General features: G+C 72.3%; 54 protein-coding genes, 1 pseudogene and 2 riboswitches. Of the genes and pseudogenes, 21 read left to right on the forward strand and 34 right to left on the reverse strand.

The window, feature by feature from the left end; all coding sequences use genetic code 11:
* From VM95_RS22595 to VM95_RS22615, 5 genes are all read right to left on the reverse strand, one after another.
* Positions 1 to 204, reverse strand: a 204-nt coding sequence (locus VM95_RS22595; RefSeq protein WP_045699817.1) for a response regulator, incomplete at its 3' end; no start/stop codon positions are given.
* Complete coding sequence (locus VM95_RS22600; protein WP_157882167.1) at positions 201 to 1010, reverse strand: hypothetical protein; 810 nt, start codon at positions 1008 to 1010, stop codon at positions 201 to 203. The genes VM95_RS22600 and VM95_RS22595, both read right to left, overlap by 4 nt.
* Before the next feature lie 129 nt (positions 1011 to 1139).
* Positions 1140 to 1940 carry a class F sortase gene (locus VM95_RS22605; RefSeq protein WP_244178897.1) on the reverse strand — a complete coding sequence of 267 codons (801 nt, stop codon included), beginning with the start codon at positions 1938 to 1940 and terminating at the stop codon, positions 1140 to 1142.
* Positions 1927 to 2385, reverse strand: a complete 459-nt coding sequence (locus VM95_RS22610; RefSeq protein WP_052706692.1) for a hypothetical protein — start codon at positions 2383 to 2385, stop codon at positions 1927 to 1929. Before VM95_RS22610 ends, VM95_RS22605 begins: the two co-directional genes overlap by 14 nt.
* A 304-nt stretch (positions 2386 to 2689) precedes the next feature.
* Positions 2690 to 3466, reverse strand: a complete 777-nt coding sequence (locus tag VM95_RS22615) for a TetR/AcrR family transcriptional regulator (RefSeq protein WP_045699822.1) — start codon at positions 3464 to 3466, stop codon at positions 2690 to 2692.
* 100 nt (positions 3467 to 3566) lie between these two features.
* Here VM95_RS22615 and VM95_RS22620 point away from each other — a divergent pair, with 100 nt between their 5' ends.
* The gene (locus VM95_RS22620; RefSeq protein ID WP_045699824.1) at positions 3567 to 3956 is read left to right on the forward strand and encodes a VOC family protein; all 390 of its coding nucleotides are present in this window, start codon (positions 3567 to 3569) and stop codon (positions 3954 to 3956) included.
* A gap of 129 nt (positions 3957 to 4085) precedes the next feature.
* A complete protein-coding gene (locus VM95_RS22625; RefSeq protein WP_045699826.1) occupies positions 4086 to 5003 on the forward strand; it encodes a hypothetical protein in 918 nt (305 codons plus the stop codon).
* Positions 5004 to 5009: 6 nt separating this feature from the next.
* Here the strand turns inward: VM95_RS22625 and VM95_RS22630 are convergent, their stop codons facing one another.
* On the reverse strand, positions 5010 to 5594 hold the full coding sequence (locus VM95_RS22630) for an ester cyclase (RefSeq protein ID WP_045699828.1): 585 nt from the start codon (positions 5592 to 5594) through the stop codon (positions 5010 to 5012).
* Positions 5595 to 5700: 106 nt separating this feature from the next.
* On the opposite strand from VM95_RS22630, the gene VM95_RS22635 reads away from it, so the two are divergent.
* The 3 genes from VM95_RS22635 to VM95_RS43780 all read left to right on the forward strand — a co-directional run bounded on the left by VM95_RS22635 (position 5701) and on the right by VM95_RS43780 (position 8080).
* Positions 5701 to 6318 (forward strand): TetR/AcrR family transcriptional regulator, encoded by a 618-nt coding sequence (locus VM95_RS22635; protein WP_045699830.1) that lies wholly within the window; start codon positions 5701 to 5703, stop codon positions 6316 to 6318.
* Between the two features lie 129 nt (positions 6319 to 6447).
* Positions 6448 to 6897 carry a carboxymuconolactone decarboxylase family protein gene (locus VM95_RS22640; protein WP_045699914.1) on the forward strand — a complete coding sequence of 150 codons (450 nt, stop codon included), beginning with the start codon at positions 6448 to 6450 and terminating at the stop codon, positions 6895 to 6897.
* A 106-nt stretch (positions 6898 to 7003) separates the two neighbouring features.
* Complete coding sequence (locus VM95_RS43780) at positions 7004 to 8080, forward strand: hypothetical protein (protein WP_063773544.1); 1077 nt, start codon at positions 7004 to 7006, stop codon at positions 8078 to 8080.
* A 381-nt stretch (positions 8081 to 8461) separates the two neighbouring features.
* Here VM95_RS43780 and VM95_RS22660 read toward each other — a convergent pair whose 3' ends face one another.
* The 5 genes from VM95_RS22660 to VM95_RS22680 form a co-directional block, all read right to left on the reverse strand.
* A complete protein-coding gene (locus tag VM95_RS22660; protein ID WP_045699835.1) occupies positions 8462 to 8734 on the reverse strand; it encodes a hypothetical protein in 273 nt (90 codons plus the stop codon).
* Positions 8735 to 9042: 308 nt separating this feature from the next.
* Complete coding sequence (locus VM95_RS22665; protein WP_045699837.1) at positions 9043 to 9294, reverse strand: type II toxin-antitoxin system RelE family toxin; 252 nt, start codon at positions 9292 to 9294, stop codon at positions 9043 to 9045.
* Positions 9291 to 9545 (reverse strand): type II toxin-antitoxin system Phd/YefM family antitoxin, encoded by a 255-nt coding sequence (locus VM95_RS22670; protein WP_045699840.1) that lies wholly within the window; start codon positions 9543 to 9545, stop codon positions 9291 to 9293. Before VM95_RS22670 ends, VM95_RS22665 begins: the two co-directional genes overlap by 4 nt.
* A gap of 137 nt (positions 9546 to 9682) precedes the next feature.
* Positions 9683 to 10699: a ribonucleotide-diphosphate reductase subunit beta gene (locus VM95_RS22675; RefSeq protein WP_045699842.1), complete on the reverse strand. Its 1017-nt coding sequence runs from the start codon at positions 10697 to 10699 to the stop codon at positions 9683 to 9685.
* Complete coding sequence (locus VM95_RS22680; RefSeq protein WP_045699917.1) at positions 10699 to 13098, reverse strand: ribonucleoside-diphosphate reductase subunit alpha; 2400 nt, start codon at positions 13096 to 13098, stop codon at positions 10699 to 10701. Before VM95_RS22680 ends, VM95_RS22675 begins: the two co-directional genes overlap by 1 nt.
* A gap of 191 nt (positions 13099 to 13289) precedes the next feature.
* Positions 13290 to 13421: riboswitch (cobalamin riboswitch) on the reverse strand.
* A 286-nt stretch (positions 13422 to 13707) separates the two neighbouring features.
* On the opposite strand from VM95_RS22680, the gene VM95_RS39000 reads away from it, so the two are divergent.
* From VM95_RS39000 to VM95_RS22715, 5 genes are all read left to right on the forward strand, one after another.
* Complete coding sequence (locus tag VM95_RS39000) at positions 13708 to 14892, forward strand: hypothetical protein (protein WP_157882168.1); 1185 nt, start codon at positions 13708 to 13710, stop codon at positions 14890 to 14892.
* 142 nt (positions 14893 to 15034) lie between these two features.
* Positions 15035 to 16498, forward strand: coding sequence for a glycoside hydrolase family 26 protein (locus VM95_RS22700; RefSeq protein ID WP_157882169.1), 1464 nt, complete (start codon positions 15035 to 15037; stop codon positions 16496 to 16498).
* A gap of 155 nt (positions 16499 to 16653) precedes the next feature.
* On the forward strand, positions 16654 to 17520 hold the full coding sequence (locus VM95_RS39005) for a hypothetical protein (RefSeq protein WP_157882170.1): 867 nt from the start codon (positions 16654 to 16656) through the stop codon (positions 17518 to 17520).
* Positions 17521 to 17639: 119 nt separating this feature from the next.
* Positions 17640 to 19091, forward strand: coding sequence for a glycosyltransferase family 2 protein (locus VM95_RS22710; protein ID WP_045699847.1), 1452 nt, complete (start codon positions 17640 to 17642; stop codon positions 19089 to 19091).
* 16 nt (positions 19092 to 19107) lie between these two features.
* Complete coding sequence (locus tag VM95_RS22715; RefSeq protein WP_045699849.1) at positions 19108 to 20301, forward strand: glycoside hydrolase family 113; 1194 nt, start codon at positions 19108 to 19110, stop codon at positions 20299 to 20301.
* Between the two features lie 39 nt (positions 20302 to 20340).
* On the opposite strand, the gene VM95_RS22720 is transcribed toward VM95_RS22715, so the two are convergent.
* The 6 genes from VM95_RS22720 to VM95_RS22745 all read right to left on the reverse strand — a co-directional run bounded on the left by VM95_RS22720 (position 20341) and on the right by VM95_RS22745 (position 27235).
* Positions 20341 to 22554: an SGNH/GDSL hydrolase family protein gene (locus tag VM95_RS22720; RefSeq protein ID WP_045699851.1), complete on the reverse strand. Its 2214-nt coding sequence runs from the start codon at positions 22552 to 22554 to the stop codon at positions 20341 to 20343.
* A gap of 130 nt (positions 22555 to 22684) precedes the next feature.
* A complete protein-coding gene (locus VM95_RS22725) occupies positions 22685 to 23176 on the reverse strand; it encodes a GNAT family N-acetyltransferase (protein ID WP_045699853.1) in 492 nt (163 codons plus the stop codon).
* An 86-nt stretch (positions 23177 to 23262) separates the two neighbouring features.
* Positions 23263 to 24105: a histidine phosphatase family protein gene (locus VM95_RS22730; protein ID WP_078860361.1), complete on the reverse strand. Its 843-nt coding sequence runs from the start codon at positions 24103 to 24105 to the stop codon at positions 23263 to 23265.
* A 156-nt stretch (positions 24106 to 24261) separates the two neighbouring features.
* Positions 24262 to 25878, reverse strand: coding sequence for a monocarboxylate uptake permease MctP (gene mctP / locus VM95_RS22735; RefSeq protein WP_045699855.1), 1617 nt, complete (start codon positions 25876 to 25878; stop codon positions 24262 to 24264).
* Positions 25875 to 26168 carry a DUF3311 domain-containing protein gene (locus VM95_RS22740; RefSeq protein WP_045699923.1) on the reverse strand — a complete coding sequence of 98 codons (294 nt, stop codon included), beginning with the start codon at positions 26166 to 26168 and terminating at the stop codon, positions 25875 to 25877. Before VM95_RS22740 ends, mctP begins: the two co-directional genes overlap by 4 nt.
* A gap of 275 nt (positions 26169 to 26443) precedes the next feature.
* Positions 26444 to 27235 (reverse strand): GntR family transcriptional regulator, encoded by a 792-nt coding sequence (locus tag VM95_RS22745; protein ID WP_078860363.1) that lies wholly within the window; start codon positions 27233 to 27235, stop codon positions 26444 to 26446.
* A 338-nt stretch (positions 27236 to 27573) separates the two neighbouring features.
* Between VM95_RS22745 and VM95_RS22750 the strand changes: the two genes are divergently transcribed.
* The 7 genes from VM95_RS22750 to VM95_RS22780 all read left to right on the forward strand — a co-directional run bounded on the left by VM95_RS22750 (position 27574) and on the right by VM95_RS22780 (position 37243).
* Positions 27574 to 28854, forward strand: a complete 1281-nt coding sequence (locus tag VM95_RS22750) for an extracellular solute-binding protein (protein WP_045699857.1) — start codon at positions 27574 to 27576, stop codon at positions 28852 to 28854.
* 90 nt (positions 28855 to 28944) lie between these two features.
* Positions 28945 to 29970: a carbohydrate ABC transporter permease gene (locus VM95_RS22755; protein ID WP_045699859.1), complete on the forward strand. Its 1026-nt coding sequence runs from the start codon at positions 28945 to 28947 to the stop codon at positions 29968 to 29970.
* Positions 29967 to 30797: a carbohydrate ABC transporter permease gene (locus VM95_RS22760; RefSeq protein ID WP_045699862.1), complete on the forward strand. Its 831-nt coding sequence runs from the start codon at positions 29967 to 29969 to the stop codon at positions 30795 to 30797. Before VM95_RS22755 ends, VM95_RS22760 begins: the two co-directional genes overlap by 4 nt.
* Positions 30798 to 30803: 6 nt before the next feature.
* The gene (locus VM95_RS22765; protein ID WP_045699864.1) at positions 30804 to 32357 is read left to right on the forward strand and encodes a glycoside hydrolase family 3 protein; all 1554 of its coding nucleotides are present in this window, start codon (positions 30804 to 30806) and stop codon (positions 32355 to 32357) included.
* A 363-nt stretch (positions 32358 to 32720) separates the two neighbouring features.
* On the forward strand, positions 32721 to 34028 hold the full coding sequence (locus tag VM95_RS22770) for an extracellular solute-binding protein (protein ID WP_045699866.1): 1308 nt from the start codon (positions 32721 to 32723) through the stop codon (positions 34026 to 34028).
* Between the two features lie 148 nt (positions 34029 to 34176).
* Positions 34177 to 35229, forward strand: a complete 1053-nt coding sequence (locus VM95_RS22775) for an SIS domain-containing protein (RefSeq protein WP_045699869.1) — start codon at positions 34177 to 34179, stop codon at positions 35227 to 35229.
* Positions 35230 to 35722: 493 nt separating this feature from the next.
* On the forward strand, positions 35723 to 37243 hold the full coding sequence (locus VM95_RS22780) for a sensor histidine kinase (protein ID WP_208615514.1): 1521 nt from the start codon (positions 35723 to 35725) through the stop codon (positions 37241 to 37243).
* 423 nt (positions 37244 to 37666) lie between these two features.
* Here the strand turns inward: VM95_RS22780 and VM95_RS22785 are convergent, their stop codons facing one another.
* Complete coding sequence (locus VM95_RS22785; protein ID WP_014138019.1) at positions 37667 to 37918, reverse strand: WhiB family transcriptional regulator; 252 nt, start codon at positions 37916 to 37918, stop codon at positions 37667 to 37669.
* 365 nt (positions 37919 to 38283) lie between these two features.
* Positions 38284 to 39255: a diacylglycerol/lipid kinase family protein gene (locus VM95_RS22790; protein ID WP_045699878.1), complete on the reverse strand. Its 972-nt coding sequence runs from the start codon at positions 39253 to 39255 to the stop codon at positions 38284 to 38286.
* Positions 39256 to 39305: 50 nt separating this feature from the next.
* On the opposite strand from VM95_RS22790, the gene VM95_RS22795 reads away from it, so the two are divergent.
* Entirely contained in the window at positions 39306 to 39719 is a 414-nt protein-coding gene (locus VM95_RS22795) for a hypothetical protein (RefSeq protein WP_045699880.1), read from the forward strand.
* A gap of 72 nt (positions 39720 to 39791) precedes the next feature.
* On the opposite strand, the gene VM95_RS22800 is transcribed toward VM95_RS22795, so the two are convergent.
* The 7 genes from VM95_RS22800 to sodN all read right to left on the reverse strand — a co-directional run bounded on the left by VM95_RS22800 (position 39792) and on the right by sodN (position 45735).
* Positions 39792 to 40784, reverse strand: a complete 993-nt coding sequence (locus VM95_RS22800; protein ID WP_244178898.1) for an RNA polymerase sigma factor SigF — start codon at positions 40782 to 40784, stop codon at positions 39792 to 39794.
* 165 nt (positions 40785 to 40949) lie between these two features.
* Positions 40950 to 41360 (reverse strand): ATP-binding protein, encoded by a 411-nt coding sequence (locus tag VM95_RS22805; protein WP_045699882.1) that lies wholly within the window; start codon positions 41358 to 41360, stop codon positions 40950 to 40952.
* A gap of 230 nt (positions 41361 to 41590) precedes the next feature.
* A complete protein-coding gene (locus VM95_RS22810; RefSeq protein ID WP_045699885.1) occupies positions 41591 to 42070 on the reverse strand; it encodes a GNAT family N-acetyltransferase in 480 nt (159 codons plus the stop codon).
* A gap of 67 nt (positions 42071 to 42137) precedes the next feature.
* Positions 42138 to 43133 (reverse strand): ABC transporter substrate-binding protein, encoded by a 996-nt coding sequence (locus VM95_RS22815; RefSeq protein ID WP_244178899.1) that lies wholly within the window; start codon positions 43131 to 43133, stop codon positions 42138 to 42140.
* 17 nt (positions 43134 to 43150) lie between these two features.
* Positions 43151 to 43930, reverse strand: coding sequence for an ABC transporter ATP-binding protein (locus tag VM95_RS22820; RefSeq protein ID WP_045699888.1), 780 nt, complete (start codon positions 43928 to 43930; stop codon positions 43151 to 43153).
* On the reverse strand, positions 43930 to 45006 hold the full coding sequence (locus tag VM95_RS22825) for a FecCD family ABC transporter permease (RefSeq protein WP_045699890.1): 1077 nt from the start codon (positions 45004 to 45006) through the stop codon (positions 43930 to 43932). Before VM95_RS22825 ends, VM95_RS22820 begins: the two co-directional genes overlap by 1 nt.
* A 99-nt stretch (positions 45007 to 45105) precedes the next feature.
* Positions 45106 to 45253: riboswitch (cobalamin riboswitch) on the reverse strand.
* 86 nt (positions 45254 to 45339) lie between these two features.
* The gene (gene sodN, locus VM95_RS22830) at positions 45340 to 45735 is read right to left on the reverse strand and encodes a superoxide dismutase, Ni (RefSeq protein ID WP_045699892.1); all 396 of its coding nucleotides are present in this window, start codon (positions 45733 to 45735) and stop codon (positions 45340 to 45342) included.
* A 177-nt stretch (positions 45736 to 45912) separates the two neighbouring features.
* On the opposite strand from sodN, the gene sodX reads away from it, so the two are divergent.
* The gene (gene sodX, locus VM95_RS22835; RefSeq protein ID WP_045699894.1) at positions 45913 to 46365 is read left to right on the forward strand and encodes a nickel-type superoxide dismutase maturation protease; all 453 of its coding nucleotides are present in this window, start codon (positions 45913 to 45915) and stop codon (positions 46363 to 46365) included.
* On the opposite strand, the gene VM95_RS22840 is transcribed toward sodX, so the two are convergent.
* From VM95_RS22840 to VM95_RS22855, 4 genes are all read right to left on the reverse strand, one after another.
* Positions 46362 to 46949, reverse strand: coding sequence for a CGNR zinc finger domain-containing protein (locus tag VM95_RS22840; RefSeq protein ID WP_045699896.1), 588 nt, complete (start codon positions 46947 to 46949; stop codon positions 46362 to 46364). The genes sodX and VM95_RS22840 overlap by 4 nt on opposite strands.
* Positions 46950 to 47073: 124 nt before the next feature.
* On the reverse strand, positions 47074 to 47871 hold the full coding sequence (locus tag VM95_RS22845; RefSeq protein ID WP_045699898.1) for an amino acid ABC transporter ATP-binding protein: 798 nt from the start codon (positions 47869 to 47871) through the stop codon (positions 47074 to 47076).
* A complete protein-coding gene (locus tag VM95_RS22850; RefSeq protein WP_045699900.1) occupies positions 47868 to 48842 on the reverse strand; it encodes an amino acid ABC transporter permease in 975 nt (324 codons plus the stop codon). Before VM95_RS22850 ends, VM95_RS22845 begins: the two co-directional genes overlap by 4 nt.
* 36 nt (positions 48843 to 48878) lie before the next feature.
* Complete coding sequence (locus tag VM95_RS22855; protein ID WP_052707509.1) at positions 48879 to 49811, reverse strand: ABC transporter substrate-binding protein; 933 nt, start codon at positions 49809 to 49811, stop codon at positions 48879 to 48881.
* 912 nt (positions 49812 to 50723) lie between these two features.
* Here VM95_RS22855 and VM95_RS22860 point away from each other — a divergent pair.
* The gene (locus tag VM95_RS22860) at positions 50724 to 51905 is read left to right on the forward strand and encodes an NAD(P)-dependent malic enzyme (protein WP_425265346.1); all 1182 of its coding nucleotides are present in this window, start codon (positions 50724 to 50726) and stop codon (positions 51903 to 51905) included.
* 105 nt (positions 51906 to 52010) lie between these two features.
* The gene (locus VM95_RS22865) at positions 52011 to 52973 is read left to right on the forward strand and encodes a zinc-binding dehydrogenase (protein WP_045699903.1); all 963 of its coding nucleotides are present in this window, start codon (positions 52011 to 52013) and stop codon (positions 52971 to 52973) included.
* 69 nt (positions 52974 to 53042) lie between these two features.
* On the opposite strand, the gene VM95_RS22870 is transcribed toward VM95_RS22865, so the two are convergent.
* The 4 genes and pseudogenes from VM95_RS22870 to VM95_RS42710 all read right to left on the reverse strand — a co-directional run.
* Positions 53043 to 54071 (reverse strand): PadR family transcriptional regulator, encoded by a 1029-nt coding sequence (locus VM95_RS22870; RefSeq protein WP_045699904.1) that lies wholly within the window; start codon positions 54069 to 54071, stop codon positions 53043 to 53045.
* A 1-nt stretch (position 54072) separates the two neighbouring features.
* Complete coding sequence (locus VM95_RS22875) at positions 54073 to 54990, reverse strand: DUF4097 family beta strand repeat-containing protein (RefSeq protein ID WP_045699905.1); 918 nt, start codon at positions 54988 to 54990, stop codon at positions 54073 to 54075.
* 209 nt (positions 54991 to 55199) lie between these two features.
* Positions 55200 to 55379 carry a DUF6104 family protein gene (locus VM95_RS22880; protein WP_030235677.1) on the reverse strand — a complete coding sequence of 60 codons (180 nt, stop codon included), beginning with the start codon at positions 55377 to 55379 and terminating at the stop codon, positions 55200 to 55202.
* Positions 55380 to 55425: 46 nt separating this feature from the next.
* Positions 55426 to 56344, reverse strand: a pseudogene (locus VM95_RS42710) (hypothetical protein); the annotation flags it as partial.

Below are 56344 nucleotides of genomic sequence, written 5' to 3' on the forward strand. Positions count from 1 at the left end.
GAGCAGGTCGGGGCGGACGGCATGGAAGGCCTCCAGGCCCTCCAGGCCGTCGGCGGCCGTGGTGACGGGGAAGCCGTAGCGTTCCAGTGCCATCCGGGTGGCCTCGCGGATCACCTCGTCGTCCTCGACGAGGAGGATGTGCGGCTGGGCCGGGGCGGCGGGGGCGGCCGCGGAGGGGGCTGCGGGGTTGGCTGCGGGGGTCATCGCTTCGCTTCCGGGGACACGGCGGGGGCCGCCGGTTTGACGGGGGAGGGGGTGGCGGTGACGACCGCGCCGGGTGCCTTGGGGGTGGGGCGGACCGGCTGGGGCACGGCGCCGTACGGCGGGTCGCCGGCCGGCTCGGTGTGCGGGAGCAGGCCGATCCCGTCCACCTTCTGCTCCAGCGGGGCGAGGCTGGTGCCGTCCCAGTGGTAGTGGGTGCGGGTCTGGGTGGTGGTGCTGGTCGGCTCGCGCAGCCACAGGTCGGAGTCGACGGTCTCGGCGCTGAAGCCGCTCTGGACGCGCACCCGCAGGATGGGCAGGACGCGGTCCCCGGCGAGGGTGTAGACGTGCAGCACGACCGGTCCGGGGGTGACGACGGCGGTGACCAGCTCCGGCCGGCCGTCCCCGGTGAGGTCGCGGAACTCCGGCGCGCGGACCTCGCACCCGGCGCAGGAGTCGAGCGCGCGCTGTTCGTCCGCGGTGAGCGCCGGGTCCTTGGCGAGGAGGGTGCGGACGTCGACGGTGGTGAGGTCGTGCCCGGGGACGGTCAGGTCGGGGATCGGCTGCGGCGGCGCCTGCGGGGTGGCGGCGGCGGCCGCGACCGGCGGCGGGGCGGTGGCCAGGCCGGGCCAGAGCGGTTTGGCCACCGGCGGCGGGGTGGCGGCCTGGACGGGGCCGCCGTCGCGCAGGCCGCCGGGGGCCTCCCGGCCGAGGAGCAGGGCGGCGAGCGCGAGGAGGCCGGCCAGGGCGGCCGACACGGCCACCGGGACGGCGCCCGGCCGGCGGCGGGGGCGGGGTGCTGCTGCCACGGTCGGTGCTCGTCCTCCTGGTCGGCGGCGGTTCCTCGGGGCGGGGGCGTCCGTCTCGGTGGTAGGTCGTACGGGGAGCGGTCGGCGGTTCCGCCTCCGGAGGTTCCGCGTCCGGCGGTACGGCCCCGGTCAGGCCGGGTCCGCCAGGACGATGATGTTGTCCGTCCAGTGGCCGTCCGCGCCGATCCGCCCGCCGCAGGTGATCAGCCGCAGGGCGGGCGCGGGGGTGTCGCCGTAGACCTGCTCGGTGGGGAAGCGGTCCTTGGCGGCCTGGACCAGCCGGCTGACCTTGAAGTCCACGGTGCCGCCGTCCGCGCGCCGGACCCGGATCAGGTCGCCGGGCTTCAGCTTCGGCACGTTCCGGAAGACCGCCGGGCCGTGCACGGTGTCGTAGTGCCCGATCAGGACGGCCGGGCCGGTCTCGCCGGGGGTGGGGCCGTTGCGGTACCAGCCGACCTCGTCGCCGTGGTCGGCCGCCGGCACCTCGACGGTCCCGTCCGGGTTCAGGCCGAGGCCGGTCACCGGCGCGTCCACCCCGGCGGCCGGGATCAGCAGCCGGGTCGGTGGCGAGGCGGCGACGGGCGGTGGCGCCGGGGTTTCCCGGACCGGCGGGGGCGGGGTGTCCGCGGCGCCGTGGCCGGAGGTCTCGATCCGCACCACCGGGCTCTCGCCCCGGCCGGCCAGGGCCAGCGAGGTGCCGAGCACCAGGCAGAGCAGGCCCGCCGTGCCGAAGGCCGTCCGGCGCAGGGGGCTCGGGGCGGGCCGGGCGGCGCGGCGCCGCCCGTGGCCGCGGCTGCGGCTGTGGCCGCGGCGTCTTCCGCCGGTCCCGGCCGGCGGGGCGGCCCCGGCGCCGCTTCCCCCGCCGGCCGGGTACGGGGGAAGGGCGCCGGGGTGCCCGGCGGGCTCGGGACCGGTGTCAGCCGCGCGCACCGGCCCGGCGGCGCAGGACGGCGAAGCCCAGCGCACCGGCGCCCACGGCGGCGACGGCGCCGCCGCCCGCCAGCATCAGGCCGGAGCTGTCGGAGCCGGCCCCGGAGCCGTCGCCGGCCCTCGCGGCGCCCTTCGGCACCTCACGGACCTGCGGCCGGTCGCCGCCCGGCGCCACCGGCGAGGGGACGGCGGTCTTCGGCGGGGAGACGGCCGGGGCGTTGCCCGTGCGGGCCGGGGCGGGCATGGCGGTGGGGGTGCCGGCCGGGGTGGGCGTGGCGGTGACGGGGGCGGCGGCGCCGGGGGCGGTCGCGACGGGCTTCGGGGCGCCGTCGGCCCAGGCCTGACCGGTGGTCGTCGTGGTCAGCAGGGCGGCGCCGGTCAGGGCGCAGACCGCCAGGACACGGCGGGCGGGGGAGCGGAAGGTGCGGCTCCTGCTCGTGCTCATGCGGTGGGTCTCCTCGTGGGTGCTGCGTCGGTCTCGGAAGGGCGGTTCGTGACGCGGTCGCGGACGTCCGTCGTCGGCGCCTGACGCGGTCGTTCGCGTCGCGGACGCCCTGCGGCCTCGGTACGGCCGGGGCGTCGACAGCGACGTTAGGAGGGCCGTGTCGCGGTCGGCGGCCGGTCGTGTCACGGCCGCCCATCGGCTGTGTAACGGCGCGCGGCGGGGGTGTTGCGGTGGGGCGTATTCCCGGGCGGGAAGCGCGAGTTGGTCGGCAGCGCGAGTTGGGCCGGCGAGGGCCGCGCGGCCGCTACTCCTCGCCGCGGTCCCGGATCAGGGCGGCCAGGCCGTCCAGGACCCGGCCGAGGCCGAACTCGTAGGCGTGGGAAGGGCTGTACGCGCCGCCGTGGGCTGCGCCGGCGGCCGCGCCGACCCGGGCGGCGGTCGGGTAGCGCTCCGGGTCGAAGACCCGGGCGAGGAGTTCGGCGTTGCCCGCCCACCACTGCTCGTCGCTCATCGCGCTGTCCTGCCGGGCGGCCCGCTCGTCGGCGGCCATCCGGGCGCAGGTCTGCACGAAGCCCAGCAGGTGGGTCAGCGCGGCGTCCAGCTCGACGTCGTCCAGGCCGGTGCCGGCGAGGGCGCGCAGCTCGTACTCGTACTTGGCCATCAGCCCGGGGCCGAGCGGCGGGCGGCTGGTGGGGACGGCCGCCATCCAGGGGTGGGCGCGGTGGAGGGCGAGGTTGTCGTCGGCGACGGCGGTGGCCCGGGCGCGCCAGCCGTCGTCGGCGGGCGTGCTGCGCGGCATCCGGGCGTACACGGTGTCGAGCATCAGGTCGAGGAGTTCGGCCTTGCCGGGGACGTAGGTGTAGAGCGCCATCGGGGAGAGGCCGAGGGCCTGGGCGACGCGGCGCATGGTCACGGCCTCGACGCCCTCGGCGTCGGCGAGTTCGACGGCGGCGGTGGCGATCTCGGCCGGCGAGTGCGCCTGGCGGGGGCCGCGTCGGCCGGCGGCCGGGGCGGTCGGCACGCCCCAGAGCAGGGCGAGGGTGCGGGCCGGGTCTCCTGCTCCGCTCCGGTTCGTGGCCATGCCGGAATCCTGTCACAGCAATTCTCCGTACTATGTATAGTGTACGGCGTACGGAGAATTGCTGGCCTTGTCGCGGCCCATGCCGCCGAGAGGACTCGTCTTGAAGATCAACAGCTCTGCCGTCTCGCTCACCGTCGAGGACCCCGCCGCCTCCGCGGCCTTCCTCGTCGACCACTTCGGCTTCCGGGAGGAGATGGCCGCGGACGGCTTCGTCTCGCTCGGCCGCGAGGACGCCGGGATGAACGTCATCTACCTGCGCCGGGGCCTCGACGTCCTCCCCGAGGACTTCCGCGACCAGCGCGCGGCCGGCGTGCTGGTCGTCTTCACCGTCGACGACCTGGCCGGCGAGCAGGAGCGGCTGCGGTCGGAGGGCGTCGAGATCACCCTGCCGCTGCGCGAAGAGCCCTGGGGCGAGCGGCTGTTCCAGGTCGCCGACCCCAACGGCGTGGTGATCGAACTCGTCGAGTGGGTCACTCCGGCCGCGAACTGACCCGCGTCCGCCCGGGCCCCACCGGCAGGGCCCGGGCGGATGCGGCTTATCCGATTGCGCGGGGCGCTGGAAGCTGGCACGGTGTCAGCGCTTCGACGGGCGAAGCGCTTTGACCGACCGGGGGCTGCCATGGGCAGGTTGGTGACGCCGGGCGACCTCGCCGCGTACGACCGGCCGCCCTACTGGCAGCCGCCGGAGCCGCGGCGGACACCGCGGGAGTGGGCGCTCGACGTGCTGCTGCCCTGGCGGCTGGCGAGCCGGATCTACGGGCCCTACCGGATGATGCGGATGTCGGCCTCCGGGGTCGCGGCGGTGGCGGGCGCGGAACTGCTGGATCCGCTGCTGCAGCCGCTGGCCACCCAGCTGGTGGCGCAGACGCTCGACCCGCTGGTGGAACGGCTGATGTGGGCCCGGGCGCTGTTCGGCCTCGGCGTGATCCTGCTGGTGGTGCGCCTGGCGAACGGGACCTCCGCCGACGAGCTGTTCAAGGACTCGTTCGGGGACAGCATCGTGCTGCTGGTCACCGGGCCGATCGCGCTGCTGCTCGCCTGCGTGTCGCTGGTGCTGCTGGCCCGGGCCGGGACGAGGCGGCGGGTGGGGCGCCTGGTGGCCCGGCCGCTGTTCACCGGCGTGGTCACCTTCGCGGGCTTCCTGCTGATGGCGGAGTCCAACCCCGGTGCGTACATCGGCAACTTGGCCGGGCTGCGGCTGCTCATGGCGACCTGGGTGCCGGCGTTCACCCTCCCCACGGTGTACCTGATCCACCGCAACTCCTTCGCGGTGCGGGGGCACCCGCTGGTGCGGCCGCTGGTCGCGGTGCTGCTGGTCTGGCTCACCCTGATCGGGCACGTCACCCTGGTCGACACCAAGGGCGCCACGACGAGCGGCGCGGGGGCCCTGGCCGGGCTGCTGGTCGGCCCGGTCGGGGTGACGGTGACCGCGCTGATCGAACTGGTACGGCTGCGCCGCCGCCACCGGGTCGGCTTCCGCGGCCCCCTGCCGCCGCTGCCCGGGCGTGCCCCGCGGGGGACACGCCCGGGGGTGTGACCGGTCTCAGCGATCCTCCCGGCCCGGCGTGTGCGCGTGGGCGGAGGCCGCCGCCCGCGCGGCCTCCTCGGCGATCCGGGCGGCGGCCCGGGCGGCCTCCCCGCTCGTGTGCCAGTCCTGGATGCGCCGGGCGGTGGCGGGGTCGGGGGGAAGGACGCCGAGCTGTCCGAACAGGCCGAGGTCGTCGCGGACCGCCTCGTGCCGGACGACCTTGCCGTCCCGCAGGCGCAGGATGTGGACCTGCTCGGTGTCGATCCCGACCCCGGTGGGCGGGATCGCCTGGTCGAGCTCGCCGTCGCGGTAGCGGACGAAGGGGCCGGTGTGCCGGCCCCGCATGTGCATCCGGATCCACACCTGGTCGCCGTCGTGGGCCAGGTCGGTGACGGGGAAGCTCAGGTCGGCGAAGGCGGCGCGCAGCCACGCGCCCGAGGCCAGTACGCCGGCCGGCCCGGGGATCGAGCAGGCGGCGGGGGAGACGGCCGCCTGACGGTTGGTGAAGTCCGGGTGCACGACCGCCGCGGCCAGCGCTGCGTCTCCGGTCGCCAGGACGGTGAAGAGCCCGCGGGCCGCGTCCTCGGGTGACATTCCCATCGGTTCGGTTCCTCCAGTGCGTGGGGCGGGGCGCCGCCCTGACCGATATTCAGGTTACAGAGAACCTATTGAATAGGTCTGACATTCCCCCGACTAGGCTGACCCCATGCCGACCCCCAAGCGCACGTACGTCTCGCCCCGGCGGGAGGAAGCCGCCGCCCAGACACGTGAGCGGATCCTCCGGTCGGCGACCCGGCTGTTCGCCGAACGCGGCTACGGGCGGGTGACCGTCGCGGACATCGCGGCCGAGGCGGGCGTCTCCTCGAAGGCCGTCTTCGCGAGCGCCGGCAGCAAGAGCGACATCCTCAACGAGATCGTCGACACGGCCGTACGGGCCTCCGGCAGCGAGTGGACGATGCGCGCCGTACTCGCCGAGCGGGACCAGGAAGCGGCGCTCAGGGCGCTGGCCCACGGCACCCGGGTCGGGAACGAGAGCATGTTCACCGTCCACGAGGCCGTCCACAAGGCGCTGCCGTCCCACGAGGACGGCGAGGCCCTGTGGCAGCGCGCCACCGCCGACTACCGCGCCGCCCTGCGCACCGCCGCGCACCACCTGCACGCGCTGGCGAAGCCGGCCGGCCCGGAGGAGGAGACGGCGGACCTCCTCTGGTTCTGGTTCGGCCCCGGCGGCTGGCGCACCCTGGTCGCCGAGAACGGCTGGCCCTGGGACCGGGCCGAGGCCTTCCTCCTCCGGACGGCCCTCGCCACCCTGCGGACGCCGTGATCCGCCGATCCGCACCTTTTTCCGCGCGCGCTGTCACATCGCCGCGTCGGGATCCGTCGATCCGGTGACGGACACCGACCGACGAAGAGGGACACCACGTTGAACGCCCGCATCACCACCACCGCCCGCATGAAGAACCCGGCGCTCGTCCTGCCGGACGCCATGAAGGGCATCCAGACCATCTACAAGGCCATGTACCAGGGCGGCGTCGCCCCGCAGATCCTGGAGCTGGTCCACCTGCGCGCCAGCCAGATCAACGGCTGCAGCGCCTGCGTGTTCGCCGGCGTCGAGGGCGCGAAGAAGCACGGCGTGGCCGACGAGCAGCTGCACGCGCTGGTCGCCTGGCGCGAGGCCCCGTTCTTCACGGACGAGGAGCGCGCCGCGCTCGCCCTCACCGAGGCCGCCACCCGGATCGCGGACCGCTCCGGCAAGGCCGCCCCGGACGAGGTCTGGGACGCGGCCGCCGACCACTTCAGTGAGGAGCAGCTCTCCGCGATCATCCTGATGATCAGCCTCACCAACTTCTTCAACCGGATCAACACCACCATCGAGGAGCCGGCCGGCGCCACCTGGAACTGAGCCGGGCCCGATCGGGGGCTTGTCGGCGGGGGCGCCTAGGGTGCCGGGCAAGATCACCGGCAGCTCCGTGCCGGGGGCGTGCGGCGCGAGGCATGGGGGTTCGCTGGTGGCTTGGTGGAACAGGAAGCCGGAGGACGAGCGGGCGCGGTGGGAGCTCGACCCGCTGGTGGGCGTCGGGCCGCTGCGGTTCGGGATGAGCCCGGATCAGGTCCAGGCCGCCCTGGACGGCGCCATCGCCTACGTGTCGCAGGGGACGGAAGGCCGCCTGGTCTGGCAGACGTTCCACGATGTCGAGGTGACCGCGATCTACGGCCCGGGGCCGCGGCTGGCCGCGGTGGCGCTCGACGGGCGGTCCGGCCCGCTGGTGCGGCTGCGGGGCGTCGAGCTGATCGACCGGGCGCCGTCCGAGGTGCGGGCGGACCTCCTCGAACTCGCCGGTCGGGAAGGGGCGTCGGTCCGGGTCAACCGGAGCGGGGACCCGGAGGCGGCGGCCTGGGGCCTGTCCATGGGTGCCAGGCCGGGATGGGCGCTGTCGCCCGAGGGGTACGCGGAGCGGACGGACCGGATGGTCACGGACGCGCTGTGCGCCGGCCCCGAGCTCGCCGAGGACCCGTACGGGACCGAGCCGGTCAGGCAGTGGTGCAAGGTCCGGGAGGAGCGGGGCGCCCACTCCGGGCAGTGGCCGGTGCGGGCCGAGGGGGACCGGCCGCGGTGGGGCTGCACGCCGCTGGAGGGCGTCGGCCCGCTGCGGTTCGGGATGAACCCGCGCGAGGTCGCGGCCGCCCTGGGCGGCGAACCGCCGGCCGAGCGTCGGGGGTGGTTCACCTGGCAGGGGTACGGGGCCGAGCAGTGGAACCTGGAGCAGGACCGCTTCGACGGGGCCGGGGTGACGGCCCACTACTGGCACCGGGACGGCTTCCCCACGCTGGCGGCCGTGACTGTGGACGGGCGCACCGGCCCCCGGGTCGAGTTCGAGGGCATCCCGCTGATCGGCAGGCCGGTCAGCGAGGTCGACGCGGCCATGCATCAGTACGTCGAGGGCAGCGACACGGGGCTGCGCGTCGGCTGCGCCGGGGACCTGGGGCCGGACGGGACCAACATCTTCGTCCGGGCCGACCGCGCCGGGGACGCCGTGATCAGCGGGGCCCGCTTCTGCGCGGAGGACTGGGAGGACCACGGCTGACCGGGGTGCGTGCGCAGGAAGTCGGCGGGGCCGACTTCCTGCGCGGGGCGGAGCCGGCCGCGCCGGCATCGGCCCGGCGCGCGGTAACCTGCCGGACAGCGACGGGCGAGGAGGGCCGGCAGCGTGCCGATCTGCGCGGAGTGCCGCACTGCCGAGGCGGCCATCGAGGACCTGGACGTCGAGCCTCCCCAGCCTTGGTGCGTGGGATGTGCGACCACCTTGGTGAGCGCGGGTGATCCCGTGCTCAACTACCTTGCCCTGACGGGTGATGCTGCCGACTACTCGCGGGCCCTGTCCCGGCGCAGCACCGCGGTTCTCCCGTTCGGGTGAATGACATGGCCAAGCGACCCCGCCCGGTGATCCGGGCGGGGTCGCGGGGGTTCAGGGGCGGTGGGTGGAGATGGTGATGGGGTGGGCGGTCCAGCTGGTCATGCTGCCGATGTAGAGGGTGATGCTCCAGCTGCCGTGTCGGGCGAGGCAGTTGGCGACGCCCTCGCCGCCCGCCGGGCCGATGCAGAGGCGGATCAGGTCGCGGTGGGCCTCGCGGACGGGCAGGTCGCGGACGTTCTCCCAGAGGACGGGGAGGGCGTGGTCGAGGCTGGGGAACAGCGTGGGCGCCATGAGGCCGGAGATCCCGGCGAGGACGGCGCTCACGCGGCGGCCAGCTCGGGGGAGACGTGGCACCAGACGAACTTGCCGATGCCGTGCGGCCGGGGGGAGCAGCCCCAGTGGGTGGCGAGCTCGTGGACGAGGAGCAGCCCTCGGCCGGCCTCGTCGGAGTCCGAGGTGTTGCGGAGGGTCGGTGACTCGAAGGGCCTGGATGGGTCGGCTCTCGTGTTCGAAGCCGATGCGCGAGAGGCTTCGTGGGCGCGGTAGAGGTGGGCGAACGTCCGGCCGATTGAACAAAGAGTGGTGCCCGCACGGCTGTGGCCGTGCGGGCACCACTGTTGGGCTAGCGTTCCTCAGAGGATGCGGCCGAGGTGGATGACGGCAATGGTCACCATCTGCTCGGTGATCTCGTACAGGACGCGGTAACGGCCGACGTGGATGCGGCGAAGATCCGGCGAGCCGTAGGGTGCCGAGCCTGCCGGCCGGGGGTCGTCGGCCAACAGGTCGACTGCGTCCATGACCTGGCGAAGGCCATCCGCGTCATCTTTGAGGAACCGGGCGGCCGCATTGATCGCAGGCTCGTCCCAGGTGATCCGGTAGGTCATTCACGCTCCAGGCCCAGGAGGGAGCGGACGTCCTCGTGGGGCACGCTCGCGACGGTGCCTGCGGCCTGGCGGGCTCGGTAGCGGGCGAGCGCGAGCTCGTCTTCCAGATCGGCGAGTTCCTGCGGGTTGATGAGCACGGCAGCGGGCTGACCGTGGTCGGTGATGGTGATGCGTTCACGGCTGTGGGAAGCGCGGCGCACCAGAGTGCCAAATCTTGCTCGCGCCTCAGTGATAGGCAGAGTCTCACTCATGGCAGAAGTGTACACTTCGCGCGGGTTTTGGTGTGAGATGTAGCCGCAAGTCGCCAGTCTTCACCTTGAGTAACGGCACTGGATGGAAAAGAGGGGAGGAGCGCGGCAGGGCGCTCCTCCCCTCTTGTTCTTGGGGCTTAGAAGTCGTCGTCGAAGGAGACCGAGCCCTCGACCGCCACCTGGTACGCGGACACCCGGCGCTCGAAGAAGTTGGTCAGCTCCTGGACGTTCTGGAGCTCCATGAAGCCGAACGGGTTGGTCGAGCCGTACCGGATCGGCATGCCGAGCCGCGCGAGGCGCTGGTCGGCAACAGCCTCCAGGTACTGGCGCATCGACTCGGTGTTCATGCCGGTCAGACCGTCGCCGCAGAGGTCCTGGGCGAACTGGAGCTCGGCCGCGACGGCCTCCTCCAGCATCTCGGTGACCTGCTTGGCCATCTCGTCGTCGAAGAGGTCGGGCTCCTCCTCGCGCACGGTGTCCACCACGGAGAACGCGAAGTCCATGTGCATGGACTCGTCGCGGAACACCCAGTTGGTGCCGGTCGCGAGACCGTGCAGCAGGCCCCGGCTCCGGAACCAGTACACGTACGCGAACGCGCCGTAGAAGAACAGGCCCTCGACACACGCTGCGAAGCAGATCAGGTTGAGCAGGAACGCCCGCCGATCCTCCTTCGTCTGCAGCGACTCGATGTGGTCGACCGCGTTCATGTACTTGAAGCAGAACTGGGCCTTCTGGTGGATGGAGGGAATGTTCTCCACCGCGGCGAAGGCCGCGTTGCGGTCCTCCGGGTCCGGAAGGTAGGTGTCCAGCAGCGTCAGGTAGAACTGGACGTGCACGGCCTCCTCGAACAGCTGCCGGCTCAGGTACAGCCGCGCCTCGGGCGAGTTGATGTGCTTGTAGAGGCTCAGCACCACGTTGTTCGCGACGATCGAGTCACCGGTCGCGAAGAACGCGACCAGCCGCCCGATGAGGTGGCGCTCGCCCTCGCTGAGCTTCGCCAGGTCGGCGACATCCGAGTGCAGGTCCACCTCCTCCACGGTCCAGGTGTTCTTGATCGCGTCCCGGTACCGGTCGTAGAACGACGGGTAGCGCATCGGGCGCAGCGTCAGCTCGAAGCCGGGGTCGAGCAGCATCTTGCGGTCGTCGGCAGTCATTACTGGCAGGCCTCGCAGGACTCGGGGTTCTCCAGGGAGCAGGCGATGGCGTCCTGCTCGGCCTGGGTCATGGTGGGGGTCGGCAGCGGCGCGGCCGTACGCGCGGCACCGGACGCGGCCTGGGCGATGCGGGTGGCCGGGCGCGAGCGCAGGTAGTAGGTGGTCTTGAGACCGACCTTCCACGCGTACGCGTACATCGAGCTGAGCTTGCCGATGGTCGGCGCCGCCATGAACAGGTTCAGCGACTGGCTCTGGTCCAGGTACGGCATGCGGGCCGCGGCCAGGTCGATGAGGGCGCGCTGCGGCAGCTCCCAGGCCGTGCGGTACAGCGACCGCACCTCCTCCGGCAGCCAGTTGAACTCCTGCACGGAGCCGTTGGCGTCGCGCAGCGCGTCGCGGGTCTGCTGGTCCCAGACGCCGAGCTCCTTGAGCTCGCGCACCAGGTACGGGTTGACCTGCAGGAACTCGCCGCTGAGCGTCTCGCGCTTGAACAGGTTGGACACCTGCGGCTCGATGCACTCGTACACGCCGGCGATCGAGGCGATCGTCGCGGTCGGCGCGATCGCCAGCAGCAGCGAGTTGCGCAGGCCGGTCTCGGCGATCCGCGCCCGCAGCGCCGTCCAGCGCGAGGCCCACTGCGGGGCGGCGCTCGGGAAGTGGTCGATGTGCAGCTCACCGCGCGCGGCGCGGGTCTCGCCGTACGCCTCGTGGCGGCCCAGCTGTTCGGCCAGGTCGGCGGAGCGCTCGTACGCGGTGAGCATGATGCGCTCGGCGATCAGCGTGGACAGCTGCTTCGCCTCGGCCGAGTCGAAGTCGATCCGCAGCTTGAAGAAGACGTCCTGCAGGCCCATCACGCCCAGGCCCACCGGCCGCCAGCGCGAGTTGGAGGTGCCCGCTTCGACGGTCGGGTAGAAGTTGATGTCCACCACGCGGTCGAGGAAGGTCACGGCCGTACGCACGGTGGCGTCCAGGCGCTCCCAGTCCATGGCGTTGATCAGGTCGTCGGCGCGGGCGTCGAGGGCCACGTGCGCACCGAGGTTGACCGACCCCAGGTTGCAGACGGCGGTCTCGGAGTCGTCCGTGACCTCCAGGATCTCGGTGCACAGGTTGGACGAGTGCACCGTGCGGCCCGGCAGCGCGGTCTGGTTGGCGGCCCGGTTGGAGGCGTCCTTGAAGGTCATCCAGCCGTTGCCGGTCTGGGCCAGGGTGCGCATCATGCGGGCGTACAGGGTCTGCGCCGGGATGGTGCGGACGGCCTTGCCGGCCAGCTCGGCCTTGCGGTAGGCCTCGTCGAAGTCGGCGCCCCACAGGTCGACCAGCTCGGGGACGTCGGCCGGGGAGAACAGCGACCAGTCCTCGTTGGCGTTCACGCGGCGCATGAACTCGTCCGGGATCCAGTGCGCCAGGTTGAGGTTGTGGGTGCGGCGGGCTTCCTCGCCGGTGTTGTCGCGGAGCTCCAGGAACTCCTCGATGTCGGCGTGCCAGGTCTCCAGGTAGACGCAGGCCGCGCCCTTGCGCCTGCCGCCCTGGTTGACGGCGGCGACGGAGGAGTCGAGGGTGCGCAGGAACGGCACGATGCCGTTGGACTTGCCGTTGGTGCCGCGGATGAGGCTGCCGCGCGAGCGGATGCGCGAGTAGGACAGGCCGATGCCGCCGGCGTGCTTGGACAGGCGGGCGATCTGCGCGTAGCGGTTGTAGATCGAGTCCAGGTTGTCCAGCGGGGAGTCGAGCAGGTAGCAGCTGCTCATCTGCGGGTGCCGGGTGCCGGAGTTGAAGAGCGTCGGCGAGGAGGTCAGGTACTCCAGGCGGCTCATCAGGCCGTACAGCTCGGCGACCTCGCGCACGGACTGCTCGGTGTCGCCGACCGCCAGGCCGCAGGCGACGCGGAGCAGGAAGTGCTGCGGGGTCTCGATGACCTTGCGGGTGATCGGGTGGCGCAGCAGGTAGCGGGACTGGACGGTGCGCAGGCCGAAGTACTCGAAGCGGTCGTCGCCGTGGGCGTCGATCAGGGCGTCGAGGGCGGCGGCGTGCTTGGCGACGAAGTCGGCGGTGGTGTCGCCGATCAGGCCCTCGGCGTGGCCGACCGCGATGGAGGCGGAGAAGGACACCGAGCCCTGGCTGTTGGCCTCGTCGACGATCTCCAGGGCGAGCAGGCGGGCGGCCAGCTTCGAGTACTGGGGGTCCTCGGCGATCATCGACGCGGCGGCGTCGACGGCCAGGCCGCGCAGCTCGGCGAAGTCCGAGCCGGCGTGGCGCCCGCGCAGTGCGGCGGCGGCGACGTGGCCGGGGTCGACCTCGGTGAGGTCGGCGCTGCGGTCGGTGAGCAGCCGCAGCAGGGCACCGCCGGGGTCGGTGACCGTCTGGTCGGTGAAGGCGGTACCGGTTCCCTGGGCGGGCAGGGTGGCTGAGGCAGCGGTGGTCAAGGCGCTCTCTCCTGGCGGCGATCGGCGGCGTGATCGGGTGGCGCCGGACCGTTCGGGGCAGGGGAGCACGGCGCGAACGCGGGCGGCGTCGCGCGACGGTGTCTCCCCGGCCCGCCCGCGAGGCCCGGAAAGGTGGTGCTGGTGCTCGCGCGGCCCCTGCGGGAGGGCCGTGGCGCACGCCGCCGGCAGGTACTCGGACTTGCGGGCCCGGCTCGTGTGAGCGCCCGCACACCGCTGCGGGGCAGTCCCGGAATCGCACCGGGTTCCCCTGCGTCGACAGCAGGAGTGAGCATACATGTTGTGGTGTCTCCCTGATGTGACACCACATGTAGTACAGCGCCGTGTGTCGGGGCGATGACCGGCGGTGCCGGGCGGATGGCGGGCGGTGCCTGTGGCAGGCGGCACAAGGGGCCCCGGGCCGCGCCCGGGGCGTCCTGGTTTCGATACGGAACGGTCACCGGGCGGCTGGTCCGTCGGAGTGATGCCCTACGATCTGGGCGACATGTGAGCGAGCGCAGCGGGCGGGTCCGCGACACGAGGGGTGCGCGTCTCGCGGAGCGATCGACGAGGCAGCGAGGGGGCCGCATGAGCGACGGATTCGGCGCACCTGGGCAGGGGCCGCAGGGGACGCCCCCGGCCGGGGCGGGGAACGCGCAGAACCAGCCGGGGCCGGTGCCGCCGCCGAGCGGGGGCTTCGGGCCGCCGCCGGCGTCGTACGGGCCGGTCGTGCCGCCCGCGCAGCCGGTGGCGCAGCCCGTCCCGCCGGTGCCGCAGCCGGGGCCGGTGCAGCCGCAGCCGCAGCCCGTCCCGCCGCAGGCCCCGCAGCCGACGCCCCAGCCGCAGCCCGTCCCGCCCCAGCCCCAGCCGCAGGCCTCCCAGCCCGCGCCGCCGTGGCAGCCGCAGGCCCAGCCGACGCTGCCCGCCCAGCAGTTCCAGCCCCAGCCGCCGCAGCCCCACCAGCCGCAGCCGCCGCGCGCCGAGCCCGACTGGGAGGCGCTGGCGAACCGCAACGAGGCAGAGGGCAAGCGCAAGCGCCGCACGAAGGTGATCGGCATCGTGGCCGCCGTCGTCGTGGTGGGCGGCCTGGCGGCGGGCGGCGCGATGCTGCTGGGCAAGCACGACGACCCCAAGCCGGCGCCGGTCGCCTCCCCGGCCACGCCCGCGCCCACGCCCCCCTCGCCGGCCCCGACCACCAGCCAGGGCGGCGGCGACGACCTGTCCAAGCCGATCTGGGACGCCAGCACCGACCCGGCGCCGCAGGACGCGAACGCGCTGTTCTCGGCGGCCCAGGTGACCATCAACGGCGCGACCTGGAACCGCACCACCGTCTCGCTCGACCAGCCCTGCTGGGACGGCAACTCGACGACCGGCGGCCTCGGCAAGATCCTCGGCGACCAGGGCTGCCGCCAGGTGCTGCGGGCGACGTACGTCTCCGGCGACAGCGCGGTGACGGTCGGTGTCGCGGTCTTCGACCACAGGATCCAGGCCGAGACGGCGATGAAGAACTACGCCGGCCAGCTCAAGGGCGCCGCCGCCCCCGGCGCGCCGGCCTTCTGCGCCAACCCGGGCTGCACCAACACCCACAACAGCATGGGCCGGTACGCCTACTTCACGGTCGAGGGCTCGGCGAAGGGCGGCAATGCGCCGGACGCCACCGCGACCGCCGCGGCCCCCGGCTTCGCGGAGCACGTGAAGGGCCAGCTGCTCCAGCGCGCGAAGGCCGCGGGCAAGGCGGCCCCCGGCGCCCCGGCGACCACGCCGACTGGCTGACCTGCCGCGACCTCCCCCGGCCCCGGCGGGTTCGTTCGCCGGGGCCGGGGGAGTGTGGCAGGCTCTCGCCGTAGTCAGTCGTACGCGTGTTCCGGTTGCGTCCGTGGGGGTCGGCGCCGGCGAGCAACCGGAGGAGTGGTCCGTGGCCCTGCCCAGAGCCCTGCGCGGCAAGCCCGCCGCGCTCGCGGCCGCCGGGGCGGTCGTCGTCGCCACGGGTGCCTTCGTGCTGCTGGACCGCGACGGCGCACGGCCGGAGGACGAGCCGCAGCCGCCGCGCGTGGAGGTGGCGGTCGGCACCCCGGGGCGGACCCTGCCGCCGGACGTCGGCAAGGAGCTGGTCGCCCGGGATCCGCTGGCCTCGCCGAACGCCCGCGCCGTCCAGCAGTTCCTCGACGACCTGGAGCGCCAGGCCCGCACCGGCAAGAGCGGCGGGACGGTCATCGGCCAGCACGTCGAGGCGCACAACGAGCGCAACAACCCCGAGTACGGCGACTACCGCGGCACCAAGCAGGTCGGCTACTACTACAAGCGGGCCGCCGACATCACCGGCAAGCTGCCCGGCTTCGTCGAGACCGACCTCGGCCCCGGCTACGGCCAGAACACCTGGGGCGTCGGCAACCCGCGCTCCTACTCGGCCGGCCGCTGGCCCACCTGCCGGGCCGGCTGGCAGTACACCGACGACGCCGTCGACCTGATGGCGGCCGTCTGGTCCGGCCACCCGCGCGCCGACGACGGCACGTACGACTTCGCCGGCGCCCAGCACAACTGCGACGGCAGCCTCACCGAACTGCCCGACAACGGCGGCGCGCCCGCCGGGATCGTCGGCATGAGCTTCCACCAGCCGTACCCCGGATCCGACGTCAAGTCCTTCGACCGGGTGCTCTGCTCCAACTCCCCGGCCGCCCGGGACCCGGCCTGGTTCGGCCGGGTCGTCGACGCCGCGCACGACACCCCCGAGTACCGGTCGCTGATCACCGACCTCTCCTACCTGGCCGACCACCTGGAGTACCTGGCCGCCCACGACGTGCCGGTGCTGCTGCGCCCGTACCACGAGATGAACGTGCTGGACTGCTCGCGCCGCTTCTGGTGGGCCGGGCAGAAGCCGGCCGACTACCAGGCGCTGTGGAAGATCACCTACAAGTACCTGGTGGAGACCCGGGGCCTGCACAACCTGCTGTTCGTCTGGACGCCGGTCTCCTGGGACGGCGCCCCCGGGGTGGACCCGTGGGACTACTACCCGGGGCCCCAGTTCGTCGACGTCGTCGGGGTGGACGACTACAGCGGCAGCCCCGCGCACCCGATCGGCACCGGCGAGACCTGGACCAGGCGGTACTACGACGGGCTGGCCGCCTACGAGAAGCCGCGCATCCTCGCCGAGTCCTTCGCCGTCCCGGTCAACTCCCGCCAGCCGGACACCCTGCGGCGCACGCCCTGGACGATCTGGACGGTCTGGGGGCAGTCGCTCACCGCCGACAACCTGACCCCCGACCAGCCGCGCAACTCCGCCGCCGACGTCAACGCCACCTACCGCAGCCCGCTCGCCATCACCGGCGGCGCCGGCTCGTTCGGGCCGACCGTCGACTGGGGCGGACTGCACGTGCGCTGACCGCCCGAAGCTCCTGAAGATTGCCGGCAGATCTCCGGAAGATCGACTGGACCCGGAGAATTCCGGGTCCGTTCCGGGGTGTGGCATCCTGTGGCGGCGATAGCCGAGGGTCGGCGAGCGGCCGTGGGGCGGAACGGGCGAGGCGGGGGAACGGGATGACACAGACGCGTCCGATACGCGTGGCCGGCGGCCTCGCCGTCGGCTGGGGTGCGGTGCTGCTCTGCTGGGCGGCGTACAACTGCTTCGGCCAGGTCGGCTTCGGCACGTACGTCGAGGGGATCTTCTACTACGGCGGCTCCTCCGTGGACGCCGAGACCGGCAGCCTCAACTACGGCCTGCTGTACCTGATCGCGGGCCTCCTGCTGCTGCGCGGGCGCGGCTGGGCACTCGCCGTGGCGGCCGGTGTCGCCGGCGTCGAGGGCTACAACCGGGTGCGCAGCCTGACCGGCGCGCTGCTCGACAAGCCGCAGCGCGAGTGGTTCACCCACACCACGGAGGGCCAGCTCAAGATCGCGACCTTCGCGCTCGGCGTGATCGTCAGCGCGACGCTGATCCTGCTGCTCGCCAGGTCGACATGGGGGGAGCGGCCGGAGGTGGCGGCGGCGGCCGAGCAGCCGCACTGGTCGATCCTGCAGACCGTGCCGGCGACCGGCGTGCCCGCCCAACAGCCCTACCCGCAGCCGCCGTTGGTCCAGCAGCCCCAGCAGCCGCAGCCCCAGCCGCAGCAGGCCGCCTGGCCGCAGCAGCCGCCGGCCCAGCCCGCGTGGCAGCAGCAGCCGCAGCCCCAGCCCTACCAGCCGCAACCGCAGCCGCCGTACCAGCAACAGCCCGTGCCGCAGCCGCCCGCCGCCTGGCCTCCGCAGCAGCCCGCGCCGTACGGCCACCCGCCGACCCTGCCCCAGCAGCAGTGGCCCGCCGCCCCGCCCGCCCCCGGGCCGGTCACCCCGGGCCCGGTCGTGCCGCCGCCCGCCGACCGTCCGCCCGCCGACCGTCCGCCCGCCGACCGCCCGCCGCAGGGCTGAGCCCGCACCTCGGCCGCCCGCCGCGCGCCCGCGAGCCCGCGCACCCGTAGGCCGCCCACGAACGACCCCTGACCCGCCCCGGGAAAGGGCCCGAGACCAGACGAGGAACGACTTCCGCCATGTCAACGACAGCCCCGGCGCGGACGGTGCTCACCACGTCCCGCGAGGCCGCCCGGCTCGCCGAGCGACAGATGTCGTGGAAGCCGAGAGTGGCGCCGTTCTACATCTCGTTCGGCATCATCTTCGCCTTCTCCGTCTGGGCGTACGTGCCCAACCCCACCCCGCTCGGCTGGGCGATCACGATCCTGTGGGGCATGCCGGTGTTCGGCGTGCTGATCGGCTTCCAGGGCGTGCTGATGGTCCGCCGCCGACTGCGCCAGGTCGACAGGATGACCCCGGCCGTGCCCGTCGAGGACGACTTCCTGATCGTCCTCGTGCCGACCATCGGCCGCCACGACACCTACCCGGCGCTGGAGCGCTCGGTGCTCTCGTACGTCGAGCACCTGCCGCCCTACTTCCCGTGGATGCGGGTCGACATCCTCACCGAGGAGGGCTGCGCCGCCGCCGAGAAGATCGACGAGCTGGCCGGGCGCCACCCGCTGATCCGGGTGGTGACCGTGCCGAAGGCGTACCAGACGCCCAACGGCACCAAGTTCAAGGCCCGCGCCAACCACTACTCGCACGAGCTGCGGATCGAGGAGGGCGAGGCCGAGGACGACGTCTGGGTGCTGCACATGGACGACGACACCGGCGTCGGCCCGGACACCGCCGCCGCCGTCGCCCAGTTCGTCAACCGGCAGCGCCGGGCCGGGGACGACGCCAAGCACATGGCGCAGGGCATCCTCACGTACCCGCGCGAGAACGCCGTCTCCACCTTCACCTGGCTCGCCGACGCGATCCGCCCCGCCGACGACATCGCCCGCTTCCGCGCGATGACCGGCACCGGCACCCCGATCGCCGGCGTGCACGGCGAGCTGCTGATCGTGCGCTCCTCGGTGGAGGCCACCATCGGCTGGGACTTCGGGCCGAAGACCATCGTCGAGGACGCCCAGATGGCGCTGAACTTCTGCCAGCGCTACCCGGGCCGCAGCGACTGGTTCAACGGGCGCTGCTACGGCGCCTCGCCGGCCGGGATCAAGGACTTCCTCAAGCAGCGCGAGCGCTGGGCCTGGGGGCTGGTCGCGCTCTGCTTCAACAAGACCATCCCGCTGCGGTACCGGCTGTTCATCGGGATGGGCATGGTCAGCTGGGTGCTCGGCCCGCTGCAGCACGTCGGCCTGGTGCTGCTGGTGGCCTGGTTCACCGGCACCTGGAACACCTCGCCGGTCACCCAGTCCGTGGTGCTGGTCTGGTCGATCAACTTCGCCTACGTGATCTGGACGTACTGGGAGGGGCTGCGGCTGAACGTCGTCGCCTCCGCCAACCACCGGCGCAAGTGGTGGGAGCCGATGGTCGTGGTCGCCTGTATCCCGCTGTTCTCCTTCCTGGAGGGCTGGGGCGGCCTTCGGGGGCTGATCAAGTTCCTGAAGCGCGAGGAGAACAAGTTCGTCGTCATCGCCAAGCCGGCCTGATCGGAAGTCACGACCGTTGAAGCGCCCCCTCATCTTCGTCCTGCCGACCGCCGTGGTCGCCGTCACCATCGCCGTGCCCGTGCTGTGGGGCGACCACCCGATCCGGTTCGACCACCAGCGCCCCACCACCGTCCACTTCGCGGCCCCCACCGAGCAGGGCCGGGTCTGGGGCTTCGGCAAGGACGCCCCGGTGGTCGAGGACACCGGCCCCAAGGTCGCGAAGCCGTGGACCAAGGGCAGCCCCGAGTGGGGCGTGCAGGTGTACTGGCTGGACGACCCGGCCGACCCGGACGCCTTCGTCCAGGGCAAGGCCGACCGCATCGTCAAGTACGTCGTCGGGCTGAACGCCAACTCCCTGTCGGTGACGTTCCCGTACTACACCACCGGCGCCAAGTCGAACGCCGTCGCCGCCCGGCCCACCAGCCCCAGCCCGCAGCGCCTCGCCCTCCTCCTCGACGCCGCCCACCGAGCCGGCCTGCGCACCACCGTGCGGCCGATCATGGACGAGGAGGTGTTCGACTACGCCGCCACCCAGGGCTGGCGCGGCAACATCGCGCCCACCGACAAGGACGCCTGGTTCGCCAGCTACCTGGCCTTCCTCACCCCGTACCTGAAGACCGCGCAGGAGCACGCGGCCACCGAGTTCACCATCGGCACCGAGTTCAACTCGCTGGAGAACGACCCGCACTGGCCCGGCCTCATCGAGCAGGCCCGCAAGACCTTCCACGGCCAGATCGTCTACGACGCCAACTGGGACAACTGGTCCAAGGGCCCGCTGCCGATCCAGGCGGACGGAACGGGCGTCGACGCCTACTTCCCGGCCAAGTCCGCCGGCGACGACGCCCCGGTCGAGGACCTGGCGGCCAGCTGGCAGGGCTGGCTCGACAAGCGCGGCAAGGGTCCGCAGCCGACCACCAAGCTCACCGAGGTCGGCATCCCGGCCCAGAAGGGCGCGTACAAGACGCCCGGCGACTTCTACACCAAGCGCGAGCTCAACGAGGGCGTGCAGGCGGCCTGGTTCAACGCCGTCTGCGAGGTCGCGCGGGACCGCAAGCTGGGCGGGGTGTACTTCTGGTCGCTCTACTTCGGCATCGACCCGACCCTGCCGACCAACCCGGACACCCCGCGGATGGACTTCGCCGGCCGCCCGGCCTCCGAGCAGGCGATCCGCAACTGCTTCGCGCAGACCTACCAACTGCCGCCCGCGTGACGGCGACCGGCCGCCGGGCGACGTGGCCGGCCGGCCCGGCTACGGCTGGGCGTCGGCCGGGGGCTCGGTGGCCGGGGCGGTCGGCTTGCGGGCCGGCTTCGTCGTCGGCTTGACCGGCGGCTTGGTGGTCGCGGTCGGCGTGGGCGTCGGGGCCGGCGTCGGAGTCGGCGCGGGCGTCGGGGTGGGTGCGGGCGTGGCCGTCGAGGTCGCCGTCGCGGTGGGCGCCGGCGCCGGCGGGGCGGTCGGGGGCACACCGGCCAGGGCGTCCGAGATCTGCTGCTCCAGCCACGGCGTGACGAACCGCATGCCCGCCGGCGTCAGGTGCACCCCGTCGTTGGCGGGGGTGACCCAGTGGCCGTCCTTGTCCTTCCACACGCAGGTGTCCCACGGGCAGTAGAAGGTGTTGAGGTCGATCAGCCGGACGCCGCCGCCGGCGGACTTCGCGAAGTCCGCGATCTGCCGGTTGTAGCAGGTCCCCCAGGTCTTGTTGATCGCGCCGTTCTCGACGCGCTCGTTCATCAGCAGCACCTGGGCGCCGTGCGCGTGCCGCCGGATCTGGTCCACGGCCTGGGTGAGCCGGGCGGTGTAGCGGGTGCGGTAGTCCTCGTCGCAGGGGTTGAGCCAGCTGCCGTCCAGGTACTGCTCGGCGGCGTCCCAGCCGAGGTGGACGAGGACGGCCCGGGGCGCGGCGGAGTCGAGCGAGCGGTCCCAGGCGGCGGAGCGGTCCTCGCAGTCCGCCTCGGTCTCGAACTCGGTCCCGGAGACGGTGCGGACCTTCTGCGGGCCGAAGACGCCGCAGCCGCTGATGCCGCCGTCGACGACCCGGTAGCGGTCCCCGGCGCGGTACAGGCCGGTGGCGAGGTCCTGGGAGAAGGAGTCGCCGAGCACCAGCACGAGGGGCTTCCCGCTCGGCCCGGACTTCATGTCGTGGCCGACCCAGGCGGGCAGGTACCAGGCGCCGGCGGTGGCCACCGCGGTCGTCACGGCGAGGATCGGGACGGCCGTGACGGCCCGCCAGCGCAGCACCCGGAGCTTCTCGGTGCCGGTGTGCAGCAGCCAGGCGAGCACCCAGGAGACGGGCCCGCCGATGAGCAGCAGCCGCTGCGGCGAGATGTCGTCGACGTAGTGCTGGAGCAGCCAGTACACCGGCAGGTGGAGCAGGTAGAGGCTGTAGGAGATGGTGCCGGTGAGCCGCAGCGGGGGCAGCGAGAGCAGCCACACGAGGGGGCCGCGGTCGTAGCAGAGCGAGGCGGTGAGGACGGCGGCGAGCGCCGCGACCACGGCCAGTCCGCCCCGGTACAGCAGCGGTTCGTGGTAGCTGCCGACCGTCAGGCTGGCCCAGACCAGGCCGCCGAGGGCGGCGGTGCCGACGAGGGTGGGCAGCACGGGGCCGCCGGGCGGCCGCAGTCCGGCGCGGGTGCCGGTGCCCTCGGCGGCCGCGGTGCGCACGCGGTGGCGCAGCCACAGGTAGACGGCGAAGGCGGCGGTGGCGCCGGCGGCGAAGCCGACCGCGCGGGTCTCGGTGCCGAGGTAGAGGCGGTCGCTGTTGTGGCCGTTCCACAGGAGCGGGGCGACGAGCGCGGAGGCGGCGAACAGGACGGCGGTGGCGATCCCGGCGGCGCGCAGGGAGCGGCGGCAGAGGCCGAACACGGCGAGCAGCAGCAGCGGCCAGACGGCGTAGAACTGCTCGGTGATGCTGAGCGACCACATGGCGGCGAGCGGGTCGATCTGGGCGAAGTGCTGCCAGTAGGCGTCGCCGCGGGACAGCTGGGCCCAGTTGGCGACCTGGGCGAGGGCGGCGAGGGCCTGCGGGCGCAGCTCGCGGACGTCCCGCAGCGGGCTGACCAGGGCGGACAGCCCGACGACGAGGATGACGGTGGCGAGCAGGCCGGGCAGCAGGCGCTTGGCGCGGCGGCGGTAGAAGACGCCGAGCCGGATGCCGTCGGTGCGGTCGAGCTCGCGGATCAGGACGAGGGTGACGAGGAAGCCGGAGAGGACGAAGAAGACGTCGACGCCGAACAGGCCGTTCTGGAACCAGTCGGTGTGGTACAGCAGGACGGAGGCGATGGCGAGGCCGCGCAGCCCGTCGACCGCCCGGAAGCGGATCGACGGCGGCAGCGGTTCGCGCGGCCGGGGTTCGGGCGCGGGGACCGCGTAGCGGCTGGCCGCGGCGGGTTCGATGCCCCGGGCCCGTCGCATGTCCTGGAGGGTGGGGCCGCCGGTGGGCGCGCCGAGGCCGGGCCCGTTGTCCATCTGGTGCGTTCCCCCGCGTCGATCGCGCTGTCGTGTCTGCTTCACGCGACAGCTCTTGATCTGTGGTTTATATCAAAAGCCGCCTGTTGATCGCCCGGCGGTCGCCCGGGGGCGGTTCGGGCCAGTGTGCTCAGAACACCATGGTGTAGACCATCAGGTCCATGCCCGGGTACGGCGCCCAGTCCCGGGCGGGGGTGCGGCGGAAGCCGAGGCGCTCGTAGATGCGGTGGGCGGTGGTCATCTCGGGGCGGGTGGAGAACGCCATGCCGGCCAGGCCGAGGTCGCGGCTGCGGGTGATGGAGGCCCGGACCAGGGCCGCGCCGACGCCCCGGCCGCGCGCGGCGGCGGCGGTGGCGAGCATCCGGATCTCGCCCTCGTGCGGCTCGGCGATGTCGGCCCACTCGGTGCCGCCGACCGCGAAGGTCACGCAGCCGAGGACCTGGTCGTCGGCGTCGACGGCGACCAGCAGTTCGGCTTCGCGGGCCCGGCGCTCGGCGTCGCGCAGGTGCTCGACGTACTGGCTGGTGGGCGCGGTGAAGCCGTCGCCGACGAAGACGTCGACGGTGAGGCGGCCGGCTGCGTCGAGGTCCTGCGGCAGGGCCCGGCGGATGAGGTAGTCCATCGGGCCAGTGTGCCGGAGCCGGGTTCGGCGGTGAGGTACGGGGTCGAACGAACCGGCCGGGCCGCCCGAGACGCCCGGGCCGCCCGTCAGCCGGCCCCGCCGTCGCCGGTCAGGTGCTCGACGCTGTTCCAGCGCTCCGGCCGCAGCCGCCCGTCCTGGCCGCGCCACAGGCTCGCCGAGCAGTTGTGCACCGGCCCGAGCGCGGTGAGCTGCTGCTCGCTCAGCCGGTCCAGCGCGTAGCGCAGCATCAGCACGGTGCAGTCGTGGGCGACCAGCAGCACGGGCCGGCCGGCCTCCTCCTCGCCGAGGTCGCGCAGCAGGCTGCGCACCCGCAGCGCGACGTCGGCCCAGGACTCGCCGCCGGGCGGCCGGTAGTACAGCTCGCCCATCTTGCGCCGGCGGGCGGCCTCCTCGGGGTGCTTGGCCTCGATGGCGGCCTTGGGCAGCATCTCCAGGACGCCGAGTTCGCGGTCGCGCAGCCGCTCGTCGTAGCGCACCGCGAGCGAGACCGGGACGGCGCCGAGCCCGGCGGCCTGGGCGAGCGCGATCCGGGCGGTCTCGGCGGTGCGCTCGTACGGCGAGCACCAGACGCTGCGCGGGCGGTCGGCGGCGGGCAGGCCGGCCCACCAGCGGCCGAGCGCCTGGGCCTGCTGCCGGCCGCGCAGCGAGAGCGGGATGTCGGCGTCGCGGCAGCTGATCGGGACGCTGAGCGCGCCGGAGGCCTCGGCGAGCTGGAACTCGACGTTGGCGGTGGACTCGCCGTGCCGGGTGGCGATCAGCACGGACGGCAGTCTTCCGGCGGCCGTCCGGTGCGGGGCGACGAGATGGTGCTGCCCCTGCGTGCCCGGGTGCTGGGTGCCCTGGTGCTGCGTGCCCGGGTGCGGGGCGGGTTGGTGCTGGCCGTTGAGTGTGGTGCCGAGTTCTGCCATGGCCGCGAGCTCCCCGTTGGTCGATCAGGTCCCGGCCGGATGCCGGTCCGGACTTGGTGGTGCCCGGCGTGCGCGTCCTCTCACCCTCGTGATCGCGCCGCCTCCTCCAGTGTTGACGGAGAAGGCGGCGCGATCACAGGGCGCGCGCGGCGCGAATCAGTGCGCCGCTACGGGCTCCGGCGCGTTCTTCAGCTCGTCGTCGCCGGCTTCGGCGCTGTAGTCGGCGGGCCGGGTCTCGTCCGGGCCGACCGGCGCCTTGACCGCCCGCAGCACCAGGGTGAGCGCCACCGCGACGACCAGGTTGAGCGCGAAGGCGGTCAGGCCGATGTAGCCGAGGTGGCCGATGCCGGGGATCTCGGCCGCGTTGCCGCCGAAGTGCGTGGTCTTCGGGTTGGAGATGTTGTACGCCTGCCAGGTGCCGTAGACCATGCCGGCCGCCCAGCCGGCGAACAGTGCCCAGTGGTGGAACCAGCGGGTGAACAGGCCGGCGACGATCGCCACGAAGGTCTGCAGGATCCACAGGCCGCCGAGCAGCTGCAGGTTGATCGCGGCCTGCTTGTCCATGCCGAGCACGAAGACCAGCGCGCCGACCTTGACCAGCAGCGAGACCAGCTTGGCGACGCGGGTCTCGTCGGCGGAGGTGGCGGCGGGCTTGAGCCACTCCTTGTAGACGTTGCGGGTGAACAGGTTGGCCGCCGCGATGGACATGATGGCGGCCGGCACCAGGGCGCCGATGCCGATCGCGGCGAAGGCGACGCCGGTGAACCAGTCCGGGAACATGTTCGCGAACAGCTGCGGCACCGACAGCTGGGGGTTGAAGCCCTTGTCGCCCTTGCCGATGCCGGCCGCGAGGGCCATGAAGCCGAGCAGCGCCAGCAGGCCGAGCATCAGCGAGTACGCGGGCATGATCGCCATGTTGCGGCGCACGGTGTTGCGGGACTTGGAGGCCAGCACGCCGGTCACCGAGTGCGGGTACATGAACAGCGCCATCGCCGAGCCGAGCCCCAGCGTCGCGTAGGTCCACTTCTTGTTGTCGTCGGTGAGGGTCATCCCGCCGGCCTTGGGGGCCTGCTTGAAGTGCTCGGAGACCGTGTCGAAGATGTGCCCGTAGCCGCCGAGGCGGATCGGGATGTAGATCACCGCGACGATGATCACGATGTAGACCAGCGCGTCCTTGACGAAGGCGATCAGCGCCGGGGCGCGCAGGCCGGAGGAGTAGGTGTAGGCCGCGAGCACGCCGAAGGCGATGAACAGCGGCAGGTCCTTGACGAACCAGTTGGCGTTCTCCCCGCCGCCGACCCCGAGCACGTCCAGCACCGCCTGGATGCCGACCAGCTGCAGGGCGATGTAGGGCATGGTGGCGAGGATGCCGGTCAGCGCGATCACCAGGGACAGCGGCCGCGAGCCGTACCGGCCGCGGACGAAGTCGGCCGGGGTGACGTAGCCGTGCACCCGGGAGACCGACCAGAGCCGGGGCAGGAACAGGAACACCAGCAGGTAGGCGATGATCGTGTACGGGACGGCGAAGAAGCCGCCCGCGCCGGTCGCGTACACCAGCGCCGGGACGGCGATGAAGGTGTACGCGGTGTAGAGGTCGCCGCCGAGCAGGAACCAGGTCACCCAGGTCCCGAAGCTGCGGCCGCCCAGGCCCCACTCGTCCAGGTGCGCGGCGTCGCCCGCGCGGCGCCAGCGCGAGGCGAGGAAGCCCATCACGGTGACCAGGGCGAAGAACAGCACGAAGACCACGAGGGCCGGCACGTTGACGTCCTTCATCGCGCACCTCCGTTCCGGGCCGCCTTGCGGGCCTTCTCGTCCCGGTTGATCAACAGGTAGGCGGCGACGGTGAAGACCGCCGAGGCCGGCACCCACAGCAGCTGGTACCAGTAGAAGAAGGGGATGCCGGCCAGCGCCGGGTCGTTCTTGTTGTACGAGGGCACCCAGAGCATCGCGACGATCGGCACGAGCAGGGCGAGGGCGGCCAGGACCCGCTCGGGGGTCACGGCCGGGACGGCCGCCCCGGGACCGGGCGCGCCGGTGTCGGTGGGATCGGGGTCAGAGGGCATCTTCGGCTCCGCTCCGGAGGGTTCCCCGTCGGCGCCGCAGCCCGGGAGGACGTCCTGCGCCCCCGCGAGCCCGCCGAGCAGCACCATCGGTGATCGACAGTCAGTACGGCTGCGCAATTTAGAGCATGACGTGACCCATGTCACCGGAATTGACGGAACTTCTCACATCCCGGGCGGGCGCGTCGGGAGCACGCGCCCGCGCACGGACGCGAACGGGCACCGGTGCGCGGGTCGCGCGCGCCGGTGCCCGGATGCGGGAGGTCCTGGGGGCGGGCCTACTCGGGCCGCTTCAGGCGGGTGATGAACTTGTAGCGGTCCCCGCGGTAGATCGAGCGCACCCACTCGACCGGGGCGCCCTCGGCGTCGAAGGAGTGCCGGGAGAGCTGCAGCATCGGCAGCCCGAGGTCGGAGCCGAGCAGGCCCGCCTCGCGCGGGTTGGCCAGGGTGGTCTCGATGGTCTCCTCGGCCTCGGCCACGGTGACCCCGTAGACCTCGCGCAGCGCCGCGTACAGCGAGTTGTGCTTGGCGAGGTTCTTGCGCAGCGCCGGGAAGCGCTTGGCGGACAGGTGGGCGACCTCGATGGCCATCGGGTCGCCGTTGGCGAGCCGCAGCCGCTCGATCCGCAGCACCCGGCCGCCGGGCTTGATGTCGAGCAGCGGCGCGAGCCGGTCGTCGGCGGTGATGTAGCCGATCTCGATCAGCCGGGAGGTGGGCTCCAGGCCCTGGGCGCGCATGTCCTCGGTGTAGGAGGTGAGCTGGAGGGCCTGGGCGACCTTGGGCTTGGCGACGAAGGTGCCCTTGCCCTGGATGCGCTCCAGTCTGCCCTCGACCACCAGCTCCTGCAGGGCCTGGCGCACGGTGGTGCGGGAGGTGTCGAACTGCGCGGCGAGCGCCCGCTCGGGCGGGACGGGCGTGCCGGCGGGCTGGGTCTCGGTGAGCTGCAGCAGGTGGCGCTTGAGTCCGTAGTACTTGGGGACGCGCGCGGTCGGGTCGGTGCCGGCCTGGGTCGGGAGGTTCTTCACCTCGGGGTCGTCGGCCTGGGCGGTGGTTCCCCCGTCGCTGCTCATCGGACCTGTTCTCCCGCTTCTCGCAAGGCCTTTTCCGGCCCCGCCACATCGTTAACGGACCACATCGTTGCATGTATGGCTACGGAACGAATACCTCATCACGCGATGAACGATGTGCGGTGTCGGCTTGATAACGGGTGGTCGGGATCCGTCGAACTCCCGTTGACAGGCCCATTGGTCTAGGCCAAGCTCCAGGCATCTGGTCTACACCACTAGGCCGGTTCCGATGAATCCCCCCACCCGATCGAAGGGGTCCGCGGCACCATTCCTCCCGCTTCGCGCGGGTCTGCCGCTACCGTCCGACGTGGGGCAACCCAGGCATCCCTCAGGAGGATGGCGTGAAGCGTCAGCTCATCGCGGCGGTCGGCGTCGCAGCAATGGTCGTCGGCGTGGCGGCGTGCGGTTCGGACGGCAAGAAGGACGACGCGAAGAGCGGCTCGTCCTCGGCGGCCAAGAACTTCGACGGCAAGACCCTCACCGTGTGGCTGATGGACGGCTCCGCCCCCAAGGGCTGGGAGGACAGCGTCAAGGCCGACTTCACCGCCGCCTACCCGGGCGCCAAGCTCGACATCCAGACCCAGAAGTGGAACGGCATCGGCCAGAAGGTCACCGCCGCGCTCTCCGAGGGCTCGGTCGACGTCCTGGAGATCGGCAACACCCAGACCGCGGGCTACGCCGCCACCGGCGGTCTGCTCGACATCACCAAGGACAAGGCCGACCTGGGCGGCGCGGACTGGGCCGCCAACCTGAACGAGTCCTCGATCATGGACGGCAAGCAGTACGCCGCCCCGTGGTACTTCACCAACCGCGTGGTGACGTACAACAAGGACCTCTGGACCAAGGCCGGCATCACCACCCCGCCGAAGACCCTGGACGAGTTCTCCGCCGACCTGGACAAGGTCAAGGCCGTCCCGGGCGTCACCGACCCGCTCTACATGCCGGGCCAGGAGTGGTACACCTACTTCGGCCTGCTGACCAGCGAGGGCGGCAAGCTCGCCAAGAAGGACGGCGACAAGTGGGTCGGCGGCCTCTCCTCGCCCGAGGCCCAGAAGGCCTTCGAGACCTTCAAGAAGCTGCAGAGCCACTCGGCCACCGCCCCCAAGGACAAGGACGAGGCCACCCCGCAGCAGAAGGACGTCTTCGCCAAGGGTGACATCGGCGCCATCATCGGCCTCGGCTGGGAGGTCCCGAAGCCCGAGGAGATGGCCGCCGACAAGATCGGCTACTTCCCGCTCCCCGGCGCCACCGCGGACAAGCCGTCCAGCGTCTTCCTCGGCGGCTCGAACCTGGCGATCGCCCAGCAGACCAAGAACCCCGAGCTCGCCAAGGGCTTCCTGAAGATCGCCCTCAGCGACAAGAACGAGGGCCTGTTCGCCGCGGCCGGCTCCATCCCGAACAAGACCTCGCTCAACAGCAAGGTCGCCGGCGACTTCGCCAAGGCCGCCCTGCCGGCCTCCGCCAACGGCGCGGTCACCCCGAACGTCGCGACGTGGAGCAACGTCGAGAACGAGCCGAACCCGGTCAAGGACTTCCTGACCGCAGCGCTCACCGGCGACTACGCCGCCGCGGCCAAGAAGGCCGACGACGAGATCGCGAAGCGGCTCAACAGCAAGCAGTAGGCAGTCGAGCGGCGTCGCTCACCGGCCCCCGGCGGGGGGCCGGTGGGCGACGCCTGTCCGTCGTGGTCAGGTTGTGAGGAAGAGAGAACGATGGCCGTGCATTCGGACCCGGTGCGGACACAGTCCCCGGGCACAGGGAAGGCCGCCGTGCGCACCCCTGGCGTGATCGCCGGAGGCGGTGCCGGAAGCGCTCCGAGGAAGACCGGCAGAGCGACCGGCGAACCGGGATTCGGCGCCCGCGTCGCGCCGTACCTGCTCCTGCTGCCGGCCACCGTGGTGACCATCGGCCTGCTGGGCTGGCCGCTGCTCAAGACGATCCTGCTGTCGTTCCAGAACCTCAACAAGCGGCAGTTCATCCAGCACCTGACCGAGTGGAACGGCTTCGACAACTACAAGGAGCAGCTGACCGATTCGGAGTTCTGGACGGTCACCGGCCGCACGGTCGCCTTCACGGCCGTCAACGTGCTGCTGATCATGCTCGGCGGCACCCTGATCGGCCTGCTGCTCAACCGCCTCGGGAAGTGGATGCGGCTGGCGCTGTCGGTGGCGCTGGTCCTCGCCTGGGCGATGCCGGTGGTCGCCGCGACCACCGTCTACACCTGGCTCTTCGACCAGAACTTCGGCGTCGTCAACTGGTTCCTGGACAAGCTGGGCTGGCACTCGATGGCCCACTTCAACTGGTACAGCGGCGAGTACTCGACCTTCTTCGTGATCGTGCTGCTGATCGTGTGGATGTCGATCCCGTTCGTGGCGATCAACATGTACGCCGCGCTGACCACCATCCCCAAGGAGCTCTACGAGGCCGCCCGGATGGACGGCGCCGGCCCCGTCAAGACCTTCACCGCGGTGGTCTTCCCCAGCCTGAAGCCGTTCTTCCTGGCCACGACCTTCCTGGAGATCATCTGGGTCTTCAAGGCGTTCACCCAGGTCTACCTGATCAACCACGGCGGGCCGGACGGGCTCACCCGCACGCTGCCGGTGCACGCCTTCCTGGAAGGCATCGGCGCCCAGCGCTTCGGCGCGGGCTCCGCGATCGCGGTGCTCACCATCCTGATGCTGGCCGCGCTGATGTCGTACTACTTCCGCATCATCCTGAAGCAGGAGGACGAGCTGTGAGGCGCTCGCTCATCGGACGTACCTGGCCGAACGCGATCGCGGTCGTCCTGCTCGTCTTCTTCGTCTTCCCGGTCTACTGGATGATCTCCACGTCCTTCAAGCAGGACAAGGACATCATCAGCCGGACCCCGGTCTTCCTCCCGCTGGACGCCACCCTCGACCACTTCGACAAGGCCGTCCACGCCGACAACTTCTGGACGTACGTCACCAACAGCCTCACGGTGACCGTCGGCGCGGTGCTCGTCTCGCTGGTCATCGCCACCCTGGCGTCCTTCGCCGTGGCCCGGATGAAGTTCCGCGGCCGCAAGGCCTTCGTGCTGGTCATCATGGTGGCCCAGATGGCGCCGTGGGAGGTCATGACCATCGGCGTCTACATGATCTCGCGCGACAACGACCTGCTGAACAGCATCGTCCCGCTCACCGCCTTCTACATGATGATGGTCCTGCCCTTCACCATCTGGACGCTGCGCGGCTTCATCGCCGCGGTGCCCAAGGAGCTGGAGGAGTCGGCCATGGTGGACGGCTGCACCCGCACCCAGGCCTTCCTGAAGGTGATCTTCCCGCTGCTCGCCCCCGGCCTGATGTCGACCTCGCTGTTCGGCTTCGTCACCGCGTGGAACGAGTTCCCGCTCGTCCTGTGGCTGAACAAGAAGCCCGACAGCCAGACCCTGCCGCTGTGGCTGTCGTCCTTCCAGACCAACTTCGGCACCGACTGGGGCGCGACCATGGCCGCCTCGACCCTCTTCGCGGTCCCGATCCTGATCCTGTTCATCTTCCTGCAGCGCAAGGCGGTCGGCGGTCTGACCGACGGCGCCGTGAAGGGCTGAGCCAACGTGAGCATCCTCGTCCCCACCACCCCGGACAGCGACCAGCTCCACCGGGACGCGCTGACCGTCCTGCAGCCCGGCTTCGTCGGCACCGAGCCGCCGGCGTGGCTGCTGCGCCACCTCGCCGCCGGGCTCGGCTCGGTCGCGCTGTTCGACCGCAACGTGGTCGACCTCGACCAGCTCTCGGCGCTGACCGGCGCGCTGCGCGCCGAGAACCCCGACCTCCTGATCGCCATCGATGAGGAGAGCGGCGACGTCACCCGCCTGGAGGCCGGCTCCGGCTCCTCCTGGCCGGGCAACCTCGCGCTCGGCGCGATCGACGACCCGGGGCTGACCCGGGACGTCGCCCGCGAGCTGGGCCGGGCGCTGGCCGAGGCCGGCGTCAACTACAACTGGGCGCCCACCGCGGACGTCAACTCCAACCCGCGCAACCCGGTCATCGGCGTCCGCTCCTTCGGCGCCGACCCGGAGCTGTGCGCCCGGCACACCGCCGCCTGGGTCGAGGGCCTGCAGTCGGCCGGCGTGGCCGCCTGCTCCAAGCACTTCCCCGGCCACGGCGACACCGCGGTGGACTCGCACCACGGCCTGCCCGTCATCGACGTGGACCTGGACGTGCTGCGCGCCCGCGACCTGGTGCCGTTCCAGGCCGCCATCGCGGCCGGCACCAAGGCCGTGATGACCGCCCACATCATGATCCCGGCGCTGGACCCGAAGCTGCCGGCCACCCTGAGCCCGACCGTGCTTCGCGACCTGCTGCGGGCCGCGCCCGAGGACGGCGGCCTCGGCTACCAGGGCCTGATCGTCAGCGACGCGATCGAGATGGGCGCCATCGCCGACACCTTCGGCATGGGCGAGGGCACCGTGCTGGCCCTGGCGGCCGGCGCGGACGCGATCTGCGTCGGCGGCGGGCTGGCCGACGAGGACACCGTGCTGATGCTGCGCGACGCCATCGTGGCGGGCGTGCGGGCCGGCCGGCTGACCGAGGAGCGGCTGGCGGACGCCGCCGAGCGGGTCCGCTCGCTGGGCAGCTGGGGCCGGATCGCGGCCCAGGGCGAGCGCTTCGAGCCGGACCTCGCGGTCGGCCTGCGGGCCGCCCGCCGGGCGCTGAAGGTGGTCCGCGCGCCGGGCCGCGAGGTGCTGCCGGTGACCGAGCGCCCGTTCGTGGCCTCGTTCTCGGACGAGCCGAACATCGCGGTCGGCGACGTCACCCCGTGGGGCGTGGCCGGCATGCTGGCCGACCGCTTCCCGGGCACCCGCACCCGCGAGGTGTCGGCCGCCGACGCCGCCCCGGAGCTGCTGGACGCCCTCGTCGCCGAGCTGGTGGGCGCCGCCGAGGGCCGCCGCCTGGTGCTGGTGGTCCGGGACGCGCACCGGCACGCCTGGATGTCCGCCGCGCTGGCCCGCCTGGTCGCGGCCCGGCCGGACGCCGCCGTGGTCGAGATGGGGCTGCCCCAGTCCGAGCCGGTCGGCGCGCTCCACATCGCCACCCACGGCGCGGCCCGGGTCTGCGGGCTGGCCGCCGTGGAGGTGCTCACCGGGCAGTACGGGGCGGTCGCCTGAGACGCGATCACCCGAGGCTCGATCGCCCGAGACTCGATCGCCCGAGGCTCGATCTTCCGAGAACCGGGCCCAGGGCCCGTCGTGCGCTACGCGCATGACGGGCCCTTTGCTTTTCCCGGCCTTTTCCCGGAATTCGATCCGTGGATTTCCGGAATGACCGTGCTCCATCAAACCGATCCGGAATCCGCCGGAATTCCCACCGAGGGTGATGACCCGGCGACGGATCGCCATGCGGTGACAACGGCTCTGCAACGGCCGTGGTGGCAAGGGGTGTTGGCCGTTGACATCGCATTTGGTCTAGGCCAAAGTCCACTCCATCCCTGCAGCACCACCCTTGGCTCTAGCACCTCGGAGAATGGCGTAATGAAGCGTCAGCTCATGTCCGCGCTCGGAATCGCCCTGGCGGTCGGGCTCACGGCCTGCTCCTCGACCGGCTCGCCCCCGGCGGGCGACGGGAGCGCCGCCGCCGATCCGAAGGCGGCCCGCGGCACCGTCACCGTCTGGCTGATGGACGACGCCCAGAAGAACTGGCCCGACCTGGTCCAGCGGGTCAACGACGAGTTCGCGGCGAAGTACCCGAACGTCACCCTCAAGCTCTCGTACCAGGGCTGGGCCGACAAGGTCGGCAAGCTCGACAAGGCCATCGCCGACGGCAGTGCCCCGGACGTGGTCGAGCTCGGCAACACCGAGACCATGAAGTACGTGCTCTCCGGCGCGCTCGCCCCGGTGGACCGCAGCAGCTTCGACAACTCCGACGCCTGGATCAAGGCGCTCGCCAACACCTGCACCTACCAGGACAAGCTCTGGTGCGTGCCCTACTACGCCGGCGCCCGGGTCGCGATCTACCAGTCCGCCGCCTTCCAACAGGCCACCGGCAGCGCGGAGTTCCCGAAGACCGAGACCGACCTGCTGGCGGCGCTGGACCGGATCGCCGAGAAGAACAGGTCCGACCGGTCCTTCTCCCCGCTCTACCTGCCGGGCCCGTACTGGTACGCGGCGATGAGCTACGTGGCCGCGTACGGCGGCAGCATCGCCAAGTTCGACTCCTCCGGCAACTGGCACGGCACCCTGCACGACCCCAAGTCCCAACAGGGGATCAGCCACTTCGTCGACCTGGTCCGCAAGTACAACAAGGGCGACCAGACGGTCAACGAGCAGAACCAGTACGAGGCGATGGCGCGCGGGCACGCCGCCGCCTTCTACGGCAACGGCTACGAGGCGGCCAGCGTCACCGCGCCCGGCACCGGCGACCCGAGCCTCAAGGACTCCGTCAGGCTCGCCACCATGCCCGGCCCGGACGGCAAGCCGCTGCCCACCTTCATCGGCGGCTCCGACCTCGCGGTCACCGCCAAGTCCGCGCAGTCGGCACTGGCCGCCGACTGGATCCGGATGTTCACCGGCACCAAGTCCCAGCAGGCGCTGGCCGACAAGGACATCCTGCCGAACAACCTCACCCAGCTGGCCCCGCTGAAGAGCAGGCCGACCACCGCCGCCGCGGCCAACGCCGTGCCGGACGCCTGGTTCACCCCGCTGGCACCCGGCTGGGGCGCGGTCGAGAAGCAGAGGATCCTGCCCGACATGCTGGCCGCGATCCTCAAGGGCAAGTCCGTCGACCAGGCCACCAAGGAGGCCGACGCGGCGATCGACCAGCTGATCAACAAGCCGTCCTGACCGGCCGTGCCGGGCGGCACTTCGGAGGTGCTGCCCGGCGGGCCCGCTCGTAGGATTGCCGCAGCGAGTGTGCGGACTCGCCGACGCAGAGGCCCCCGCCGGGCGCCCGCCCGCGCGGGTCGACCCATCTCATCGGAGGCACACCCAGATGTCCGACCCGCAGACCGTTCCCGGCCGGATCATGGCGGCGGAGATGGCCGAGCAGCCGGCCGTCCTCCAGCGCATCCTCGACGAGGGCGCTCCGAGGATCCGCGAGATCGCGGGCGAGATCGCCGCCCGCAAGCCGCGCTTCGTCCTGCTGACCGCACGCGGCACCTCCGACAACGCCGCGCTGTACGCCAAGTACCTGATCGAGATCCTGCTCGGCAAGCCGGCCGGCCTGACCTCGATGTCCACCACCACCGCGTACGGCGCCAAGCCGGACCTCACCGACGTGCTGGTCGTCACCGTCAGCCAGTCCGGCGGCTCGCCCGACCTGGTCGCCTCCACCAAGGCCGCCCGCGAGGCCGGCGCGATCACCCTGGCCGTCACCAACAACGCGGCCTCGCCGCTGGCCGAGGTCTCCGAGTTCCACATCGACGTGCTGGCCGGCCCGGAGAAGGCGCTGCCGGCCACCAAGACCTACACCGCCGAACTGCTCGCGCTCTACCTGCTGGTCGAGGGGCTGCGCGGCGGCGACGGCGAGCGGGCCCGGGTGCTGCCGGGCCTGGCCGCCGGGATCCTGGCCCGCCAGCCCGAGGTGAAGGCGCTCGCCGAGCGCTACCGCTTCGCCCAGCGGCTGGTGATCACCTCTCGCGGCTACGGCTACCCGACCGCCCGCGAGGCGGCGCTGAAGCTGATGGAGACCACCTACATCCCGGCCACCCCGTTCTCCGGCGCCGACCTGCTGCACGGTCCGCTGGCCATGGTCGACAACGTCTCGCCGGTCATCGCGATCGTCCCGGACGGCAAGGGCGGCGAGGCGCTGCAGCCGGTGCTGGACCGGCTGCGCGGGCGCGGCGCGGACCTGGTGGTGGTCGGCCAGCAGGCGCAGGTGGACGCCGCCTCGGCCGGCTTCGCGCTGCCGCCGGGCGTGCCGGAGGAGGTCCAGCCGGTCCTGGAGATCCTGCCGCTGCAGCTGCTGGCGTACGAGGTCACCATCGCCCGCGGCCAGGACCCGGACGCCCCGCGCGCGCTGGCCAAGGTGACCGAGACGCGCTGACGTCCGGACCCGCGCGGGCCGGGCCCCGTCCACGGCCGTGGACGGGGCCCGATCCGCTGAGCGGCGGAAGGTGGCTGGGGGAGTGCCCTCCGGGGGCCGGGGCCGGAAAGCCCGGCGGGCCCGCAAAGCCCAGCGGGTCCGGAAAGCACTACGGGCCACGGCGCCGACACGGGACCCTCAACCCGTGCGGCACCGCAGCCCGGAGCTGTCGTCGGCCACCGGTGACGATCGAGGACTGTGCGGGGTCCTCGTTCGGCGGTGTCCGACCGAGGAGCGGCCTCGCGCGGTCAGGGCAGTTGCGCGGTGGGCCTCTCCTTGGTGCCCTTTCATTGTGGACTAGACCAATCGGGGTTGTCCAGGGCGGGCGGCAAATTGGTCTAAACAACTCGGGGCGGTCCGGGGGAGGTCCGGGGAGGTCCGGGCGCCGCCCCCCCCCGGGTCCGCCTCCCGGTCCGCCGCGCCCCGCCGCGACCGGCGGCGCTACCCTCGCCATGTGCCCTCGCTGAACGAACTCGTCCGCCGCCACACCACCCTCACCGGGGCCGACGTGGAATGGCTCCACAACCTGGTCTCGGAGTGGCAGCTGCTCTCCGACCTCTCCTTCGCCGACCTGGTGCTGTGGATCCCCACCTGGGACGGCATCCGGTACGTGTCGGTCGCCCAGATGCGGCCCAACACGGGCCCCACCTCCTACCAGGACGACATGGTCGGCCACCTCGTCCCGCGCGGGCGCCGCCCGCTGCTGGACGCCGCCTTCGACGAGGGCCGGATCGTGCGCGAGGGCGACCCGGAGTGGCGCGAGGAGGTGCCGGTGCGGGTCGAGTCGATCCCGGTCCGGCGCGAGGGCAAGGTGCTCGGGGTGATCGCCCGCAACACCAACCTGCTGACCGTCCGCACCCCCAGCCGGCTCGAACTCACCTACCTGCAGAGCGCCTCCGACCTGGCCCAGATGATCGCCGCCGGCAGCTTCCCGTTCCCCGGCGTCGAGCAGGCCGACATGGACGCGGCCCCCCGCGTCGGCGACGGCCTGATCCGGGTGGACGCGGACGGCATCGTCACCTACGCCAGCCCCAACGCGCTCTCCGCCTACCACCGCCTGGGCCTCACCACCGACCTGGTCGGCAGCCACCTCGGCCGGGCCACCGCCGAGCTCGCCCCGCCGTCCCGCTCGGCCGTGCACGAGGCGCTGGTGAAGCTGGCCAGCGGCTGGGCCCCCCGGCAGACCGAGGTCGAGGCCCAGGGGGGAGTGGTGACGCTGCGCGCGATCCCGCTCAAGCCCAAGGGCACCCTGACCGGCTCGCTGGTGCTCTGCCGCGACGTCACCGAGCTGCGCCGCCGCGACCGCGAGCTGATGACCAAGGACGCCACCATCCGGGAGATCCACCACCGGGTGAAGAACAACCTGCAGACCGTCGCCGCCCTGCTGCGGCTGCAGTCCCGCCGGATGGAGTCCGAGGCCGGCCGGGCGGCGCTGGACGAGGCGGTGCGCCGGGTCGGCTCGATCGCGATCGTGCACGAGACGCTGTCCCAGGCGCTGGACGAGCAGGTGGCCTTCGACGAGATCGCCGACCGGGTGCTGGCGATGGTGATGGAGCTGTCCCAGGACGGCCGGGTGGCGACCCGCCGCACCGGCAGCTTCGGCATCCTGTCCGCCGAGGTGGCCACCCCGCTGTCGATGGTGCTGACCGAACTGCTGCAGAACGCCCTCGAACACGCCTTCGGTCCGACCGCCTCCGGCAACCTGGAGGTGAGCGCGCTGCGCGGGCGGGCCCCGGCGACCGGCATGGGCTGGTCGGACAGCTGGAACGGCGGCGCCAAGCCGGAGGAGTACCTGCTGATCACGGTGCAGGACGACGGCCGCGGGATGCCGGAGGGCTTCGACCCGAAGACGGCCGGCAACCTCGGACTGCAGATCGTCCGGACGCTGGCCACCGGGGAGCTGGGCGGCACCTTCGACATGGTGGCCGGCCCGAACGGCGGGACGAAGGTCGTCCTGGAGATCCCGGTGCGCTGAGGTGTGCAGGGGGCGTGCAGGCGGCGGAAGCGCCGGGTGCACGCTCCGTGCGCCCACCCGAAGAGGGACGGGCGGCGCGGAAACAGAAACGAGGCCCTGTCGACCGGGGGGGGTGGGTCGACAGGGCCTCTCAACCCGTTCCGGCCGTCGGGGGGAGTCGGCCGGAACGGGGGCTCTGGGTGGTGCGACACCCGGCCGGTGCGTTGCACACGGTGAGCGCCTCAGCTCCACAATATTGCTCTAAGTGAACAGTATCAAGTGGCTGGACGGACTGGTGTCGCGGGACCTTGCCGGGCAAGGCCCTTTGTTCGGAAGGCTTCACCAGGAAGTGCAGGGAAGCCTTTGATCATGAGTCGATCGGTACTGCGGTTACTGCTGGTGTTGCCACCGGTTCGGCGTCGCCGCCTGTGTCACTGCGTGTGATCAGGCGGTGCGGGCGCGGTTGCGGGCGGCGCGGCGCTTCATGGCGCGACGCTCGTCCTCGCTCATGCCGCCCCAGACGCCGGCGTCCTGACCGGTCTCGAGCGCCCACTGCAGGCACTGCTCCATCACCGGGCAGCGGCGGCACACGGCCTTGGCTTCCTCGATCTGCAGCAGAGCAGGACCGGTGTTCCCGATCGGGAAGAACAGCTCCGGGTCCTCTTCGCGGCAGACAGCGCGGTGGCGCCAGTCCATGGTCGTCCAACTCCTCCTGCCGGCGGGGGTGGCACCGGCATAATCGAATGGCTTGTGAATGTGAACGCTTTCACGAATCCCACAACAGCAAAAGAGACCAAAGGCCTACCGGGCCCGGGTGGTCTGTGCTGGGAGGGGATTCGGCGATTCGAGGGGCACCTCGCGGTCAGCTTCCCTGTGGTGCTGGTCGCCGTCGCTGCGATGTGTCCCGATCGCCATGTAGAGGTTCGCAAACCTCGGGCTCGGATACAACCCCCTTCGGGGAGGAATTTTTGATTCTTCGGTGTCGCTTAGCTCACAGCCAGTACTTCGATGGAGTGAAGGGGGCTTGTGCGTTCGAGAAGAAGGGCGAACCCCTCTTCCGGTCACACAATCACACGCAGTGCCCGTCGTACGCCTGTGAAACTGACGCGACTCCGGTCTCCAAGATGGTCCCCGTCCACCTGGAACGGTGCGGGTTCCTCTGAAACCAAGGTGAAGTGCCTGACGTCGTGATAGGAGACGACGTGCTTCCCGGACGGGCCGGCCGGCGGTGCGCCGTCGGCCGAAGGCGTGTGCGACCGCAGGATCTGACGGATCGTTCGAGCGGTACCGAACGCCGTCATCCGGGTGATCCCGAAGACGTCGAGGTCGGTGTCGAAGGAGGCGAGCGGCGAGGGGTAGACCGGGCGGTTGCCCAGGAAGGTCCACGGCGAGGTGTTGCTGACTATGGCCATCACCAGGCCCGGCACCCGCTCGTGGCCCGGCAGCTCCAGGGCCACCGGCCCCGACCGGCGCTGCTCACGCTGGGTGAAGTAGTGCCGGATCGCCTGCCCGACGTACAGGGCGTGGGTGGACTTGCGCCCGGCGTTGCGCTGGGCCTCGACCCGGCCGACCACCCCGGCGTCGAAGCCGTACCCGGCGGTGAAGGTGAACCAGCGGTCCGGCAGCCCCTCGGTCATCGCCTTGCCCAGCCCGATCGGGCGCTCGCGCCCGTGGTCCAGCGCGTTCAGCAGGACGCCGGTGGCCTCCACCGGGTCGTTGGGCAGGCCCAGCGCGCGGGCGAACACGTTGGTCGAACCGCCCGGCACCACGGCCAGTCGCGGGACCTTCTCGCCCGGGCCGTGGGTCAGCAGCCCGTTCACCACCTCGTTGACGGTGCCGTCGCCGCCCAGCGCCACCACCAGGTCCACCGAGCCGTCCTGGGCGGCCTCCCGGGCCAGGTCACGGGCGTGGCCCCGGTACTGCGTCTCGGCGACGTCCAGCTTGAGGTCGCTGCGCAGCGCGTGGATCAGTACGTCCCTGGTCCGGCCACTGGTGGTGGTGGCCTTGTGGTTCACGACCAGGAGTGCGCGCATGGGGAAAGCCTACGGGTCGGTACGGACCGACCGGCGGCTACCCTGCTGGAGTGACCGCAGAAACCTCCGCACCCGTACCCACTCGCCCGGTTTCGCTCACCCTGGGCGCCGCCATCACCGCCCTGGAGGGCGCCGCACTGGCCGTCGTCGGCGTCTGGGACATGGTCTCCGCGCTGTCCGGCCAGACCAAGCAGCTGGCCCTGAACGAGTTCGGCGGCGTGGTCATCGTGCTGCTCGGCGTGCTGCCCGTGCTGGCCGCCCGGGCGCTGCTCAAGGAGCGCCGCTGGGGCCGCAGCCCGGCGGTGCTGACCAACTCCCTGTGCCTGCCGGTCGCCTACTACATGGTCGAGAGCGGCGGCGCGATGGTCGTGGTCGGCGGGCTGACCGGCCTGCTCGGGCTGGTCGGCATCGGGGCGCTGCTGAACCCGAAGTCGACGGCGGCCCTGTACACCCAGCAGGGCTGAGCGCACAGGGCCGCCGACGTACGGCTGACGGCCGCTGAGCGGCCGTCAGCCCCGGGGCCGGTCCGACCGGCCCTACTCCTCCACCAGCAGCTTCTCGCGCAGCTGGGCCAGCGTCCGGGCGAGCAGCCGGGACACGTGCATCTGGGAGATCCCCACCTCGGCGGCGATCTGCGACTGGGTCATGTTCCGGAAGAACCGCAGCACCAGGATCTTCTGCTCGCGGGGCGGCAGTTGGGCCAGCAGCGGCTTCAGCGACTCGCGGTACTCGACGCCCTCCAGCGCCTCGTCGGTGGCGCCCAGGGTGTCCGCCACGGCCGGCGACTCGTCGTCGCTGTCCGGGACGTCCAGGGACAGCGTGGAGTACGCGTTGGCGGACTCCAGGCCCTCCAGCACGTCCTCCTCGGAGATCCCCAGGTGCTCGGCCAGCTCGTGCACCGTGGGGGAGCGGCCGTGCCGCTGGGAGAGCTCGCTGGTCGCCGTGGTGAGCGACAGCCGCAGCTCCTGCAGGCGGCGCGGGACGCGCACCGCCCAGCCCTTGTCGCGGAAGTGCCGCTTGATCTCGCCGACGATGGTCGGCGTCGCGTAGGTGGAGAACTCGACCCCGCGCTCGTGGTCGAAGCGGTCCACCGACTTGATCAGGCCGATGGTGGCGACCTGGGTCAGGTCGTCCAGCGGCTCGCCGCGGTTGCGGAACCGTCTGGCCAGGTGCTCGACCAGCGGGATGTGCATCCGGACCAGCTGGTTGCGCAGCTCGACGCGCTCCGGGGAGCCCTCGGGCAGCGCGGACAGCCGGACGAACAGCGCGCGGGCCGCCTCCCGGTCCGGCGCGCCGGTGCGGTGCGAGCCCTGGGCGGGCACCGCGCCGTGCAGGTCCCCGGCCTCGCCCGCCGGATCGGGCGGGTTCGGGGAGTCGTGCGACGGATCAGACGTCGGCTCGGTCGGCTGGCTCATCCGGTGGGCGTCCTTCGGGTGCGCTTCGTCGTTGGCGGCGAGGCCGGGAACGCTCGCCTGGGTCGGTACGGCAGGGCCCGCCGTCGCGAGGCCGGTACGGTCCAGATCACTCACGGCCATTCCCCCGTTCCGTTCCGGGAGCACCGGGGCCGCTGGCCCCGGAAGTCGTCTCGTTGGTCGTACCGCGTGGTGGGGCGGTACCGGGAGCCGCCCGCCCGGCCCCCGGTGGGGGAGCGGCGGACGGCCCGTGCAGGGTGTTGCTGCTGGGCGGCGCGCTGGCTAGTGGGCGGCGGAGCCGCCGCGCTTCTTGTGCAGGCTGATGGACACGGTGTTGTCCTCGCCGACCGAGGAGTCCACCTCGCCGGCCAGCGCGGAGAGCACCGTCCAGGCGAAGGTGTCCCGCTCGGGGGCCTTGCCGTCGGTCGTCGGGGCGGACACCGTGACCTTCAGCGAGTCGCCGACCAGGCGGAACTCGCAGGACAGCACGGAGCCGGGCACCGCCTGCTGGAGCAGGATGGCGCAGGCCTCGTCCACCGCGATCCGCAGGTCCTCGATCTCGTCGAGGGTGAAGTCCAGCCGGGCCGCGAGCCCGGCCGTCGCAGTCCGCAGCACGGAGAGGTAGGCCCCCGCCGCGGGCAGCCGTACCTCCACGAAGTCCTGAACTCCGAGATCGTCGTCGATCTGGGACACCCTTGCCTCCTGGGTGGCGTGCTGTGCTTCCTAGGTACCCCCGGACGGGGGCTCGATGCCGGGAATCCGCCATCGCTCTCAACGCCCTCGGCACCCTGGTGCGAGGGTTACTCATGGTAAGGCATTGCGACGCAGGGTGGCAGGGCCTTTCCCGACTCCGCGGGATTCCGCCGGTCTCCCTACAACACCGCGCGGGCCCCGGAGAATCCGCACGGCGTCCGGGTGCCCGCTCAGGTGCGGGCGCCCGCGGCGGCGAGCGCGTCGCCGGTCAGCCGGTAGACGGTCCAGCCGGTCATCGGCACCGCCCCGAGCGACTCGTAGAAGTCGATCGAGGGACGGTTCCAGTCCAGCACCGACCACTCCACCCGGGAGTAGCCGCGCTCGACGGCGATCCGCGCCAGTTCCAGCAGCAGCGCCTTGCCGTGGCCGCCGCCGCGGGCCTCCGGGCGGACGTACAGGTCCTCCAGGTAGACCCCGTGGGTGCCGCGCCAGGTCGAGAAGTTGCGGAACCAGACCGCGAAGCCGACCGGCTCGCCGGTGGCGTCGTCCTCGGCGATCAGGCCGAACAGCGCCGGGTCGGGGCCGAACAGCGCGGTGTGCAGCTGCTCGTCGGTGGCCACGGCCTCCTGCGGTTCCTTCTCGTACTCCGCGAGCTCGCGGATGAATTCCCGGATGACGGGGACGTCGCTGGCGACGGCGGTGCGGATCATGCCACCGAGCCTACCGACCGGGCCCGGTTCCTCCCAGGGGTGAAGGGCCCGACTTCAGGCCCGGGCCTCAGCGGGCCGGGGCGGCCCGCAGCTGTTCGGCGAGCGTGCTGATCGCGGCCGGGTTGCGCGGGCTCTCGACCAGGTCGACGTAGTCCAGCACGACGATCCGGTCGTTCCTGATCGCCGAGACCCCGGCCAGCGCCGGGAGGGACTTGAGGAACGCCCGCTTCTCCTCGGCGCCGACCTCCCCGTAGTTGTTGATCACGATCACCTCCGGGTCGCGCTCGACGACGCTCTCCCAGCCCGTCGTCACCCAGGAGTCGGCGAGGTCGCCCATGACGTTCGTCCCGCCGGCCCTGGTGATGATCTCGTCGGCGGCGGCGAACTTCCCGGCGGTGTACGGCTTGTCCCGCCCGCTGTCGTACAGGAAGACGGACGGGCGGCGCTCCGGCTGGGGGACGGCGGCGATCCGGGCCTTGAAGTCGGCGATCAGCCGGTCGGCGCGCTCGCGCACGTCGAAGATCTCGCCGAGGTTGGCCAGGTCGGTGTAGAGCGCGTCCAGCGGCCCCATCACCCCGCGCTCGGCGCCCTTGCCGCTGCGGCAGGACTCGGTGAGCACGTACGAGTCGATGCCGAGCGCCCGGAACGCCTGCGGGGTGACGCCACGGCCCTCGTCGAAGCCGTAGTGCCAGCCGGCGAAGACCAGGTCGGCCTTGGCGTCCAGCGCGATCTCCTTGGTGATCTGCTGCTTGGAGAGCCACGCGGTCTGCTGGTAGCCGTCCTTCCACGGCACCTGGTCGACCCGGCCCTTGTCGTCGGGCATCACGTAGCCGGCCATCCGGTCGGCGAGGCCGAGGGAGAGCATCAGCTCGGTGATGCCGACGTCGTTGGTGACGGCGCGGGCGGGCTTCTGCCGGAAGGTCAGCGGGGTGCCGCAGTTGTCCACGGTCACCGGGTAGTGGGCGGAGGCGGTGGTGGGCCCGCCGCTCGGGGCGATCTCGGCGCCGCAGGCGGTGAGCCCGAGGGCGAGCAGGGCGGCGGCGGCAACGGCCTTGGTGCGCAAAGGATTTCCTCGGGGGTTCAGGGGAGTCGGTCGAACAGCAGCTGGAGGGCGCCGGTCACCGGGTGCCGGACGGGGGTGGCCCGGACGCCGAACACCTCGGCCAGCAGGCCCGGTTCGAGCACCTCCGCGGGCGGCCCGGAGGCGACGATCCGGCCGGCCCGCAGCACGTACAGCAGGTCGCAGTGACCGGCGGCGAGGTTGAGGTCGTGCAGCGCGGTGAGCACCGTCGGGCCGGCCTCGCGGACCAGCGCCAGCACCTCCAACTGGTGCGCGATGTCGAGGTGGTTGGTGGGCTCGTCCAGCACCAGCAGCCGCGGCTCCTGGACCAGCGCCCGGGCGATCAGCACCCGCTGCTTCTCGCCGCCGGACAGGCTCAGGAAGCCCCGCTCGGCGAGGTGCCCGGCGCCGACCCGGCGCAGCGCCGCCGCGCACCGCTCGTGGTCCGCGCCGCTGGGCCCGGCCAGCGGGCGGCGGTGCGGCAGCCGGCCCATCGCGACCACCTCGGCCACCGTGAAGTCGAACTCCGCGGAGTGCTCCTGGGGCAGCGCGGCCACCCGGCGGGCCGCCTCCCGGGCGGTGAGCGCGTGCAGGTCGTCGCCGTCCAGCCGGACGGCCCCGGCGGCGGGCCGCAGCACCCGGTAGACGCAGCGCAGCAGGGTCGACTTGCCGCTGCCGTTCGGCCCGACCAGCCCGACCACCTGCCCGGCGGCGGCCCGCAGGCCCACGTCGTGGACCAGCCGGGCACCGGCCAGCTCCACCGAGACCCCGTCGACGGTGAGATCGGTGGCGGTCGTCATCAGCGGCCTCCGAAGGTGTAGCCGCGGCGGCGCATCAGCAGCAGGAAGGCCGGCACCCCGAGCACCGCGGTGAAGATCCCGACCGGCAGCTCGGCGGGCGCCAGCAGGGTGCGCGAGGCGATGTCCACCCAGACCAGCAGGACCGCCCCGGCGAGCGGCGCGACCAGCAGCACCCGGCGGTGCCCGGCGCCGACCAGCATCCGGGCCAGGTGCGGCATCAGCAGCCCGACGAAGCCGATCGCCCCGCTGACCGCGACCACCGTGCCGGTGACGGCGGCGGTCACCGTGAACAGCTCGCGGCGCAGCCGGTCCGGGTCGACGCCGAGCGAGGCGGAGGTCTCGTCGCCCATCGCGAGCGCGTCCAACCGCCCGGCGGCGCACGCCAGGTAGGCCAGCCCGGCCAGCACCGTGGCAGCGGCGATCGGCACCGAGCCCCAGGTGGCGCCGCCGAGGCTGCCGAGCAGCCACATCATGGCGTCCCGGGCGGCCTCGCCGCGGGCGGAGGCGAATACCATCAGCGAGGTGACGGCGGAGAAGCCGTAGGACAGCGCGGTGCCGGTGAGCACCAGCCGCAGCGGGGTGAGCCCGGCCGCGGTCCGGGCGGCGAGGTAGACCAGCACCATCGCGGCCAGGGCGGAGCCGAAGGCGGACGCCGAGATCGCCCAGACCCCCAGCGAGGCGAAGGCGCCGAGCAGCAGGACGGCGTTGGCGCCGACCGCGGCGCCGGAGGAGATGCCGAGGACGAAGGGGTCGGCCAGCGCGTTGCGCACCAGCGCCTGCACGGCGACCCCGGTGGCGGCCAGCCCGGCGCCGACCACGGCGGCGAGCACGGTGCGCGGCAGCCGGATCTGCCAGACGATCGCGTACGCGGAGGCCTCGTCGGCGTCCAGCCGACCGCCCGTCAGCCCGGCGGCGACCAGCCGCAGGGCGTGCGGGAAGCCGATCCCGGAGGCGCCCAGCGAGACGCCGCACAGCAGCGAGACCAGCAGGACGGCGGCCAGGCCCGCGGCGAGTGGCAGGGCGGGTATTCGGCGGGCGGCGGGCGGGCCGCTCGGGCTGGTCTCACGGGTGCTCACGGACGGGCTGCGCCTTGCCTCGGGCCGTGGGTGCGCCGGGCCGGGCGGCCTGCCGGAGGGTGTGCCGGGGCGCCGTCCCCTCGCAGTCCGCGGCGAGTTGTCGGGAGTTCAGCGGCCGGGGGCGATCGGGCTGGCGGGGCCGTACGGGCAGCACGGGCTCCGCTCACCGTTGCGGGTCAGCGCCGGATTCGCACCGGACTTCCCCCTCGGACGCCCTGGCAGCATAACAGCCGCACGACCTGAATGACCCTTACCTCGCGATCCGGACGTGAACGCACGACCGCCCCCGTCCGGCGCTGCGGACGGGGGCGGTCGGGTGGCGACGCGTCAGGCTCAGGCCTGCTTGGTCTCCCAGAAGATCTTGTCGACCTCGGCGATCAGGTCCAGCAGGGCCTGGCCGGTGGCCGGGTCGGTGGACGCCTTGGCGGCCGAGGCGGCCTTCAGGGTGTCGTTGATCAGCTGGTGCAGCTGCGGGTACTTCTCGAAGTGCGGGGCCTTGAAGTAGTCGCTCCACAGCACCGAGATGTGGTGCTTGACGGCCTCGGCGCGCTGCTCCTTGATGATGATGGCGCGGGCGCGGAAGTGCGGGTCCTCGTTGGCCTGGTACTTCTCCTGGGTGGCCTTGACCGACTCGGCCTCCAGCTTGGCCTGGGCCGGGTCGTACACACCGCAGGGCAGGTCGCAGTGGGCGTGGGCGGTGGCGCGCGGTGCAAACAGACGAGAGAACATGGGAGTCCTTCCTTAGATCGTCTTCCCGCGCCCGAGATTACCCTTCCGGCCCCCCGGTTTCGCGGCCGGGCGGTGGGCCTAGGGCGAAAGGCGGACCCGGAACCGGGGTAATCCGGACATCGAACAGGTGACGGCCCGTACGGCAGACTGGGTGCGGGCAGCGCGGGAGGAGGAGTCGTGGCACGGAGCACGGGACCGGAGGGCGCCGAACGGACGGAGCCGGGCGGCGCGCTGCCGTTCGGGCTGGTCGACGTGGCGGGCCCGTCGATGGTGCCGACCCTGCGCGAGGGCGACCAGCTGCTGGTCCGCTACGGCGCGCCGATCCGGCCCGGCGCGGTGGTGCTCTTCCGGCACCCCTTCCAGCAGGACCTGCTGGTGGTGAAGCGGGCCGCCGAGCGCCGCCCGCAGGGCTGGTGGCTGCTCTCCGACAACCGCCCGGTGGACAGCGACAGCCGCTCCTACGGCCCGGTGCCGGACGAACTGCTGCTCGGCCGGGTGCTGCTGCGGCTGCGCCCCTCGCCGGCCTGGCTGGCGCCGGGCCGGCGGCTGGAGCGGCTGCTGCTCGGCCCCCGGCTGGCCCGGGTGCCGGGCCTGGCCCGCCGACTCGGCGTGTGGGCCGAGGAGATCTAACCCTCCTGCGTGGTGGCGGCCGCCGCCTCCTGGCGTTTGCGGGCCCGGTAGGCGGCCACGTTGGCGCGGGTGGCGCAGCGGTCCGAGCAGTAGCGGCGGGAGCGGTTGGTCGAGGTGTCCAGGTAGGCGTTGCGGCAGGGCGCGGCCTGGCAGATGCCGAGCCGGTCGGCGCCCAGCTCGGTGAGGTGGACTGCCAGGCCCATGCAGGCGACGGCGCTGAAGTGCGCGGTGGCGGTCGGCGAGTTGTCGGCCAGGTGCAGGTGCCAGCGCGGCCGCCCGGCGTCGTCGAGGTGGTCGTGCCCGGAGACCAGCGGGCTGACGGGGTACTCCATCAGCAGGCTGTTCAGCAGGTCGACGGCCCGGACCTCGTCGCCCTCGGCGGCGGCCTCGAAGACCCCGCGCAGCCTGGTCCGCACGCCCCGCAGACGCGGCACGTCGGCCTCCTCGGCGAGCGCGCCGGCCCGGGAGGAGTCGGAGAACAGCCCGCGCACCGCGTCCACGGACGTCAGCGTGTCGGTGCCGCGCTCGGGCTCCTCGGTGTTCACCAGCCGAACGGCGAGATCGGCGTACGACGCCAGCTCCACGGCGGTCCTTCCAGAAGATCGGTAACGGGCTGACAGCCTCCAGCCTATTACCCGTGCGGGGAAAACGTCGGCGCCCGGCAGGATCGCCTGCCGGGCGCCGACCGTGCGTACTCAGAGCACCGGGTCAGAGCACCTTGGAGAGGAACGCCCGGGTGCGGTCGTGCTGCGGGTTGGTGAGCACCTCGCGGGGGCTGCCGGACTCGACGACCACGCCGCCGTCCATGAACACCAGCGCGTCGCCGACCTCGCGGGCGAAGCCCATCTCGTGGGTGACGACGATCATCGTCATCCCCTCCTCGGCGAGCCCGCGCATGACGTCCAGCACCTCGCCGACCAGCTCCGGGTCGAGCGCCGAGGTGGGCTCGTCGAAGAGCATCAGCTTGGGCTTCATGGCCAGCGCGCGGGCGATCGCCACGCGCTGCTGCTGGCCGCCGGAGAGCTGGGACGGGTAGTTCTTCGCCTTGTCGGCGAGGCCGACCCGCTCCAGCAGGGCCATCCCGCGCTCGCGGGCCTCGGCCTTGTTCTCGCCCTTGACCTGGACCGGTGCCTCGATGACGTTCTCCAGTGCCGTCATGTGCGGGAACAGGTTGAAGTGCTGGAACACCATGCCGATGTCCCGGCGCTTCTGGGCGACTTCGCGGTCCCGCAGCTCGTGCAGCCGGCCGCCCTTCATCCGGTAGCCGACGAGTTCGCCGTCCACCGAGAGGAGGCCGCCGTTGATCTTCTCCAGGTGGTTGATGCACCGCAGGAAGGTCGACTTGCCGGACCCGGAGGGTCCGACCAGGACGAACACCTCGCCCTTCTTGACCTCCAGGTCGATGCCCTTGAGCACCTCCACCAGGCCGTAGGACTTGCGTACGCCCTGGGCCTCGACCATCGGCGCGGGCCGGTCGTCCGCCGGGGGCTTGGTCAGGTCGGTCATACGTGGCCACCTCCTTCGAGGCCCGTGACCACGTCGTCCTTGGCCGGCGGGACGGGCTTGCCGGCGAACAGCCGGCGCAGTCGCTGCAGCGGGGTGGGCGGCAGCACCCGGTTGGCACCGCGGGCGTAGTGACGCTCGATGTAGTACTGGACCACGGTGAGGATCGAGGTCATCAGCAGGTACCAGATGCTGACGACGAGCAGCAGCGGGATGGTCTGGAAGGTGCGCGAGTAGATGTTCTGACCGGCCCGGAGCAGTTCCTCCAGGGAGATCGCCGAGACCAGTGAGGTGGTCTTGAGCATCGAGATGGTCTCGTTGCCGGTCGGCGGGATGATCACGCGCATGGCCTGCGGCAGGATGATCCGCCGCATGGTGTTGAACTGGCTCATGCCCAGCGCGTGGGCGGCCTCGGTCTGGCCGAGCGGCACGGACTGGATGCCGCCGCGGACGATCTCCGCCATGTAGGCGGCCTCGTTGAGGCCGAGGCCCAGCAGGGCGGCGACGAACAGCGGGATGGCCTCGTTGGTCGGCTCGGACCAGAAGGCCGGGCCGAACGGGATGCCGATCGAGATGCTGGCCCAGAGCGTCCCCAGGAAGTTCCAGAACAGCAGCTGGACCAGCACCGGAGTGCCGCGGAAGACCCAGATGTAGAACCACGCGGTGCTGGAGAGCACCGGGTTCGGCGACAGGCGCATGATCGCGAGCGTGATGCCGCCCGCGACGCCGATCAGCATGGAGAGGAAGGTCAGTTCGAGCGTGACGCCGAGGCCGTGCAGGATCGTGGAGTCGAAGAGGTACGTGCCGACGACGTCCCACTGGAACTGGGGATTCGTGGTGAGGGCGTGGATCAGCATCGCCGCGAGGACCGCGACGACTGCTGCCCCGACCCAGCGTCCGGGGTGGCGTACCGGGACGGCCTTGAGGGTTTCGGGCCGTCCCGGGTGCACCGACCCCTGGTCGGAAGAGTTCACTGTGTGGCCTCAGGGGTTGTGTTCAGAGCAGCGGATTCAGCTGGTGGCGCCGTCGATGACGGACTTGTCGATCGCGCCCGCCTGCACGCCCCACTTCTCCAGGATGCTCTTGTAGGTGCCGTCCGCCATCAGGGACTGGATGGCGCCCTGGACGGCCTTGGACAGCGGCGAGTTCTTCTGCAGCACGACGCCGTACGGGGCCGTGTCGGTCACCGAGCCGATCTTCTCCAGCTGGCCGTTGGTCTGCTTGATCGCGTAGTCGACCACCGGCGAGTCGGCCAGCATGACCTGGTCGCGGCCGGAGACCAGCGCCTGGGTGACGTCCGTCTGCAGGTCGAACTTGTCGCCGTCGTTCGGGATGGTCGGCTTGCCGGCCTTGGTGCAGGCGGGGTTGATGGTGTCGGTGATGTCCTTGGCCTGGGTGGTGCCGGTCTGGACGGCGACCTTCTTCCCGCAGAGGTCGGTGGGGTCGATCTTGTCCGGGTTGCCCTTCTTGACCGCCGCGCCGGTCCCGGCGCTGAAGTAGGTCACCATGTCGACCGACGCCTCGCGCTCCTTCGTGTCGGTGAAGGAGCTCATGCTCATCGTGTACTTGTTGCCGGTGATGCCCGGGATGATCGCGTCGAAGGTGGCGTTCTGGACGTCGGCGGTCAGGCCCAGCTTCTTGGCGATGGCGTTGGCCAGGTCGACGTCCATGCCGACGATGTTGCCCTTGTCGTCCTTGAACTCGTTGGGCGCGTAGGAGGCGTCGGTGGCGATGACGATCTTGCCCGCGGACTTGACGTCGGCCGGCACGAGCGAAGCGAGCGCCGGGTCGGCACTGACGGCGCCGACCGTCACACTCGGGTTCGCGCCGGTCGAGGAACCGGAGGACGACTTGCTGCTGCCGCAGCCGGTCAGCACGAGCGAGACGGAGGCGGCAACCGCGCAGGCCGCGAGGAGCCGGGTGCGCTGGATACGGGCGGTCATGAGGGGGATCTCCTTCTCGGGAGAGAGGTCGGGCGGAGCGCGCCGCGGGAGCGGCGCACCGGTTCAGCAGGCCGTACGGCGCCGTACGGAGGGTGGTGTGTTCTGCTGTACGTCGTCGTACGTGCGGGGCCGGGTGGTGCGGGCCTGGGCGCGGGGGCGCACAGGGTCGTACGGGTACCGCTTCCGCCACCCTCCGCCGAGGTGGACGTTGACCGAACCGCCTCGACCAGTGGTCGGCTCGATCCGAGATGGGGGGAATCCTGCCATCTGAGGACGGTCAGGTGACCCTCATCCAGATCAAAATCGGATAACGAGGGCGCACGGTGTCCGCTATCCGGACGATATCAGTGCCCCTGTCACCCTCCGTATAAGTATGCAGATCCCCGGGCCACCGGCCCGGAGGCCCGCCGCCGGGCCCGCGGGCGGGTGTGTCAGAATTCGTAGCCCGGGTGACCCCCGAACGCTCGAACCAGACCGACGAGTCCTGACAGGCTCGGGGTGTCAGGGAACGGAAGTCCTCACGCGGCTCCGTATCCCGGGCACCGGCTCCTCCTGGTCTGCGTTCACTCCTGCGGGTAAGCGTGCGTTTTTCGCCGTTGCCTGTGCCGGACACCGGCTCCCGTGACGCCGGGCGCCCGACGCGACGGCGCGGCGATGAACAGCGCGCGACGAGGACGAAAAGGCATAGGTGCGATGCCGACGTCCGACCTACGCTCGGCCCGGAAGCACAGCACGGACAACAAGACCCCATAAAACCCTCATCCGAGGGCGCCGCCCGGCGGCAGCGCCCCGACCCCGCCCCCCGGGTCCGCTTCGGCGTACCCGGGTTCCGGTTTCCGGCGGGTCGCCCAGTCCGTCGGCCGCGCACCTCGCCAATTCAATGACGAAGAGGTCATCGTGGCAGCGGAGATCATGCACAGCAGCACCCAGGACACCGACGATCCGGTCGACGCCGTCTTCGCGCTGCACCGCGGCGGCAAGATGGAGATCCGGGCGACCGTGCCGGTGCGCGACGCGGACGACCTGTCCCTCGCCTACACCCCCGGTGTCGCCCGCGTCTGCACGGCCATCGCGGAGCAGCCGGAGCTGGTCAACGACTACACCTGGAAGTCCAACACCGTCGCGGTGGTCACCGACGGCACCGCGGTGCTCGGTCTGGGCGACATCGGCCCGGAGGCCTCGCTCCCGGTGATGGAGGGCAAGGCCATCCTGTTCAAGCAGTTCGGCGGCGTGGACGCGGTGCCGATCGCGCTCGCCTGCACCGGGGTCGACGAGATCGTCGAGACCGTGGTGCGGCTGGCGCCGTCCTTCGGCGGCGTCAACCTGGAGGACATCTCGGCCCCGCGCTGCTTCGAGATCGAGCGCCGGCTCCAGGACGCCCTGGACATCCCGGTCTTCCACGACGACCAGCACGGCACCGCGATCGTCACCACCGCCGCGCTGTGGAACGCCGCGAAGGTGACGGACCGCGAGATCGGCTCGCTGCGGGCCGTCATCTCCGGCGCCGGCGCGGCCGGCATCGCGATCGCCAAGATGCTGGTGGCGGCGGGCATCGGCGACGTGGCCGTGTGCGACCGCAAGGGCGTGGTGTACGAGGGCCGCGGCGACCTCACCGACGTCAAGGCCGAGATCGCCGCGCTGACCAACCGCACCGGCGTGAAGGGCTCGCTGGCCGACGCGCTGAACGGCGCCGACGTGTTCATCGGCGTCTCCGGCGGCACCGTGCCGGAGGAGGTCGTCGCGACCATGGCCGAGGGCGCGTTCATCTTCGCGATGGCCAACCCCAACCCGGAGATCCACCCCGAGGTCGCGCACAAGTACGCGGCCGTCGTCGCCACCGGGCGCAGCGACTTCCCGAACCAGATCAACAACGTGCTGGCCTTCCCGGGCATCTTCGCCGGCGCGCTGCAGGTGCGGGCCTCCCGGATCACCGAGGGCATGAAGCTGGCCGCCGCCAAGGCGCTGGCGGGCGTGGTGGCGGACGAGCTGACGCCGCAGAAGGTCATCCCCTCGCCGTTCGACGAGCGGGTCGCCCCGGCGGTCACCAAGGCCGTGGCCGACGCCGCCCGCGCCGAGGGCGTGGCGCGGATCTGACGATCTGACGGGTTCCCCCGCGCGCGGGGGAGCAGTCGAGGCCGGGACGCGCGTCACACCCACGCGTTGTTCCGGCCTCGGCCGTACCCGGCTATCGTCCGGGACATGTTTGCTGCCTACGCCGCACGTATCGACGCCGACGACCCGCTGAGCGGGCTGGAGTTGGGCGAACTCCCCGAGCCGCAGGCCCGTCCCGGGTGGAGCGTGGTCACGGTCAAGGCCGCCAGCCTCAACCACCACGACCTGTGGTCGCTGCGCGGGGTCGGCCTGCCCGCCGGGAGGCTGCCGATGATCCTCGGCTGCGACGCCGCCGGGATCGACGAGCACGGCAACGAGGTGGTCATCCACTCGGTGATCGGCCAGAGCGGCCACGGCGTCGGCCCGGACGAGCCCCGGTCCATCCTGACCGAGCGCTACCAGGGCACCTTCGCCCAGCGGGTCGCGGTGCCCACCTGGAACCTGCTGCCCAAGCCCGCCGAGCTGAGCTTCGAGCAGGCCGCCTGCCTGCCCACCGCCTGGCTGACGGCCTACCGGATGCTGTTCACCAACGCCGGGGTCAAGCCCGGCGACACCGTGCTGGTGCAGGGCGCCGGCGGCGGGGTGGCGACCGCGCTGATCGTGCTCGGCAAGGCGGCCGGCCTGCGGGTGTGGGTCACCGGCCGGGACGAGGCCAAGCGGCAGCGGGCGATCGGCCTCGGCGCGGACGCCGCCTTCGAGAGCGGCGCCCGGCTGCCCGAGCGGGTGGACGCCGTGATGGAGACGGTCGGCGCCGCCACCTGGTCGCACTCGGTGAAGTCGCTGCGCCCGGGCGGCACCATCGTGATCTCCGGCGCCACCTCGGGCCCGAACCCGAGTGCCACCGAGCTGAACCGGATCTTCTTCCTGGAGCTGAAGGTGGTCGGCTCGACCATGGGCTCCAAGGAGGAGCTGGCCGGGCTGCTGGCGCTGTGCGCCAACACCGGGGTGCGGCCGGTGATCGACTCGGTGCTGCCGCTGGCCGAGGCCCGGGAGGGCTTCGCCCGGCTGGCCAAGGGCGACCTCTTCGGGAAGATCGTGCTCACTCCCTGAGGCGCGCGCACACGCGAACGGCCCGGCACCCTCCCCCCGGAGGTGCCGGACCGTCCGCGCGACGGCCGGTCAGCCGAGCAGCCGCTTCAGCCGCTCGCCGACCGTGCCCAGCGCCGTCCGGGCCTCGGCCAGCTGATCGGCGCTCACGCCGCCGTCCCGGGCCGCGTCGCGGACCTGGTCGCGGAAGCGGTCGAGCAGCCGCTCCAGCTCGCGGGCCGGCTCCCCGGCCGGGTCGGTGCGGGCCCACGCCGGCAGGTCGGCCGGGGCCGCGGAGGCCCCGGACTTGTCCAGGTCGATCCGGGTGACGGTGACCTGCTCGCCAGGCTCCTCCGCCGGGTGGCCCCAGCGGGCCGCGTCGGCGAGCCCGGCCAGGCCCTTGGTCAGCTCGGACAGGCCCTCGGCCAGCCCCTTCGGCCAGTCGCCCTGCGCCGCGTGCTCGCGCACCTGCTGCTCGACCCGGCGCTTGATCCGCAGCGCCTCCTGCTGCGCCGCGGTGCGCGAGGCCTTGGCCTGCTCGCGCAGCCGGCGGGCTTCCTCCTCGGCGGCCTTCGCCTTGGCCTTGGCGGCCTTCTCCTGCTCCCGGGCGCGCTTGGCCTGCTCCTTGGCCTGCCGCTTGAACTGGGCGAACTCCTCCTTGGCGCGCTGCCAGGACTCGTTGTCGCCCCACGGCCCGGACCACGGGTCGCCGCCGCCCTCGGCGGGGGCCGGCCGCGGGGCCTGCCGGGCGGCCTTCCACAGCTCCTCGCGCAGGTCCTTGGCGCTGTCCCGGACGTCCTCCCGGATCGCCCCGGCCAGCTGCGCCACGGAGTCCCGGATCTCGCCCTCCAGCTCGTCCAACTCGACCTGTCGGGCTTCGAGTTCGGCGCGGCCGGCGTCGGTCAGCCGGTACACCTTGCGGCCGCCCTCGGTGCTGTGGCTGACCAGGCCCTCCTGCTCCAGCTTGGCCAGGCGCGGGTAGACGGTGCCGGCGGAGGGCGCGTACAGGCCCTGGAAGCGCTCCTCCAGCAGGCGGATCACCTCGTAGCCGTGCCGGGGGGACTCGTCCAGCAGCTTCAGCAGGTAGAGCCGGAGCCGGCCGTGGCCGAACACGGGGGTCATCTCAGGCCTCCTTGGTCAGGTCGGGCCCGGCGGGCTTGGTGAGGTCGGGGCCGGCCGGGAGCTCCCGGGCCGGGGCGTCGTCCTCGGCGTCGGGGCGGCGCAGCACGGTGACGGCGCCGGAGACGGTGGTGACGTTCAGGCTGCCGCGGCCCTCGCCGAGCTGCCCGGAGATCTTCTTGGCGCCCCAGGTGCTGCTCATCTTGAGCTGCTCGAAGGTGCTGGAGACGTCGCCGGTGGTGGAGCCGGCCTCGACGGTGGCGTCGGCCAGCGAGGGGATGCGGACGACGACCGGCCCGCTGACGGTGTTGACCTTGACGTCGGTCTCGCCGGCCACGTCGAGGTCCAGGGTGACGGCGCCGGTGACGGAGTTGGCCTGGACCCGGTCGGCGGTGCCGGCGATCACGGTGAGCTGCCCGGAGACGGTGTTGACCTTGAGCTCGCCGCCCACCGCCTGGGCGTCCACGTCGCCGGTGACGGTGGCGGCGTCGATGCGGCCGGTCACCTTGGCGAGGGTGGCGTCGCCGCTGGCGCTCTGCACCGAGACGTGGCCGTCGATGCCGGTGACGGTGGCGCCGGCCGAGACGGTGCCGACCTTGACCGCGGCGTCGACCGGGACGGTCAGGGTGACGCCGACCGTCCGCTTGCGCTTGAAGCTGCCGAGGAAGGACTTGACCGAGGCGACCGACCTGAGCTGCTCGCCGAACTCGCCCCAGCTGTTGATGTCCTTGTAGGTGACCGTCAGCACGCCGTCCACGAGCGTCACGTGCAGCGGCTCGCCCCGGAGCTCGGTGACCTCCATGCGGGCCGGGCCCTCGGCCGCGACCACGTTCACGGTGCCGTCGATGACGCGCACGTGCAGTTCGCGGACCGCGTCCTCGAAGGTGGTCCTGCCCGGCCCCTCGATCGTCCACTGGCTCATGTCTGCCGCCTCCCGCTGTCGGATCGCGATGTATCGCGTTCTCTGTAAGAGACGATATATCGCGTGCCGGGAAAAGCAAGCGGTTCCGCCCCGGAAACCGGCCCGGACCCGCCCCCGAGGTGCCCCCCTAAGGGGCGCCACCCGCGCGGGGCACGCGAAGGGCCCGGGAGGCGGCTGCCTCCCGGGCCCTTCGTACGGCCGTCACCGGGTCACTCGTCGTCCTCGTCGTCGAGCCGGGCCAGCCAGGTGGCCAGCCGCTCGACCGGGATCTCGAAGTCCGGGTTGAGGTCGACGAACTCGCGCAGGCGCTCGGCCAGCCACTCGAAGGTGACCTCCTCGTCGCCGCGCCGGCTCTCCAGCTCCTCGATGCCTCGGTCGGTGAAGTACACGGTTCGCTCCGGTCGGATGGGGGTTGACCTGGTCAGGATAGTCCGGTCAGCTGGCCCGCCAGGTGCTGATGGTGGCCTTGGCGGCCCCGGTGGTCGGGTCGGCCTGCTCGATCACCGCGATGGCGATGTTGCGGGTGACCCGGTCGCGGACGCACAGCAGACGGCCGGGGGCGACCCGGTTGTACGAGAGGTCGGTGTCCGGCCGGGAGTCGATCGCGGCGGCGCACTGCTCGGCGGTGACGGTCGGCTCGGTGATCACCGCGAAGTCCGACTTGTCGTCCCCGTAGCTGGCGAAGGAGTTGGCCTTGCTGCCGTTGCTGTTGTTGGCCACCCCGAGGCCCCACTTGAGGTCGCCGGAGTGCGGCACCACGGTGCCCGAGTCCAGGTCGATCCGGTAGGTGTCGCTGCTGTACTCGGCGCCCGGGATCGACAGCGACTTCTTGTCCAGGATCGGCGCGTAGCCGGTCGGCCGGGCGGGGGCCGAGACGGTGCTCTGGCCGGATTTCGACGGTCCGGCCGTCACCGAGCCGGTCGAGGACCCGGTGGGGGCGGGGGAGGAGGTCGTCCGGTCCGGGGCCGGGCGCGGACTCTCGGACGTGGTGGCCGCGGCGGCCGGCTTGTCGTCGCTCTTCTTGCCGTCGTCCAGCGACTTCATCAGGGCGACGCCGCCGGCCGTACCGCCGACCGCCATCACCAGGGCGACCGTGAGCAGCACCTTCCAGGAGACCCCGCCCTTCCTGGCCTTGGGTGCCGGCTCCGGGGTGCCGGTGACCACCGGGCCCGGCGGGGGCGTGTCGAAGGCCGGCGGCTCGGGCCGCAGCTGGACGGTCGGCGGCGCGGGCAGCACCGGCGCGGTGGGCGCCTCGGTGGCCGGCGGCGGGGCGCCGTACGCGCCGGGCGGCGGCGGCGCGAAGCCCGGCGGCGGGGTGGCGGGCTGCTGCGGCGCGGCGGCCACGGTGGCCGGG

The sequence above is a fragment of the Streptomyces rubellomurinus genome, from assembly GCF_000961885.1.
GTDB classification, from domain to species: Bacteria; Actinomycetota; Actinomycetes; order Streptomycetales; family Streptomycetaceae; genus Kitasatospora; species Kitasatospora rubellomurina.

Bases quoted from the DNA above. Each gene is read 5' to 3' on its own strand.
- VM95_RS22610 (WP_052706692.1), bottom strand. From the start codon at position 2,385: ATGAGCACGAGCAGGAGCCGCACCTTCCGCTCCCCCGCCCGCCGTGTC.
- VM95_RS22615 (WP_045699822.1), bottom strand. From the start codon at position 3,466: ATGGCCACGAACCGGAGCGGAGCAGGAGACCCGGCCCGCACCCTCGCC.
- VM95_RS22625 (WP_045699826.1), top strand. From the start codon at position 4,086: ATGGGCAGGTTGGTGACGCCGGGCGACCTCGCCGCGTACGACCGGCCG.
- VM95_RS22630 (WP_045699828.1), bottom strand. From the start codon at position 5,594: ATGGGAATGTCACCCGAGGACGCGGCCCGCGGGCTCTTCACCGTCCTG.
- VM95_RS22635 (WP_045699830.1), top strand. From the start codon at position 5,701: ATGCCGACCCCCAAGCGCACGTACGTCTCGCCCCGGCGGGAGGAAGCC.
- VM95_RS22640 (WP_045699914.1), top strand. From the start codon at position 6,448: ATGAAGAACCCGGCGCTCGTCCTGCCGGACGCCATGAAGGGCATCCAG.
- VM95_RS22665 (WP_045699837.1), bottom strand. From the start codon at position 9,294: ATGACCTACCGGATCACCTGGGACGAGCCTGCGATCAATGCGGCCGCC.
- VM95_RS22670 (WP_045699840.1), bottom strand. From the start codon at position 9,545: ATGAGTGAGACTCTGCCTATCACTGAGGCGCGAGCAAGATTTGGCACT.
- VM95_RS22675 (WP_045699842.1), bottom strand. From the start codon at position 10,699: ATGACTGCCGACGACCGCAAGATGCTGCTCGACCCCGGCTTCGAGCTG.
- VM95_RS39000 (WP_157882168.1), top strand. From the start codon at position 13,708: ATGAGCGACGGATTCGGCGCACCTGGGCAGGGGCCGCAGGGGACGCCC.
- VM95_RS39005 (WP_157882170.1), top strand. From the start codon at position 16,654: ATGACACAGACGCGTCCGATACGCGTGGCCGGCGGCCTCGCCGTCGGC.
- VM95_RS22710 (WP_045699847.1), top strand. From the start codon at position 17,640: ATGTCAACGACAGCCCCGGCGCGGACGGTGCTCACCACGTCCCGCGAG.
- VM95_RS22720 (WP_045699851.1), bottom strand. From the start codon at position 22,554: ATGGACAACGGGCCCGGCCTCGGCGCGCCCACCGGCGGCCCCACCCTC.
- VM95_RS22725 (WP_045699853.1), bottom strand. From the start codon at position 23,176: ATGGACTACCTCATCCGCCGGGCCCTGCCGCAGGACCTCGACGCAGCC.
- VM95_RS22730 (WP_078860361.1), bottom strand. From the start codon at position 24,105: ATGGCAGAACTCGGCACCACACTCAACGGCCAGCACCAACCCGCCCCG.
- mctP (WP_045699855.1), bottom strand. From the start codon at position 25,878: ATGAAGGACGTCAACGTGCCGGCCCTCGTGGTCTTCGTGCTGTTCTTC.
- VM95_RS22740 (WP_045699923.1), bottom strand. From the start codon at position 26,168: ATGCCCTCTGACCCCGATCCCACCGACACCGGCGCGCCCGGTCCCGGG.
- VM95_RS22745 (WP_078860363.1), bottom strand. From the start codon at position 27,235: ATGAGCAGCGACGGGGGAACCACCGCCCAGGCCGACGACCCCGAGGTG.
- VM95_RS22755 (WP_045699859.1), top strand. From the start codon at position 28,945: ATGGCCGTGCATTCGGACCCGGTGCGGACACAGTCCCCGGGCACAGGG.
- VM95_RS22770 (WP_045699866.1), top strand. From the start codon at position 32,721: ATGAAGCGTCAGCTCATGTCCGCGCTCGGAATCGCCCTGGCGGTCGGG.
- VM95_RS22775 (WP_045699869.1), top strand. From the start codon at position 34,177: ATGTCCGACCCGCAGACCGTTCCCGGCCGGATCATGGCGGCGGAGATG.
- VM95_RS22785 (WP_014138019.1), bottom strand. From the start codon at position 37,918: ATGGACTGGCGCCACCGCGCTGTCTGCCGCGAAGAGGACCCGGAGCTG.
- VM95_RS22790 (WP_045699878.1), bottom strand. From the start codon at position 39,255: ATGCGCGCACTCCTGGTCGTGAACCACAAGGCCACCACCACCAGTGGC.
- VM95_RS22810 (WP_045699885.1), bottom strand. From the start codon at position 42,070: ATGATCCGCACCGCCGTCGCCAGCGACGTCCCCGTCATCCGGGAATTC.
- VM95_RS22820 (WP_045699888.1), bottom strand. From the start codon at position 43,930: ATGACGACCGCCACCGATCTCACCGTCGACGGGGTCTCGGTGGAGCTG.
- sodN (WP_045699892.1), bottom strand. From the start codon at position 45,735: ATGTTCTCTCGTCTGTTTGCACCGCGCGCCACCGCCCACGCCCACTGC.
- VM95_RS22845 (WP_045699898.1), bottom strand. From the start codon at position 47,871: ATGACCGACCTGACCAAGCCCCCGGCGGACGACCGGCCCGCGCCGATG.
- VM95_RS22855 (WP_052707509.1), bottom strand. From the start codon at position 49,811: ATGACCGCCCGTATCCAGCGCACCCGGCTCCTCGCGGCCTGCGCGGTT.
- VM95_RS22860 (WP_425265346.1), top strand. From the start codon at position 50,724: ATGCACAGCAGCACCCAGGACACCGACGATCCGGTCGACGCCGTCTTC.
- VM95_RS22865 (WP_045699903.1), top strand. From the start codon at position 52,011: ATGTTTGCTGCCTACGCCGCACGTATCGACGCCGACGACCCGCTGAGC.
- VM95_RS22870 (WP_045699904.1), bottom strand. From the start codon at position 54,071: ATGACCCCCGTGTTCGGCCACGGCCGGCTCCGGCTCTACCTGCTGAAG.
- VM95_RS22875 (WP_045699905.1), bottom strand. From the start codon at position 54,990: ATGAGCCAGTGGACGATCGAGGGGCCGGGCAGGACCACCTTCGAGGAC.